We start from the raw sequence: 57,671 nt of genomic DNA, 5'->3' as shown, positions 1-57,671 counted from the left end.
TTTGCAGTAGGAGATGGAGTCCTTGTGTCTGTTTATGTTTTGGACCGCAGTGGCAGGGCGCTGATGCCATGCAGCGAGAAGCGCGCCAGCAAACTGCTGGCCGCCGGTCGCGCGCGTGTGCATCGGGTGCAGCCGTTCGTGATCCGACTCGTCGACCGCACGCACGACGAATGCACCCTGCAGCCCCTGCGTTTGAAGCTCGATCCGGGCAGCAAGACGACAGGCATCGCAGTGGTGCGCGACATCGAAGCGATCGACGCCGGCACCGGCGAGGTTGACCGCGGCGCAGCCGTGGTGAACCTGACGGAGATCATCCACCGCGGCCGCCAGATCTCCGAGGCCCTGACGGCACGCAGTCAGATGCGTCGCCGGCGACGTGGCAACCTGCGCTACCGGACGCCGCGTTTCCTGAATCGCGGTGGCGACAAGGCAGGTTGGCTCGCACCTTCCCTTCGGCACCGTATCGACACCACAATGGCCTGGGTCGCCCGCCTGCAACGCTTGGCGCCGATCACGGCGATCAGTTCCGAGCTCGTGCGTTTCGACATTCAGGCGCTTCAAAATCCTGAGGTCTCCGGCACCGAATACCAGCAAGGCACGCTGTTCGGCTACGAGCTGCGCGAGTACCTGCTGGAGAAGTGGGGGCGCCAGTGCGCCTACTGCGACATCAAGGATGTGCCGCTTCAGATCGAGCACATCGTCGCCAGGATGCGCGGCGGCAGCAACCGCGCCTCAAACCTGACGCTTGCGTGCGCGTTCTGCAACCAGAAGAAGGGTGCGCGGAGCATTGAAGAATTCCTGGCCAAAGACTCGAAGCGCCTTGCTCGCATTCTGGTCCAAGCGAAGCGTCCGCTCAAAGATGCGGCCGCCGTCAATGCGACGCGCTGGGCATTGTCGACCGCCCTGAAGACCTTCTGCCTGCCGGTGGAGTTGTCTTCAGGCGGCCGCACAAAGTTCAACCGCAGCATGCTTGGCATTCCCAAAACCCATGCACTGGATGCCGCTTGCGTGGGCCAGGTGGATGCCATTTCAGACTGGGTTAGGCCGACTCTCGTCGTCAAATGCACTGGGCGAGGGAGCTATCAACGCACGCGTCTGGACCAGTTCGGCTTCCCGCGCGGTTACCTGATGCGAAGCAAGCGCGTGCATGGTTTTGGCACCGGTGACATGGTGGTCGCCGATGTGCCAAAGGGTCTCAAAGCAGGCAAGCATGCGGGCCGCGTGGCGGTTCGCGCGACGGGCAGCTTCAACATAAAGACCCTTCGAGATGGCGTATCCAGCGTCGTTCAGGGCATCAATCACAAGCACTGCCGCGTCGTTCAGCGAAACGACGGGTATGGCTATTTCTTCAACCGTGCCGAATTCACAGGACGTGAGCATGCAAGGCACAAGGCATCGGATGCTTCGCACCCGGCGCTCGACCTCCCTGCCCTGAAGGGCGAGGTTTCACGCGCATTTTGATGACCAACGAAAACCAAACCAACGACGGCGAACTCGAATTCGCGGATGTGGAAAACGCGGAGACCGCGGCGATCGCTGAGACCGCTGCCGAGAACGGGAAAGGCAGACGCCTTGACCCTGGCGCCAGGCGCGTGATGAAGTGGGTGGCGGGGGCGTTCGGCGTCGCCTTTGTCGCCGTGGTCGGTCTGGTCTTCATGGCCAGCGGCAAGAAGGAAATGAAGGCCCAGGTCGATCTGTCGGCCCGGACGAACACGGGCGCACAGACGGATGTCGTGCAGACCGACTATGAGCGTGGCCGACTGGCGGAGCTGCAGGAGCAAAAGGCTGCGAAGAGCCGCCAGGAAGGTGGCGTGTATGTACCGCCTCCCTCGGGCGCGCCAGTCGCTCACAATGGTGGAGCACCGGAACAGTTGGTTGGTCCGGGCGCGAGCTCGTACCAGACATACGTCACGACGCCGCAGGTCGCCATCCAGCCGGGTTCCTACCAGGATCCCGTGCGACAGCAGGCCATTCAAGAGGGTCTGAACCGTCAGCTTGCTCAGCTTCTCGCCGACGCCCCCACCGGCCCCGCTATTGCTCACGTGGCCCCTTACCAGGACCCCAAGGCGACTGGCAACGGGCAGCAGGGCGTCACGGGCCAAGGGCGAGGGGTTGCGGCCACGAACATCGCGACCGAGGATCCCGACCTTCCCGGCCCGCTGACCATCCACGCCGCGCGCACTACCTCCCCGATCGACACCGAGAAGTCCCCCTACGTCTCGGCAGAGGTCATCGGCGGCAAGTTCGCGGGCGCGTTCCTCAAGGGCACGGCCGTCCTGAATCAGGGCGAAGGCCTCCAGGTGACCTTCACCGACATCCGCTTCAACGGCAAAGTCGCCAAGATCAACGCGGTCGCGCTGGACGAGCAGACCTCGGCCGATGCGCTCAACGGCAACATCGACCGGCACATCCTGTCGCGCTATGTGCTCCCGATCACCTTCGCCACGGTGAGTGGTGCGGCAAGTGCGATCGCGCAGCGCAGCTCGTCGATCGTTACGAATGGGCTGTCGACTTCGGTGGTCTTGCCCGAGGCGACGGACAAGCAGGCCGCCGCGGCCGGCCTGTCGTCGGCCACCCAAGTTGGCCAGCAGCTGGTGCAGTCGTTGTCGCAGCAGAAGAACACGGTGAAGCTGCCGGCGAACACCACGATCGGCGTCCTGTTCAACTCTGTGCAGGCAGCTTCCTCCACCGCTCCAGCGCTCCAGCAGCAGGCCCAGGTTCAGCCTGAACAGCCGCAACGCTACCCACAAGCTGGTTTCCAGCCGCCCCAGCCGGCGGCCTCGTTCAACCTGGCGACGGGCATGAATTACGGCACGTTCGCTCCGACCGTGGGCCCGATCAATCAGGGGCAGGTTCGCTAAGAATGAGCAAGTTTGAAGAAAATGGCGCCGGGTCGCAGGGCAACGATGGTTCGCTCGATGATCTGTGGGGTGCAGAGGGCGGTTCCGAGGCTTCGGTCCTGCATGATCGCGATGAGCCGGGCTTCGACAACAGCGAAGCACGCGACACGCTGAGCGAGTCTCTCGAGGATCCCGTGGACGCGATTCCTCGCGACCCCGACGGTGATCCTGAGCCTGCGCCGAAAAAGAACTCCAGCATGCCGTTCTATGGAGCGGTTGGGGCGTTCGTGCTTGTTGCGGCCGGGCTGGTCGCGTACAAGACCGGCCTGGTCGGAGGTTCGTCGCGAAAGCCGATCGAGCCCACCATTGCGTCGGCAATGGAAAGGGATCCTGCCGGTGGGGCCAAGAGGCCCGATGGCATGGTCGACGCCGCCGGTGCCAGCAAGCTGACCACCTCGGATCTGCTCGGAGGGAGCGGCTCGAAGACGGTTCCTGCGTTCGACGCTGAAGCGGATCTCCTGGCGGATAAGGGAACTGGGCCTGCAGCTGCCCCGACAGCGCCGGCGGCTCCTTCGGCGGTCGAGGTTGCGCAGCCGGTCCAGAAGGCACCCGAGGTCGCTCCGGCAGTGGTGGCGCAGGATCCCGCCCCGGCCCCGGCCCCGGCTCCCGCAGCACCCCCGCCTGCGCGAGTAGACGAAGCACGGAAGGCTGCTCTTGTGGCGCCGCCGCCTGTGGAAGTGGCGAAGGAGCCCCCGAAGGCCGATGTGCCGATTGCCGCTGCCGTCGCCAAGGCAGAGCGCCCAAAGTCGCCCAAGCGAGTGAGCGTAGCCGCCGGGCCGAAGGTGGCGACGCCAGCAAAGGCTTCGGCGCCGCGCGTCGTGGCAGACAAGCCCGCGCGCATCGTACGACTTGCCGATGCCCGCAAGCCCCCCAAGGCGAGCGGCAAGGGGCGGGGCGCCGTCGGTCAGGACTCGACGCCCGAGTCGAGGGAAGTGCTGGCGGGCTGGAAGCTGCGCGGCACCTGGCCGAATCACGGTCCGAGCCAGCTCGCCTGGATTGCCGACGAGCAAGGCCGCCTGACGACGGTGTCCGTTGGCGCGACGGTAGCGGGCGCTCGCGTGCTGTCCATCGGTAAGCGCGGTGAGGTGGTGCAGACCACCGCAGGCCAGATCATTCCTTGAGGTCCTGACCCATGCCAGATTTCGCCAGCTTCCTGAATGAATTCGCTGCGCTCGGCAAGGCGTTCGTCCCGCTCGTCTACTGGGCGGCGCTGCTGATCGGCTTCTTCTTCACGGGCTCAGCCTTGCACAAGATTGCGAAGATGGGCCACGACCATGCCGGCGGCCAGCAGCCGACATGGGCGGGCGTGGGCGGCAACCTCCTCGTGACCATCGGGGCCACGATGCTCTCGGCCTGGGTTGATTCCCTGTCGAGGGACTTCGGGGGTCTCGGAGAGGGCGTCGCATCTCAGATGGCCTACATGCGCGACGGATCCTCCGGATCGCTGAAGCCTCTGTGGAACGCGATCTACGCCTGGCTCTTCCTGCTAGGTGTGTGCGCGATCTTCCGCGCATTCCTGCTTTTCAATCGTGCTGCGCAAGGGCACGCCCAAGAGGGCGATGGGTTCTGGCGCGGGTTCTGGCACATCCTCGGGGGAGCGATTCTCGTGAACATTGCAACCCATTGAACCGCACCCTTCCTTGTTTGTCATTCGGCGTTCGCGCCAATATCTTGACACGGTAGGTATACGCCTTTCGTCATAGCTTATCAACCAACAGTCCCGCAGGAGCTAACTTGAAAAACCTGATCTCCAACCTGAACGTCCGCATCGCCATGGGCCTTGTGAATCACGCCGCATTGGGCCGCAACGTCGCAGTAGCCATCGCAACCACCGCTCTTGCCAGCAGCGCCTTCGCGCTCGACGCCAACACCTCGGTGAACTCGTTGATCAACCTGTTCAAGCTTGGCATCACGCTGTTCCAGTGGGCGATGGTCCTGAGCGGCATGGCCTCGATCTGCTACGGCCTCCTGAAGTGGAAGAAGAAGGGCCAGGACAACGGCGGCGACCAGGTCGAAGGGCGCCAGATCTGGATGCCAATCGCCGCTGGCGCCGCGATGATCTGCATCTGGGCAATCGTCGAGTTCGCAGTGACCGCCGCCGGCGGCAGCACTGGTGACATCGGGAAGGTTCAATCGTTCTAACTCCAAAAACCGACAAAACGAATAATCCGCGAAAAACTACTACCGCAGCCTTTAAACTGTAGTAGCTAAGAGCGCGAATTTTCCGGCGCCCGCGAGGGCGCACCATGCTGGTCGACGTCGGGGAGGGTTCGTCCCTCCTGGCGGTCGGCCATTTTTGTGCCCTAGAAGAATGTTCAAACTCATCCCTGGTATCAAGCGCAGCGTCTTTCGAGACAACGACCCGCGGGCCAAGCAGGCCGACGCGGTCTTTGTCGCGCGCCGGCCCCAGGTGCTTGAGAAGGCGCGCTACACGTGCCAGGGGTGCCTGTACCGCTCGATGCAGACCGCGAAGAAGCCGACCAAGCTTCAGGTGCATCACAAGGACGACGACCACCACAGCAACGACGACAGCAATCTGGCGCCTATCTGCTTTCTGTGTCACGGCTACCCGCATCTGGGCTGCAAGACGGCTTCGACCGGGGGCGGCGGAGGTCTTGCATCGGACGCGCAGCTGGCGGCGATCCCAGAGCTTGCAGCGGCCGATCTGAACAACCTGCTGCGTGCCATCGGGGCGGCGATGTCCGATCCCAACGAGGCGGCTGCGGCAAAGCAGATCTACGACGTGCTGTGCGAGCGCGTGTTGCCCGTGCGCAAGGCGTTCGGCACGTCCAAGGCGCTGGATTTCGCCGGTGCCATGTCGAAGCTCAACTCGGTCGACTACGCGGCGCGCGGCGACGCCGTCTTCGACCTGCGCATCGTGTGGAAAGCGGACGTGCTGAAGAAGGCCGGCGCCGACATGCTCGATGACCACCCATCGTTGAAGCCGAGCTCGTGGCACGCCTCCTATGGCGAACTCGTGGAGGAGGCACTGGCCTCCCAGGCCTAAGCCCGAGGACCGGACCCGCAAGATGGCAATCACCCAAGCCCGCCAAGGTTCCTACCGCACCTCCGTCCCGACCGAGGAGGAGCTGCCCACGGCCGTCGGAAACGCCCCGGAGTTCGGCGTGGCCCACTTCGACCTGCAGGATGTCACCTCTGGCGGCATCTGCTACTCGACCCACGGTGGCTTTCGGCGCTTCCAGTCTGGCGGCGATCTGATGAATCTCATCTGGGTGACAAACCTGGACGTGGTGCCCAAACAGCTGCCCAGCCTGCGCTCGAACAAGTTCCTGCAGACCAAGCTCACGACGCTGGCGGAGGATCTGGGTGTCGAGCTCACCGGCTTCAAGCAGGTGAATGGGGTCGACAAGGGCGGGATGGTCGACGTCGCTCGTGTACTGAATCACACCCGCGACCTGGTCGTGGCGGCCTACCCGTGGAAGGCGCCTGATCGGGAGTGGAACAAGCCCCGGTTGAGTGAGTGCATCGCCGAACTGCTGCCCTCCGTGGAGCGCTCTGTCCCTCAGATCGAGGTTGCGCTGCGCGGAGCATACCAATCCTGGTCCAGCCCGCAGATGCAGCAGAAGATGATGTACGACCGCGGCTCGCGGATGATCTACTTCCGCCGCAACCGTGTCCAGCACGCTCTGGACGTCATGCGTACGCCGGTGCCGACAAGCGGCTGGTATCTGCAGCCGTTCTTGCACCTCGACAATCTGCTTGACCCGGGTCAGCCGACGTTGGTCGAGGTTGCAATCGAATGGAGGCATGCGGATGCAGACACGGTCTCGCTCATCGCCTTCGGTGCCGATGCCTCCAACACGACGATCCGTCGGTGGGTGTCGCAGATCGAATTGATCTGGTTGCTGAAGTACGCCCGTATCACGGTGCTGTCTGCCTATGCAGCGAACGCGGCCGCGCCGTTGCCTTCGCAGCTGCAACTTCCAAACGTGATTGCTGGCGATCCTGTCTACCAGCTGTCAATTCCGCACGGCTTGGTGGCCGAGGCCCACTGGGCGGGGCTGGCCAGGCCGATCTACAACCGCGCGAAACGCCAGTCCGACCCCACTACGACATCCGTCTGGTACCGAGCGATGGATCGCGCGATTTCTTTCCAGATGGCCCTCGCGGCGAAGGAGTTGGGCGGCAACGTGACCGGCTACGGCTCAGGCGGCGTGCAGGTGCGCATGGAGAACATGTCAGTACAGCAACTGCTTGAAGTAGCCGATGCCGTCGGCGCCAGTCATCCGTGCCTGGCGTCCGAGATCGTCGGCCGGGAGAGGGGGGATTCTTGAACGCAACAATTGCAGACAACGGGTCGCGACTCGCGCAAATGCTCGCGCAAGCGCCTGTTTCGGCCGGGCTTGACTATGCGAACTGGCTCACGATGTGGTGCCAGAGTGGCGCTCGCAACGAGACCGATAGGTCGATACGGCCGTTCCAATATGTGCCGCGCAAGGACCGTGCAGCCAACGATGTATTGGATGAGGACAACCTTGCGTCGATGCAGAGGCTGCTGTCGCATCATCCGGGCGCGCCGATGGCCTTCGCGGAGATCTGCCGACAGCCCTCGGGCTTCATGCGTCTGCGATCGCTGGTGGAGTACCTGAAGGTGCAATCCGACCAGCCCTCGGTGACCAATGCGAGCGATCAAGGTTCCGCCACGGCGTACGTGAGCCCGTTGCACGTCAACGAGGTGATGCGCGCCTTCCAGATCGATGACACCGACGAAGCCGAGCAGGAGATAACGCGACTCCGCGCAATCGCAAGGGAGCAGGTGATGCAGGAACTCCTCGGGATTGCAGCGACCGCGTCGGGACACGCCTTCAGCGCCGCAGCGAACACGTGGCTGCGCAAGGAATACACGCGCCGCCAGGCGGCCGAGAAGCCGCAGCGGATCGGGGGCGGTGCATCGGCCGCTTCCAGTGCCACCGGCGCGAGCCGCGAGCGGGGCCATGAACAGGCGATCGCCCTCCCGTCAGAGCGGCCCGCGCGACTGGCCTTCCGTGCTGGCACGCCGGGCGGACCGCAACCCGATGACGCACATGCCGAGCCGACCAGGACCAAGGCAGCTCCAACGACTGACAAGCCGCTCGGCTTCGGGTTCCGCCGGCCTGCTGGCTGATCGGTCCACGCATCCACTTTCCACGCGCATCGGGCGCACCAGACATCCAGGATCTCATGCTCATCAACGCAATCGAGTCTTTCATCTACTGGGCGGGTTCTCAGCTCTCCCTCGGCGATACCGATCTGGCGTGCGACTGGCGCGCCCCGATCCAGACGGAAGCTGACGCTCCGGCCGAGATCATGGCGCTCAAGAGCGGCAGCGTGGTGTCGTTCATTGAGATCAAGGGCATCCGGCGCTATGTCGGCGCAAAGGAATTCGAGCTACTGGCGCAGAACCTGGCCACGATCCTGTCGAACCGGATGAAGGCCGGCAACGGGCGCAACCACAGCATGTCGTTCTGCTTTCGCAGCGACCCGGCAGGCTCGGTCCGCTTGGCGCGCGAACTCATCGCGCCCATGTCGACGACGGCGAAGCGCCTCGGGATGACCGAGACCGCCTTCTTCGACGCTCGCGTCGAGGAGCTCGCGCGGGCCTGTACCGACGAGGCCGTGTACCTGGCCGTCTTCACGCACCGCGCCGGCATGAACTCCAACGAGCAGGCCAACCTGGTGGAACGCCAGAAGAAGGCGGCCGCCGAGCTGAGCAAGCGCAAGGTGAGCATCGCCTACAACGACACGTTCTCGCAGTCGATCGCACAGCCCTCCAACCTCTTGGTGACCCGCCACAAGTCCATGGTGGAGAACCTGGTCAAGGACCTGTCCGTCGAGATCAACACCGGCGGCACGTACCTGCTGGCCAACACGTTGACCGTGCGCGAGGCTGCGAACATGGTGCGTCGGGTGTTCGATCACACCGATTTCCCATCCACCTGGGCGCCGCGGTTCCTGGGGGACAAGGGCGCCATGGGGGCGAGCCCGGTGCGCCGAGCCGACGAGGCGGCGGTGATGCCCGTGGCACTGTCCCGCCAGATGATCCCCGCCAGCTTCAGGGAGGAGTTCAAGTCCTTCGAGTTCGCCCAGCAGGGCTCAACCCTCACGGCGAGCGTGGTCGTGGAGGTACTTCCGGAGGAGGGATCCCAGCCCTTCAACAAGCTGATGGAGAAGCTCGGCCGCACGATTCCGCTCGCCTACTCGCAGGACGTGATTCCCTCGGGCCTTGAGTTCCGCAAGGCCGACCAGTTCTTCGGCAGCTTCATGGCCGCCATGGGCGACTTCAACAAGGGGATAAAGCGCGGCTGGGACGAGCTCAAGCAGATCGAGAAGGAGGGCGGCTACATCGCGGCCACGCGCATGACGCTGACAACCTGGGCCAGGACCGAAGAGCAGCTGCAGTTCCAGGTGGAATATCTTCGCAGCTCGATTGAGGCCTGGGGCTCGACCGTCTGCTCCAACGAAACGGGCGAGCCGGCCCTTGCCGCCATCTCGACCGCGGCCGGCTTCTCGCGCGCCAGCTCAGCGCCCTACCTTCCGGCGCCGATCGGCGAAATCACCCGGATGTCGCCGGTGGTGCGCGCGGCGTCGATCTGGAAGACGGGGCAGCTCATTGCCTCGACCCTCGAAGGCCGGCCGTACCCGATCGCGCTTGGTTCGGGGATGCAGACATCCTGGGCAACGGTGGGCTTCGCGCCGACCGGCTCGGGTAAGTCGTTCTTCATGAACCTGCTCAACTCAGGGCTGCTCATGGCGCCAGGCGCGCAGGACGTGCCCTACGTGACGGTGGTCGACGTGGGTCCGAGCTCCAGGCTCATCATGGACCTCTATCGGGCCATGCTGCCGGCGAGCAAGCGCGACCAGGTAGTCTCCATCCGGGTCAAGAACTCCCCCGAATACACGGTCAACCCGTTCGACACCTTCCTCGGACTGGACCAGTGCACCGAGCAGGACCGGGACTTCATCGTCGCGGTGCTGGGCACCATCTCGCCGGGCCTGGGCCCTGAGGCGGACAAGTTCTTCCAGAAGCTGATCGCCGCGGCGTACGAGCGCTTCTCGCGCGCCTCCTCGGACGCGAAGCCCTGGCAGAACGCCATGGATCCCGAGGTCGGCACCCTGTACCTGCAGTTGGGCAACGAGATCGTCGATGGCCGCACCCGGGTGTGGGACGTGGTGGATGCCTTGTTCAAGGCCGGCCACGTCGTCATGGCCGAGCGGGCACAGCGCTACGCGATGCCGATCCTGAAGGACCTGTCGAAGGTCGTCTCCCAGCCCGACATCATGCTGATGTACGGCGAGGCCCTGGCCGCCAACGGCGTGGAGACGATGGTCAAGGTGTTCCAGCGCAACCTGAGCGCGGCCTCGACGGGCACCTACACACTCCTGAGCAGCTACACCCAGGCGAACCTGGGCGCGGCGCGCGCCATCTCGATCGACCTCGAGGAGGTGGTGGGCTCGACCACCTCGGAGGAGGGGCGCCGGCGCTCGGCCCTGATGTTCCTGTTCGCGCGCCGGCTGGGCGCCAAGAACTTCTTCGCGCGCTGGGAAGAGATCGCGCCGCTGGTGCCCGATCTGTATCGCCGGTACCAGAAGGATCGCGTCGAGAAGATGTGGGAGCAGATGAAGTTCCTCGAATACGACGAGGTGCACTACGCCTCGGGCGCCGAGTCCTTCCAGATGCTGCTGCAGCAGGACTTGCGGGTGGGCCGCAAGTTCAACATGGTCACGATGATGATGAGCCAGCTGATCTCCGACTTCCCGGAGGCGATCATGGCCAACTCGACCAACTTCTACGTCTTCGGCCTGGGCGACGGCAGCATGGCCGACCAGGTGAAGGCGGCCTTCAAGCTGAGCGACGCGGAGATGCAGGCGATCAGCACGCACTGCCGCCGGCCGGGCACGCTGTTCGCGCGCTTCGCCACCACCGAGGGTGTCCTCGCCCAGGTGCTCAAGACCACCGCCAGCCCGCTCGACAAGTGGGCCTTCACGACGAACGCCGCGGACGCACCGGTGCGCGCCGCACTTGCCCTCAAACTGGGCGGGACCGATGACAGCTACTGGCAGGCGCTGCAGCTCCTGGCCAGGATGCTGCCGGCCGGCACGGCCAAGCCGATGATCGCGGCGCTCATGGCCGAGAAGGGCGAGTTCGACGTGAGCGAGGAATCGGTCTCGATGGACGTCGCCGGCCGGCTGATCATCCGGGCCCAGGCTGAGGGGTTGCTCTCAAGCGACGGCCTCGATCCGGCGGAGGCAGAAGAGGAAGCGGTGGCCTGAGGCAAGGGAGGACGGACGGATCTGGCGCCGGTCTTTGCCCGCCTGCTCTCTATTGTTTAAAGACTCCACTGGCCCTGCTTGCGTCTGGGAGCTCGCGCGGTGTCCAGGCCGAGCGGGCCTGCAGCATGGCTCGCTGGCGCTGCTTGCCCGCCTACCACTCGATCATGAACGCACCGCCGCGCGTCGGCGTCCATGCGATTGCGAGCGCAGCTGCAGCGTGTCGAGATCCACTGGAGCGGCCAGGCAAGCAGGCCCGGCAAATCGCCGGCGCCCCCTGAAGCGCAAGGCCCGCCGCATTGAGGTCGCGGCCGTTCGGCGGCGAGGGGCAATTTCCTCAAAGAATCCGGAGGCTAGGGAATACAGCCTTTCGCGCATTCAAGCGTTCCACCCCGGCAGAACTGCCCGATGTACGCAGGGTTGTTTTTGTAGAACCCATGGCAAGCCTGCGCACAGGCAACGTAGCCACAGTAGTTGCCGTATTTGCCAGAGGTCGGGCGCGGGTCGGGCACCATGATGTTGGCCCTACTGCCGCCGGGCAGCGTCACCTTCAGTGCATGGGCCGCTTGATCGCGAGCTCGCAGCGTACCAGGAACTGCTGATGCGCCAGCGCATCAGCGACGCGGCCCGTGCCTGCATGCTCGCCTAGCCATGTGCCCAGAGACGGTGCCTAGTCCTGCATTTCCGCTAATCTAGCGGCCCAAAAAGGTAACGAACCACATGGCCCACCGCCTGCGCAAAGTCTTCGCCGTCAACATCCGCAACGCCAGTACCAACAGGGCGTCCGCCCACGTGGGGCAGCTCGACCTTCGGGCGCACACCATGGCCATCGGCGTGAACGGTGTAGGCAAGTCGAGCTACATGCGCCTGATTCCGCTCTTCTATGGCGCCACGCCCGAGCGGATCCTGCGCGGCACCCAGAAGCACAACCTCATCAGCTACACCCTGCCTGGACCGAGCAGCGCGGTCGCATTCGAATACGAGCGCGAAAGCGAGAAGGATCTGCGCCTGGCGGTCATGTTCGCCAAGCCCGGCGTGGAGCGGCCCGAGTTCATGATCATCGAAGGCGGCTACAAGGAGAGCTACTTCGTCGATGAGGACGGGGCGTTCGTGGAGCGCGACCGCTTCAAGGATCGCCTGGAGAGCATGGGCATCGAGGTCTCGCCCCGCTTCGAACTGCACGAGTACCGCAGCGTCATCCTCTACGAGCATCGCCACACGAAGGAGGGGCGCAGCCTTCGCTCCTGGGCAGCGCGGCACTCCCTCGGTCCCTCGAGCCTCTATGGGTTGGACCTGATCGCCGTGGCCATGACCTCGGAGAAGCTGTCCTTCCGCGACCTGCAGAGCCTGATCCTGGAGCGCCTGAACGACTCCGTCTACGAAGGCGCGCGGAACTCGAACAGCCGCCAGATGCGAAAGGACCGCAAGGACGTTGACAGCTGGCTGGCGAACGTCAAGCACGCGCAGGACGTGCTCAACGAGACCGTTCGGAAGAAGGTCATCGAAGAGCAGGTGGGCAAGGTGGGCGAGATGGCCATGGATCTCGGCTCGCTTCGGGCCGCCTGTGAAGTCAGCATCGACCGGCGCGCGGCCGAACTCGACATGCTGGACCTGGAGATCGGCCAGCTCACGGTGGCGATCCATGAACTGGAGCGAGTTGCCGCCGAGGGCAAGGAAGCGCATGACCGTACCGTCGCGAGCGCCAAGGTAGAGCTCGCCAAAGCCAAGGCGGACCTGGAGGAGGTCGTCGGCCGGGAGCGCCATTTCGAGTCCCTCGGCGTGCAGGCCATGGTGCAGAAGGACGCCCTTCAGAGCCAGTATGCCCATGACAAGCAGGTGGCCACCTCCGAACTGAAGCTCCTCACTGAACGGGTCAACGACGCTCAGCAAGCGCTTCAGGCGGCGCTCGCGAACATCGAAAGGGACTTGCAGGCCCGCAAGGAGCAGATCCAGGAGCAGCGGGAAGCCGCTGCCAAAGAGTACGACAGCCAAGTCGAGGTGGTGGAGCAAGAGCGCAAGGCGGTGCTGGAGGAACTCGACCTGGCCGAGGCGGCGCCCCGGCGAATCGAGATCCAGGAGCAGATCGCTGCGCACCATAAGGAAATCGGCGCCCATGACACTCTCTCCAAGGTCGCGGAAGCGCCCAAGGAGGCGCTTGACCATCGGGTGGCTGCCGATGCGGCCCTGGCGGCGGCCAACGAGGCCCTGTCGGAGCGGGGCCAGCATGTGGAGCGCACTGGCAACCAGGTGAAGTCAGGAGTCGCCCTGCAAGAGCAGGCGTTTCTGACCCTTGACCAGGCAGAAGGCGAGCTCTCCGCGGCGACAGCTCACCACGAGACCTTGCAGGCCCAGCTCAATCCTCCCGCCGGCAGCGTCCTGGCGACCCTGCGCGAGCACCCTCCCGAGGAATGGGCCAACGTCGCGAAGGTGCTGGACCCCGAGCGATTGCTGCGCACCGACCTGGCGCCTCGGTACGAAGGCATGGGCCTGGGAGGCGGCGCGGGCGGCGAAATCGGTGAGGTGAATGTTGGGCCCCTCGGCATCAACGTGGCCCCGGTGGAGCTGCCGCGTTGGGCAACCCACGACGGCGCGCGCGCACAAATCACCGAGTCGGCCGCACTGCTGCAGCGCATTCGTGACAAGCGGGACGACGCGCTCGCGGTCAGCAAAAAGGCTCAGGCGGAACTGAAAGCGGCCCGCGACGCTTTGCAGATCGGTCAGCACGAGCTCACCCGAGCAAAGGAGAGGCAAGTCGAAGCCGCCGAGGAGGCGGCCCGCGCTAAGCGTCACGTCGAACTCGAGATCGCGCGGGTGCGGAAGGAGCACGCCGACGATGCGGCCCGCCTGCGCAGCGCCGTCGTGGCTCTCGATGCGGAGCTCAGGGCGATCGTCCGGGATGAGCACCTGCGCCGGGCTTCCGTGGTGCAGCAGTTCAATGATCGCGTGGCCAAGTTGCGCAGCCAACGAGATGGCGCCTGGGGCAGCCTCACCGATCAGGCCCTGGCTGCAGAAGCGGCCGCGAAGGAGCAGCGCCAGCGCGCCCAGGACGCCCATGCCGCGGCCTTGAAGGGGCAGGGGGTCGATCCGACCCAGGTCACTGCGCTGCAGGAACGCATCGCAACGATCGAGGCCGAGCTTCTTTCCATCGCGCAGAACGCCCATCACGTTCAAGCCTGGCGCATGTTCGAACTCGAACTACTGCCGCTCAAGCTCGAGCGGGAGGCGCGGGCGGCTGAGCTTCGCCCGCGCCTGGATGCCGCCGTGCGCGACCAGGCCAAGTTCGAGCAGGATGCCGCCCAGCAGCGCGCCGAACTCACCAGCGCCGAGGCGAGGAAGCGATCGGCGCGCAACTCTACCGCGGAAGAGCTGGACGGCCTGCGCCGCCTTGCCAAGACCCATCTCGCTCCGTACCGACTCAAGGGTCCGCTTCGCGCGGGCGATGACAGCTACTACAGCCTCAGCAACGACACCAGGAACCGAATCGACATGCTCGAGGCGGCCACGCAGAAGCTGGAGGTCGCCACCCGCGACCTGTGTTCCAAGATGCGTGAGCGCTCCAGCGAAATCTCGCAGTGGCTCGATGGGCGGCAGGCCGATCACAGTGCGCTCGTGCACCAGCGCGAGCAGCAGGGTTTAGGCGAGGCCTACCTGCGTCACGAACGCGCCGTCGACTGGGGGCGGGCCGCGCTCGAATGGTTCGAGCCGCTTACGCACCGGCAGTACCACATGGCGCTGCGCCACGAGATGGAAGGTCTCTTCTCCGCGGCCGAGTCCTTCGTGAACCACATCGCCAACTTCGAGTCGCGGGTGTATGAGCTCAACCGGCAATTCCAGCGTTCGCTGGACCTGGCAACCGGCTTCAAGCGCTTCAACAACCTGCAGGTGCACATCTCGTCGACGGCAGCGTCGAGCCCGGCGCTGAAGGCGCTGCGCGAAATGCGCGACGCCAGTCTCGCGCGCACCAGTTCGTTCCGCACAGCCGCCGTCTCCAACCCGGAGCTGCCCAACGCCGAGGAGGTCGCGCTCATGCGCGCGTTCCGCGACCAGCTCCCCGACACCGGCACCCTGCAGGTGAACCTGGATGAGCACGTGCGCCTGGCCTTCGAACTGGAGGAGATGGGCAAGCCCATCCGCGTGGACAACGACCGCTCGATGACCGGCCTGTCCTCCAATGGCCTCACGCTCGTCGTCACGATGATGTTCCTGCTGGGTTTCCTTGGCATCGTGCGCGGGAAGAACTCGCCGGTGGGCATGACCTGGGTTATCGATGAGGTCGGGCGCGTGAGTCCCGACAACCTGCTGTCCTACCTTGACGTGCTCTCCCAACAGAACGTGACGGCCGTCTGCGCAGCGCCGAGCCTGGACCCCTCGCTGGGCGTTCTGTTCACGAGTTCGCACCAATTCGAGGAGGACGGATCCATCGGCAAGGCGCAGGCTCAAGATACTGCGGCGGAGTTTGATCTCGAGGAGGCCCTGCAATGAAGCTCGCGAGCACCCTGAAGGCCCTGCTGGCCGGCGAATTCATCTGCCCGGTCGCGCATCCGGACGGCTACGACCTCCTGATCGAGGAAGAGCATCGCACCGTGGTCGAGGCTTGGGTGGCGCAGCTGGGGTTGCGCCTGGTGCGCCTGAGCGACGAAGGCGCCTTCTTCCTGGCGCCCGAAGTGCCCGACGCCGACGCGCGTACCGCTGTTCGGGAGTCGCTGCGCAATGTGCGCGCGAACCTCTCGCCGATCGTGCCGGTGCTCGCCGCCATCCGCGAGGCGCAAGGGCAGGACTCCCACCTGCAGCCTGGGCTCACCCTGTGGGAATCCGAGCTTGCCGAGCGTGTGCGCCTCACGCCGGCACTGGAGCAGCAGGTGATGGATCTGGCGCTGCCCGGCCTTCGCCTGGATGCCAGCAGCAACGACCGGGTCTCGCGCATGCTGGAGTACCTGGTCAAGGAGCGCTACGCCGTGCATGTGCCCAACGACAGCCGCGGCTACAAGCTCACCGGCAAGATCGACTTCCTCTACGCGGTGCTCGAGGTGATCGCCGAGAACACTGACCTCATCAGCGACACGGGCGTGGTGGACCAGGAGCAAATGCGCCTGCCGGAAGCAGCCAAGGAATGACCCGATGAGCCCTTCGGATCGAAGCTCGCCGCTCAAGCCGGTATTCGCGGCGCTCAGCCGGCACGTCGAGGTGGTCGAGGAGGCCCTGCGCGATGTCGTCGGGGTCGACGGCGATGCGGCGCTCACGGACCCGGCCATTCGCACCCTTCGGGAACTCAACGTGCTGCGCCCGGCCGGGGAGCGGGGCTTCCGGCTGCATAGCCGCCTGCGCGAGTTCGCCAACGACATCCTCCAGATCCACCCTCTGTACCAAAGCCTCACCGGCATCGGCCAACTGGTCGAACAGATCTCGGTGGTCTGGCGGGAGCTGGATGACCTGCGCGCCGCGGGCGACTTCAAAGAGGCAGATGAGGCTGCCTCGCAGATCGAGCAGGACGCGTTCGACATCTCGGACATGGTCGAGCACAACCTGCGCTTGCTGGGGCTGCTGCTCAGCACCCGCTTCGGGAACGTGGACTCGCTGGCCGCCAAGACGAGCCAGAACCGCTACTACCAGCGCCAGAGCGGCGTCATGAGCAACGACCTCACGCGTCTGAGCCGCGCGGTGGAAAAGATCGAGGCTGAGGCACGGGAGCGGGGCCTGCAGCAGCTGGCGGCCATGCTGCGGAACACGATCCAGGCCCAACTGCCGCGCTGGACGCAGACGCTCTCCCAGTACCAGAGCCAGATCCGCCGCGAGCTTTTCAGCATGCGCGAGATCGAACGCAAGAACGTGTTGCTGGCGCGCACCGCCATGCTGCTGCGCCAGAACCCGGCCTGGCGCGGCATCGAGGAGCCGCTGCTGCCGGATGATCTCCCCGCGTTTCTTCTGTCCAAGCCCTTCCTGGGCCCGCCGCTGCCGCCCCTGCGCAACCATATGGACCCGCAGGACGACGACCGCACCATGAAGGACCTGATGCGCGATGAGGTGCAGTCGCTGCCCAAGCCGGTTGTCGCCCCCGAGCCCGTGCAGAAGGCTCCGCCGATCAAACTCGCGGCGCCCAAGGAATCCACGCCTCCGCCGGGCAAGCCCAACATGGAGGCCCTGGCCCGGCTGGCCCTGGCGGTGATCAAGAATGCGAGGACTGAGGGCGCCAAGACACTGTCCGTCATGGATTGGCGCGCCGGCGACGTGGTGGCGCGCCAGATGCCGCCGTCCCTGTGGCTTGCGTTTGCGTCGTCTGCCCTGCGCTACTTCAAGTTCCGGGTGGCGATCGTTCTGGACCCGCCGGTGCCAGGCGAGCGGTTCAGCCACACCTTCGGGGACGCCACAGCGTCGCCGACGCCCGACTCGATCGAGGTCTTCAAGCGCACGCTCGCGCGTCACCTGCCTGCGAAAGCGACGGCCCGGCGCGCGGCGGACCAAGACGCCGCCGGCGAGGGCGGGACGTTGGAGCTGGCGGCGGTTCAGGCGGAATGACCCCGGAGCAGTACACCTTCCTTCGCAACCTGGCGGCGAATCGCTCGGCCAGGCTGAGCTCGGCTATCGCCATGGAGATGGCACGAACCCAGGATCTTGGACGGATCCGCGGCCGAGCGGTTCTCTACGAGGAGAGCGACTTCCTCAAGGCCGAAACGAAGCTGCGCAATGCGGGTCTCGCCGGCGTCGCGCCGGCTCCCGGACGGCGGCGCTCCGAGGCAGACGATGCGGCGTCTGAGAAGGCGGCGGCAGCGCCGGTGACCGAGGGACTGGTCGCCGTGGTGGCGCTGGGAATCGAGGGCGTGAAGACGCCCCGAGGCAGCTTCCTTGCCATGTGCTGGCGGGAGGCATTGGCGATGTCCTTTGAGGTGCTGCTCGTATGCGAGAACCTCGAATCGATGCAGCGCATCCATCGCTACCGCTGGCTGGAGCCATACCTCAAGGGGCGCAGCGCCCTGGTGCTGTTCCGGGGGGCGCCCGATTGGTTTCGGATCGACGCAGCCAGACGCCTGGTCGAGGAGGACTCAAGGCCGGTGCTGGCACTGTTCGACTTCGATCCGCAGGGGCTGGTCATGGCGGCCAGCCTGCCGCGGCGCGAGGCCCTTTGTCTTCCGCCGTGGGAAGAGCTCGAGCCGATCGTGCGCGAGCGGAAGCGGCATGACCTCTACGGGGCTCAGGAGGCGGGGTGTCGCCCGACGCTAAATGCCTGTGGCGACCCGGAGATCGCCCTGGCCTGGGGTCGGATGCGCCTGCTCACAAGGGGCCTCAATCAGGAAGCCTTCCCAGAGAGGGAATGACCGCGCGCCGCCCGGGCTACGCCACCTTGGGCGTGGGTTTGGCAGTTTCGCCGTCAGGAGCGAAATCGCCTGGGGGCGCGCTCCATAGCTCGCAAGGATGACTTCTGCCGGCGGGGGGAGGTTCACTGCTTTTTTCAGCACCTCGCAGACCGAAATTGAGGCCGCGCGCTGCGGCATCCTTCACAGGAGGAGCAGCTCTCTTACGCCGCTTGCAATGGCCTGGCATGCTCAAGCATGGCGCGCAGCCCGAACCTGTAGCGATCCAGCACGCCGGCGCGCAGCATGGTGAAGCCCCAGTCGAAGGACTGCTTGACGGCGTGCGCCGCGTCGATCGTCCCGTCGTTGTGCATGATCGCAAGGGCGCGCACCAGGACAGTAGGGGTCAGCTCTTCATTGCGAGCGATCTGCAGGAGCCTCTGAAGCTCAGGGCCGATGCTGGTGTGAAACTCCTCGCTCAGGTACTCCTCGATCGTTCCGAGATCGCCGTAGCCTTCCATCGAGCGCACTGGCACCAGGATGGGGTCGTCCTGGTCGATGCCGTCGATCCAGGCCAGATCCAGGCCGTCGATGTTCATGACCGAAAAGATGCAGTCCAGCTGCAGGAGCTGCTGCTCGATCGGCAGGGTGAAGTCACTCGCGTAGGGCGAATAGAGCGCCGATGCGACTCGGATCGGTGATAGTTGAGTTCTCATGGTCCTGTTCTCCTTCTTAGCGGGGGGCTCCGGGCGGCCTGTCCCGGAGCATCTTGTTTAAGCCGATCCGCCGCCCCTGTACGGCGCCGGCCAACTGCACTGCCCGGGCGTTGGAGGCAGCGAACCGCTGGCGCGCGGCGGCTTCGAACTGCTCTGCGCCGTCTGCGCGCAGCTCGTCCAAGCTGTCCTGCTGCGGCGACGCTTCGGCCCGGTGCTCCGCCTGGCGCCCACGCAGTTCGTCGGTTCGAGCTTCGGCCTGGTTGAGCTCGGCCAGGTCGGAAAGGGCCAAGGCATGGGCGTCGGCGCACCGATCGAGCAGCACCTCGCGCTGGAACGCCGCGTACTCCCGGGCAACACTGGCCATCGGCCGATCCGGGTCTGAATCCAGTGGCGGGGCTTCCTCATCGGGCAGGGGCGCATCCTCGTGCCAAAGCTCGAGCCGAGGCTCATCCCTGCGGGGCGTGATGCTCTCGGCGTTCGTGCCGGCGAAACGTTGCTCGGAGACGTCCTTGGGCTTTCCCCTCGTCGACACCGCGGCTTGGCTGAAATGGGCGCGCTCGACCTCGCGCTGGATCTGCCGGAACAGTTCCAGCCCCACCGCGTCCAGCTGAACGCTTCGGCGGTCGCCCGATCGCCGGGCTGACTTCTGGGCGAGGACGTGATTGCGCTCCCGCAGCTGGAACATCTCGACCATGTTGAGGGTGTTGCCCGGCAGGTGCTTCATGTCCGTGTGGCTGCTGCCATCGCGCCCTGCGCTCGAGCCAGCTTCCGCCCCGGAATCCGTGCCGGCCAGGGGATCGACGAACTCGTCGACGCCGAGGCCCGCGGTTGCATCCTCATCAGCGGCCGCCGCGCCGCCGGCCCCCGAGCCTGCGGCCGAGCTTCCCCCACTTCCAGCAGCCGCCGCACCGGTCGCATCTGCGCGGGCGAGGCCAAGCGCCTCCATGAGGGAAGGGCGGCGGGGAGACGTTGCTTTGGCGTCCATCGGTTCAGTGCTCCTGTGAAGGGAGGGGCGGGGCTAGTAGGCGTAGCTCTTCGAGCTGTGCCAGGGCATGGGTTGCAATGGACATCTTTCCGCCTACTCAGACGTCGCGTCGTATCGAATGCGCCTCATTCGCGCTGCGATTGTGGCTGCCAGCATTGACCGTTAGAAGTTCGTGCCGATATCATATTACGGGTTAAACAACTTCAACGAGGGTTTGAGCATGAACAGCATCAGAAACGCATCGAATGCCACGAGCGAGCGGGCAGAGATCCCCGCATTCCTTGCGAAAGGCGCGTCCTCCCCGACCGTGATCGGGACCGAGTCCAACTTCATCGGAGACCTCAGCATCAGCGAAGGCCAGGACCTTCACATCGAAGGCTGCGTGGTGGGCAACGTCTTCCACGGCGGCAAGGTTGTCGTCGCCGAGTCCGGCATCGTGCTCGGCTCCATCTTTGCTTCGCACCTGGAAGTGCATGGCGTCGTCGACGCGCCCGAAGGCGAAATCCTGGCTGCGAACCTCGTCGTGCATGGCACCTCGCGTATCACCGCCAGCGAAGTGACCGTGGCCTCCGGCTGCATGAACTACGAGCGCGGCGGCTTCATGAGCGCACAGATGGGCATGCTTGCGTCTGGCGAGGTCACCGAGCGCATCGAGTCGCTGCTGAGCAAGGAACTCGAGCGCGCAAGGGAACGCCGCGCCCTTATCGAGCTTGCGCGCGGCGGCGCACGCTCCTTCAGGTCGCCTGTCCGCGTCAGCGCTCCCCAGGCCAGCGCTCCCCAGGCCAGCGCGGCCGCTGCTGCCGCATTCGTTCCGGCGATCAACGACGAGCAGGCCCCCGCGTCCGCGCAGCCCGCAGTTGCTGCTGTCGCGCCCGCTGCCGATGCTCCCGCCGCCGCTCCTCGTGTTCCCTTCGCCCTCGTTCCCCCGGTCACCGACTCCGCAAGCGAAGAAGCTGAGGAGACGGATGGTTCGACCGAGTCGATCCGGGCCTACGCAGGGTGATGCCCTGTATGGCTGGACCCTTGCAAGAGCTGTTGAGTGAGGGTTCAGCCGTCGTCGTGGCGGCGACCTGCTGTCAAGCGGCTGAGCGGCCTCGCGCCATGGCAACCCTAAAGAACTGAGACCCCCCAAGATCCGACGTCCTGCCGATGACCTCGTCCCTCTCAAGCATGCCCAAGGGCACTTTCGACAGCAAGTTGGCGAAGGTCGTCTTTGGCGACGACGTCACGCGCCAGCGCGGGCCGCTTTCCGCAGAGCAGCAGAAGGAATGCGCCGAGAAGCTCCTGCGATGGCTTGATTCGACTGCTTCGATCGTGATCGCTCGTCACGCGGTGGAGGTCGATCGGCAACTGGTGTCAATGCTCCACGGGGAGCACCTTCGGGTGGTGGTCAAGTGGTTCGCTGAGAACGCCGCAAGCGTCGGCGGCCTCATGCCCAAGGTGACGCGATACGCCACGGCGATGACGCGCGCCGTGGGCTACAACTCCCTGTACCAGCCAGGTCCTCTTGAACGGTTCCGCCTCGCGCTCGAGATGGACAACCAGGGTGGCTCGACGTCGTCGAACGGAAGCTGAGGTCAACAACCCCGTCCTAAACGACGGGGCTTGCAAGGAGAAATCCAAACAAGCCCAATGTTGACCAGACCAAGCGGTAACCATCCCGCTACGTTGCGTAGAAGTTAAAGACCCACCCTGGAATGCTTCCTCAGTTCCAGGCTCTGGAAGTTGCAGATGCAGACACGCTTCGGGTGAGCACGAAACGGTTTGCGACCGAAGGCCTTCGTTGACCTTCAGGCTGCTACTCAACATGGTCGAGGGGAGCGGTGTCAGAAGGTCGAGAGACCCGTTGGCACCCGTCACCAGGCCCGTAAGGGCGACAGCTGGAAAGCCAGCCTGCGCTGCACAGTCTGCAGTGGCGAGAGATAGGAGTTCTGGTGTCTGTGTATGTTCTGGACCGAAGCGGCCGACCGCTGATGCCCTGCAGCGAGAAGCGCGCCCGCAAACTGCTGAACTGCGGTCGCGCGCGCGTGCATCGGCTGCAGCCATTCGTGATCCGGCTCGTGGACCGAACGCAAGACGATTGCACCCTGCAGCACCTGCGTCTGAAGCTCGATCCGGGCAGCAAGGCCACCGGGGCGGCCTTGGTGCGTGAGAGTGAGTCGACTGACGCCACCGGCGAGGTCCGACGCGCCGCGACCGTGGTCAACCTGATGGAGATCATTCATCGCGGACGCCAGATCTCTGAGGCCCTGACGGCGCGCCGCCAGATGCGTCGACGCCGCCGCGGCAACCTGCGCTACCGCGCGCCGCGGTTTCTCAACCGATGCGGCGTCAAAACTGGATGGCTCGCACCTTCGCTGCAGCACCGCGTGGACACCACGATGGCCTGGGTCAAGCGCCTGCAGCGTTGGGCGCCGATCAAATCCATCAGCTCCGAGCTGGTGTGTTTTGACATGCAGGCGCTGCAGAACCCGGAGATCTCGGGCATGGAATATCAGCAGGGGACGTTGCATGGCTATGAGATTCGCGAGTACCTGCTCGAGAAATGGGGCCGCGCGTGCGCCTACTGCGGAACCAAGGACGTGCCGTTGCAGATTGAGCACATTCAAGCCAAAGCACGCAGTGGCAGCAACCGCCCCTCGAACCTGACGCTGGCGTGCCAGTGCTGCAACCAAAAGAAGGGATCGCGTCCCATCGAGGAGTATCTCGCCAAGGACCCCAAGCGCCTGGCACACATCCTCGCGTATGCCAAGCGACCGCTCAAGGATGCGGCAGCCGTCAATGCAACCCGCTGGGCACTTGCCGACGCATTGAAGGCGACGGGCGTTCCTTTGGAACTCTCTTCTGGCGGCCGCACGAAGTTCAACCGCAGCATGCTCAGTGTACCGAAGACCCATTCGCTCGACGCTGCCTGCGTCGGCCTGGTTGATGCCATTTCAGGCTGGGTCAAGCCGGTGCTCACTGTCAAATGCACGGGGCGCGGCAGCTACCAGAGAACTCGGTTGGACAAGTTCGGCTTTCCGCGTGGCTATTTGATGCGCAGCAAACGAGTTCATGGCTTTGGCACCGGTGACATGGTGATCGCCAAGGTTCCGAAGGGCGTCAAGGCCGGCGTGCACGCCGGGCGAGTAGCTGTGCGGGCCTCAGGCAGCTTCAACGTTCAGACGCACCGGGATGGTATCGCTGCCGTCTTTCAGGGCATCAATCACCGGCACTGCCGCGTCGTTCAACGCAACGACGGGTATGGCTATTTTCTCAACCGTGCCATTTCAAAGACGTGAGCAGGCAAGGCACAAGGCATCGGATGCTGCGCATCCGGCGCTCTACCTCCCAGGCAAGAAGGCCACGGGTTCACGCGACTTCGGATGACTGACCACCAGATTGGCGAGAAGTCGCCCACGAAGCTGCGCCGCACCGCAAAACTTGCTAACAGCGCGCTGGTCCCCAAGGGCGTAGGCCTTGCGGTCGGCCAGTTCGGCCGCTCCAGGCAGAACCTGAGCGAAGCATGGGAAGCTGCGCGCGAGACGCGCCAGCGCCTGCTCAACGAGTCGAAGCTTCCGATCAAGACCGTGATTCTGAAGGATGGCTCCGAGCACGACCTTCCGACGGACCCGGCTGAGCGGTTCGAATTCCTCTACCGTGTGATGGATTGGAGCCCCGCCCACCACGCCAGCCAGATCAGTGCCGCGCGCCGGGCCAAATACGGCTCGATCGTGATGACGATCGTCGCTTTCGCGTTGGTCTGCTTCATGATTTTCAACGTGCCGATGTGGATCGCATTCCTGCTGATCCCGACGAGCCTGACGGTCCTGGCGGTCGGCGTTGCGACCACCTTTCGCTGGGCGCTGGTCGAGTACCAGTACACCCGGCGCTCGCTCGTCAACTTCAAGACGTTCCTCGTCCAGCCGAAATTCTTCCGATGGATTTTCTGCTGATCACCGTGCTGGCCGGTTCGCTCGGCATGGGTCAGCCCGCCCAGACCCACCAGGTCAATGTAGCGCTTCCAGCCCAACTGCCTGCGAACTGCGTGCAGGCGGCTGCCAACCGCTATGACGTGCCCGCCATGCTGCTGCTGGCCATCGTGAAATGGGAGTCGCGCGGCAAGCAGGCGGTCAACTGCAAGAACGCCGCCGGCGGCTGCGATCTGGGCATCGCGCAGATCAACACCAAGTGGTGGGCGCCGCATCTGATGAAGAACTACGGCATTGCGCCGGAGCGGCTGCTCAATGACAACTGCCAGGCCCTGATGGCCCAGTCGTACATCCTGCGGAAAGAGTCGCAGGCCGCGCAGTGCAAGGGCAACCTGTGGTGCGCCGCGGCGCGCTACCACTCGCCCAACTCGACCGAGCTGCAGCAGAAGTACATCGCACGGGTGTGGGACGAGCACCTTGGAATCTTGCAGCGAGGAGCCTTCTGATGGCCAAGGCGAACAGTGCGACGTCAAATGCGGCGAGCGCCGAGAGCCAGGGCATCCAGATGGTGCTGGGCATGGGGTTGGTCGTCCTGATCCTGGGCGCTGCGATCTGGTTCACCGGCTCCAATCGGATCGTCTACTACTTCACGCCCTTCTTCAAGGCGGTCGCGTGGCTTTACAACCTGGTGCCCGGTGGCGGCGTCACGTGGGGTCGCATCAGCTACCTGCATGACGCCTTCCGCGCCCGGCCGAAGGACGTTTCGATCTTCGACTTCCTGCGCTTCATCGACATGGCGCTCCTGCCGCTCGTCGCTCTGACCGCAACGGCCATGGTTGGCCTTGTCGCCTGGACCTTCACGCGCAAAGCGAACAAGCTGGCGCGCAAGCCGACGCCCGAATCGCTCACGCAGATCCTGTCGCGGCGATTCTCTGGCGTCGTGCCCGTGATGCACCTGGGCTCGCAGCTTATCCTGGACCAGCTTCCGAAATGGCGTCGCCAGGTCTGGCCGGAGGAGGTGCTCATGAAGCACAAGATCAATGGCAAGCCGATGCTCACGGACAGCAAGGTCAACCTCGACCAGATCCGTCTCTACTTCCAGGGTGAGCCGAAGCTCATCAAGGGCACGAACCGGCTCAAGAGCCACATGCTGGGCATCCAGCTTGTCTCCGTCATGCACGACCGCGGCAAGAAGGTGGTCTACCCCGATCGAATGAGCCCGACGGGCAAAGTCATGTACGCGCTGCTGGTCGCGCACGCCTTTGGCGGCAAGGAAGGCAAGAAGGAATACGAGCGCGCGATGAACGAGCTCAACTACTCGTGCACGGCTCACCCGGACGGCCTGCCTAACTTGACCGTGGCGCAGTGGATCTTCGACAAGTACCGCACACACGAGAAGGCGGCGAATCTTTTCGCAGTGCATCACTGGGAGTACACCTACCTGTACGCGCTGTTCTTCATGGCCAAGCGCCAGGGCAAGGTGACGCACCGGCAATGGATCTGGCTCAAGCCGCAGGACCGCATCCTGTTCTACGTGCTGAACACGGTGCTGCGCAAGGTGCCTCACACGGAATCGGCGGCCGTCTGGTGCCAGTACGACTTCGAGCGCAAGGCGGCCAAGGCTGGTCTGGTGCCGGTCAGCCCTCAGGGCCACCCCCAGATCGTTGTGCAGCCGGCCGAAGAGGCGATGGTCGAAGCCTGGAATCACTACGTCAACGGTACCGACGACGACGAGGACAAGTGGTGGGCCGAGGGACAGGTGTGGCGCCGCGCGAACAACGTGAAGCTGCAAGCTCCCCCGCTGCCCCCGGCCGAGGCCCTGGAGGTTGCGAACGCGGATACCCGGTTCGACGACGAGGCGCGCGGCGAGCGCGAGGAGTCCGCGCGGCGCTTCAATGCGAAGTCGCGCGACGGCGCTCAGTCCCTGATGGGCAATGGCGAGTCCATGGCTGACTTCGCAGCGCTGGCCGCGGCGGCCGGCCGGACGGGAGCAGCTGGCCGTGCCGGTGCTGCTTCTGGCGGCATTGATTTCTGATTTCCAACCTGAGCGACCCATGAACGATCTCAACACGCAGCCGGGCGCGGCGAACCCAGTCCCGACGCTTTCGCTGGCGGGCTCGCCATTCAACTTCATTGAGACCGGCATCCCGGACCTTGAGCGGGCTCATCCCGTAGCGCTATGGACCGCGGTGCGCCCCGGTGAGGTGTGGAAGATCTGGTGGAACGGACAGAAGTCCGAGCTGGAGCTTCACTTCAACGATTCGATTCTCTGGTCGTCGCTGGTGCAGCCGCTGCCGGGCCGCCTGCGGGAGCTGCCGGCCTATCGCCAGATCGTCGAGCAGTTCACGCATCCGGCGGAAGCAGGCACCGCCGTTCCGAGCATCCTCGGGCGGGCCTGCAAGGGACTGGTCGATCGGGTCAACTCGCCTCGCGCTCTCGGGCGGACGGCGCTGACGCTGGTGCGCTGGTTCCTCATGTTCATGGGCATCGTGCTCCTCGTGACGATGTGTTCGCAGTGGCGCGCCCGCAGTTCCGGCAATCTGCCCCCGGGCACGCACTACGGGGTGACCGTGCCAAAGAGCGATACCGCTCAGACCAATGAGGTCCCGCCGGAGCTGCGCGATCGCACGCTCGGCGATACCCTTTCGGCCACGGAGATGCAGGTGGTCGCCAACGTGTCGCGCGAGATGGGCATCCAGATGCGTCCGTCCGGGCAGCCCTTCGTGATCTTCAGCGACCCGAACTGCCCGTCGTGCAAGGACCTGGAGCCGAAGCTGTCGCAGATCGACCCGCGCTTCGTTCCGGTGATCGTGCCGGTTTCCTTCAAGGTCGGCTCGGAGGAGCTGGTCAGGAACGTGCTGTGCGCGAAGGACACCGTCTCGGCCTGGTCGGCGGCGATCGGCGGCTATGCGCCTACCGGCGACGCGGTGAGCGACGGCAAATGTGCTGGCGCCGAGGACAAGGCCATCAAGGCCAACGGCGCCTTCGTCGCGCTGAACTTCACCGGCACCCCGACGCTGGTGTCGGCGACCGGCAAGGTGATCGCCGGCTCGGGGTCGCTTGACGACATCAACAAATGGCTTGCCGAAAACGGTGGCCTGAAGGATGGGGCTGCGCGCTGATCGGCGCGCAGCCTGTTTTCCCCCCTGTTTTCCGCTCTCCCGCCCGTTTCCCGGCCATCGGACCTACGCATGCATGTTCCCGCCCTCAATGGCATGTTCGCTCGCTTGCGCGGCCTGGCGAACCGCCAGCCTCCGGGGACGGCGCCCGCCCCGGAGGAAGAGGCTCCACCCATCTCGCCAGAGGTCGCGGATTGCGTCGCAGCCTTTGACGACGGCCTGCGCGCGGCGGCCAGAGCTTGGTCGAGCGGCGCGCTGCTGCCCAAGGTCAATCCCCGCCGCGTGGAGCGGGTGCTGGAGGCGCTGACGTCGCGCGAGACGCTGGCGATCTCGGCACTCGTCGTGGAGATCGCGGCACCAGACAACGCCGTGTCCCCGGTCTCCACCCTGACTGCCACCAACAACGTGATGCGCGAGCAGTTCGTGCGTGGCGTCATGGGCGCCGTGATGGCGGCCCTCGTGGATGTCGAGAAGGCGCACCGGCCCGGCATGCTCTATGCCAGTGCGCTCCTGGACCGCACGCGCAACTGGATCGCCCGGCCGCTGTACAGGCAAAGCCCGGGCCCCGGCTCGGACACGAAGGAGCTGGAGGCGGCAAACGACGTGCTCTGCAGGATCGCCTGCGACATCCTGGAGGGCAGCGATGAGCAGGCGGCTGCGATGGTGCGCGTCGGCATGGTCGGGCCGCTGGGTGTCGCGCTGCAGATAACCAAAATGCTGCAGGAGACGCCGCGCTCCGTACTCGGCCTCCAGGTGGCCGGCTTCGAGTTCGCGGCGCGCGGGGCGGCCGAGGCAGCCGCGGACGCGGTCGACGTGGCAGATCCTGCGGGCACTGGCGCCACTGGCGCCAAGTCCTGATCGCCGATCCTGAACCCAGACTCTTTCCTTTCAAACGTCCAGCGCCAGCGCTGAACTGCACCACTCATGCCTCTCATCGAACAGCACCAGGAAGTAAAGCTCTCACGCAACATCGCCGACACGCGCGGGTGGGGTGCCAAGTACGCTGAGAAGCTCTCAAAGCCTGAGTTCCTCGCCGTCAATGTTCTGGCGGTGGTGCTGGCGACGGTCGCGATCAAGCCGCTCTTTCCCGTATGGGTGGTGGCCTTTCTCTTTCTGTTCTTCACGCACCTGAGCTATCGCGTAATCCTGCCGCTGCGCTACCCGCCGGACGGCGTAGACGAGAAGGGCAAGGAAGGCGACGGCATCATGTACGTCGGGCACGTGCGCTCGACCAATCCCTACGAGAACTTCCGCGAGGTGTGGATGGCCGATTCGGACCTGCGCACCCACTTCCTGATCCTGGGATCGACCGGCTCGGGCAAGTCCGAAACCCTCAAGGGCATGTTCTACAACGCGCTGTGCTGGGGCTCGGGATTCTTCCTGGCGGACGGCAAGGCGGACAACAAGATGCCGCTGGACCTCATGGCCATGTGCCGGATGCTGGGCGCGGACGATGACTTCCTGGCGCTCAACTTCCTGATCGGCGGCAGCTCGCCCGAGAAGATCCGCGCGTCGCGCCGCCGGCGCACGAACATGATCAACACGTTCTCCGATTCGGATGCGGACACCCAGATCCAGATGGGCGCCAACCTGCTCCCGAAGGCCGAGGGCGACGGCAAGAGCTGGCAGGAGAAGGCGCTCAACTTCTGGCGCTCCCTCGTCGCCGCGCTTTGCTACAAGCGGGACACGCAGGGCTTCGAGATCTCCGTGGGCACCTACATCGACTACATGGGCTTGCCCAAGGTAGAGGAGCTCTACGCCGAGGGCTATCGTGAGTACATCGAGAAGGGCGAGTGGTCCTACGGTTTCGTGGGTATCAAGAGCTATTGCGAGTCGGGCGGCTGCCCCGGCTTCATGGTCGATCGCGTGATCGCCAAGTACAACCTGCCCCCCGATCCGAACTCGGCAAGCCGCACGGGCCTGCCGACCGATCGCGGCCTGGGCGGCCGCGGCGCGCCGGCGGCGGCCTCGGGCAAGCCTGCCCAGAAGACCGAGCAGGACCAGGCAACCTACGACCAGCACGGCTACCGCATCGGCCAGCTGATGCCGGCGCTCAACCTGCTGGACAAGACCTACGGCCACATCTTCCGGGCGAAGTATTCCGAGATCGACATGGTCGACGTGGCGCTGAACAACCGCGTGCTGGTCATGATGATCCCGTCGCTGGAGAAGTCGGCCTCCGAAGCGGAAAACCTGGGCAAGCTGGCGATCGCATGCCTGCGCGTGATGATGGGCCGCAACCTGGGCGCCGACATCGAAGGTGACCGCTCGATGGTGCTCGAATCCAAGGCGACCGAGGCGAACTATCCATTCCTCGTGGCGCTGGACGAGCTGGGCTACTACTTCTCGGACGGTATCGCCGTGATGTTCGCGCAGGCCCGAAGCCTGGGCATGAGCATGATCGCAGCAGCGCAGGACATCGAGAAGCTCACCGAAGGTAGCCGCGCCTCCGAAGCGGGCGCGATGCTGGCCAACGCGGTGGCGAAGTATTTCATGCGGATCGACGATGCGCAGAAGACCCAGAAGCTGATCTCGGACTACGTGGGCAAGGCTCGGGTCGCGGTCTACAACCAGTACGCGCTCAACGCCGGCGGCTTCCGTCGCGACATGGCGGTATCGGTGGAGACCGTCGAGCGAGTGACGATCGACGACATGCAGAGCATGAAGACCGGCCAGGGCCTGATCAACACCCGCGGCAAGACCTTCGGCATTGCCGGCTTCTACGTCGGCGACTACCTCGACAAATACAAGATGAGGTCGTTCCGGCTAAACCGGTTCCTTCAGGTGCGGCCAGTCTCGATGGCCGAGGTCGAGGCGAACGCGATCAAGGCGGACGCACTCGAGGACAAGGTCTCCAAAGGCCTCAAGCTCATCGACATGCTCACATACAAGACGAGCCCCAACCTGCAAGTCGAGGATGACATGCTGATCGGGCGGATCTCGATGGTCGCGCAGGGCCTGCCGGCGAGCATCACCGGTGCCGAGCGTGGCGCAGCCCTCTACGTGGCGGCTCGCCGCGCTGCCGAGGATCTCGGACTGATCAAGGGTGCCGCGACCGGGCCTGATGCAGGTTCGCTCGGGGGTGGGGACCGCCCGCTCACGGACGCCGCCGTTGGAAACACGGCCCAGCCTGGCGCTGGAGCGGCGGCGGCACCTGCCGGTGACCCGGAGGAGAGCGTGGGTCTGCCGTCGTCAGGCGAGTTTGCGTCGTTCACCAGGCCGGGTGGCGCGCCTGCCGCGGCCGCGCCTGACGCGGAAGCCAATGCACCGACCCTCGCGCCGGAGGTAAGCGACGATCCGTTTGCCTACCTGGACGATGCGATCTTCGAGCGCATGCCTGTGGAGGAGGTCACTTCGCCCACCCGCCGCGCGCCCCCGGCGTTCCCGGCCTCGCCCGCAAACGCTACGGCTCCCGCTCCCGCACCGGTCGCGCCGCCGGTAGTCGCACCACCAGGCGCGATCGACGTGGACGCCTTCATCGACGGTGCGCTGGGAGGCAGCGCTGCCGAGCCGGCCCGGCCCCTTGGGGCGCCGACCACGGCTCCCAGCGATCCGGCGCTTTTTGCCGACCTGGACGGGGAGGGCGGTGCATCAGCTGCGAAGGATGCCGTGCAGGACCTCGCCGGCGAGCCGCTCGTGGCCGCCTCTGACATCTTCGCCCCCGACATCCTGTCGACGGCTGTCAAGGCCACTATCGCAGCGCTCATCTCCACAGGAGAAGTGGTTTACGAACAAAATAATCGCGGCGCGTCTGGAAAATCGACAGTTCCAACGCATAATGCGGCGGCAACGGCAGTAGTACCAAAGGCGACAGCTTCGGCCACGCTCGGACAGAACCCAGGATGGGTGACGAACGCGCTGGCCGGCGCCGAGACGACGCTGAAGAAGGTCGGGCCAGACGCGATCGGCTTCAATGACAAGACCCGCGAACTGGTGGTTTCGGTAGAGGCGGCTCTGGGCGGACCTGACCCGGTGGCTGCGGCGCAGATCACCGAGCGGATTGTCGCAGCCCAGGTCACTCCGGTCGAGGATGACGAGGTGCCGGACGGAAAGGAACAGAGCGTGGACGATTTCCTGGCGAGTCTCGGTGGGATGTAAGGCCCGACCATTTCGCTTTGAGGTGTGGTTTCCTCGGGAAAAGAGGCGAAGTCCTACTGGTTACAATCTGGTGGACTTGATATAAATGTTTGTAGTGCAGTTATTCCGTGGAAAATTGAATCGATGGATCGGGGTTGACCGATCGATGCTTTTGACCGACGAAACTGCGCCACGCCATGACCATCCTGAGCAACGATTCACCTTTTGCAACCACTCCGATCGCCGCGGCGGCCGGCAGTGAAGCGCGCCTCGAAGTGGCTGGCTTGGTTCATGGCGCGGCGCCAAAAGCTGATTCGCTCAAGCTCGAAGACGCCGCGCGTCTCATCCGCGAAACCGCCGCGAAGTTGTGGGCCGGATCGGCGGGTGCCGTCTCCGGTCTGGTACAGATGCTGCTCAACTTTTTCCGCTGGATCACCCGGCCGTTCCGTGCCGGCCCGGCGAATGGAACTGGTGCTCCTGCCGACGGGGGAGTCGGCGCAGGGAGCCCGGAAGACGTCAATCGCTTGCCCGATGGTCCGGCAGGAGACGAAGTCGACCTCGCCGCGCAGGCTGAAGCCGGGGAGACTCAAGAGTCGAAAGCGAGCATTGCGGCTGCCCGGGTGAACAGTGGCGAACTCGTCCCCGACGACTATCTTGGCCAAGACGAAGAGGTCAATGCGCAGGTGCCGGGTCTGACGAAGAAGGTGGGGAAGCTGGCTTTCCCCGCGGGACTGGCCGGCAGCAAGCTCGCGGGCGATCTTCCCCTCGGCGCGGACACGGTTGTCGGCACAATGAGGCGTCTGAATGAGAAGGTCCCAGATCTGAACGCCGTGGACGAGAGCAAGCTGCCCGCCATCATGGCAATAGGCCTGCTCGAAGAGTGCGTGTCCGAGGTGACGCAGGCAAAGGCCCAGGTGCGGGAGCTGGACGCGCAGATCAAGACGCAGCTGGGAGCGCTGGCCGCCTTGGGCGACACGCCGGCTGACCAACTGCTGGCTTTGGTGCTGGCGAGCGATGAGTTCGGAGGCCTGCCGGGTGCCGAAATCCGGCGCATGCACGCTGAACGGGTGGCCTGCGAGCAGAGGGCAGCAGCGCGGCAGCACGCCATCGAATCTTCCCTGTTGACCGCGAAGCAGCAGGGCCTGGATGTCATGGAGATCGCCACTCGCGCGAAGGTCGATGAGGCTTTGCCGGACTGGAGGGCGAGGATCGCTCACCCGGTCGACCAGGAGCCTGCAGTCCTGACTCCTGCCGAAAGGCGTGAGCTGGCCCTTGATGTCGATCCCGATCTGGAGATCGAACCCTCCGAGCCGAGCCCGCAGCGGGTGGCCAGCCTGAAGGCAGCACTGATTTCAAACGTTTCGAACAGCAATGAGCACGAACACGAAAACGATCGCCCCCGCGGCTAAGAAGGCCGCGGGCAAGGCAGCGGCCAAAGCGCCCCGGGCGAAGAAGCCCGCCGCGGAAGGCGCGGCCAAGAAGCGCGTAAACAAGCCTCGCGTTCTCTCCCAGAAGCAACTGCTGGCGCGGCAGGAGCGCCGCGAGATGCGTGAAGCCGAGCGGGCCGAACGCAACGCCAAGCGTCTCCTCCAGAAGGAGCTGGAGAAGAAGGAGCGCCTGGCCGCGCGCGAGGTGCGGAAGAAGCAGCGCGAAGCCGATAAGCTGGCCGAGCGTCTGGCGCGCAAGGAAGCAAAGTCAGCGAAGAAGCTCGCTCGCAAGCTCGGACGGCCTGGCGTGCCCGCGATCAAGAAGGACATGGAGATCGACCACGCCGAGCTTCTCAAGCCTTGGTCGGAGCGCCCCCTCACCGGTCGCGACGTGGACACGCTTTGCAAGCGTTTCGACCTCAACTCGACTGAGTTCGCCGCGGCGCTCGGTCTGCAGAATCGTTTCGCGTTCGCCAAGCTGCTGCGCTCGAGCAAGGTCATTCCCTTCGACGTCGAGATGCTCTGCCGGCTCTACGACGAGAGCCCCTCGCCTGCCCCGTGGCGCCGGTACGAAGCAGACGAGGTGTTCAGGGCGATGTACGGCCCGCTGATCGACCTGGTGAGCAAACCGGGCGACGACGAGGATCGCAGCTACGTCGAGATGCAGTACTCGAAGCGCTTCACGTCCGCGCTCGATCGCTCCTCGTCGACCGCATACCGCTGGATGGAGAAAACCGAAGGAAGCGGCGCTCGGCTGGTGATCGAGCTGCTCCTGCGCAAGCTCATGTCGATGCCGAACCCTCGGGAAGCGCTCGAGCGTATGTCGACCATCGTGCACCGTGTTCGTGGTGGCGATTTCGAGACGCGCGGTCCCGCTCCCTTGCCAGGCGTCCCCCGCAGCCGGCGCGGCCGCGCATCGGGTCGTAGCGCCGCCCGCCGCGGCGCGGCGATGCCACTGCCCATCCGCCCACTTACTCTCTGATCGGTGTCGTCGAAATGAAGCAACCGGTTGTTCTTCCGCCGCGCGACGAGAAGCGCATCGGTCGTGCCAATGGCGCGACGTTCTTCCGCTCCTTTCTGCTGACGGACCGCCGCCCGTCTGTCATCGACTTCCGCGAAACGCTCGTCGGCCTGGAGGGGACGAACCCGCGGGACCTGCCCGACGATCTCGTCTGGGCTGTCCACGGCACCCGCTCGATCTCTGACGCGAGCATCTACTTTTCCAAAGCCTCGATCGATGAGGGCAAACTCCTGTATGAAGTCGACGTCTGGTTGGGATTCGACCACCTGAAGGAGTCGACGACCTCGGTGACGGAGCAGATGGTTCGCAACTCGGGCCTTCTGACCTCGACGCGGCTTCGTTCCGACTACGAGCAGGAGCTGAAGGACATCGTGCTGTCGTATCTGGAGGGGCGGATCACGAAGAAGGACTTCAACGTGGTGTCGACGCTGAGCCTGCAGCATTTGCTGATCCAGTTTCCCTCGGCGGTCTGGCGTTTCATGCGCGAGCAACCCTATGTGAAGGCATTCATCCACCACGCGGTCGTGCGCGTTGCGGAGAAGAACGACAAGCGCGATGCGGTGGCCGCGCGCCTCAATGTCATCACCTTCCGCCCAGATCCGAAGCGGGTCGTCGAGGCGGCCGTGCGCCAGGACGCAACGATCAAGGTCACGATGTAGAGCCGACGATGATGGATTTTGCAATGATGAGCGCCGAAGAGGCGCTGGAACAGACGTTGGTCCTGGCGGCTAGGGCCAAGGAAGAGCGTCGCCTTGGTGCGCCTCCGGTTCGGCATGTCTCGCTCTCGGAAAGCGATCTGGAGCGGCTGCGCGACTGCCTTTTGGCCCACGTCGAGAACCTGGGGCATATCGAGCTGTCGTCGCCCACGATGATCGACGTCTACCTGAACACGGCGGCACGTTCGCTGATCGAGGAGGCGCAGGCTGCTGGGGTGTGCACCAAACCGGGCCTTCACTGGTTCGCCCGCCTGGGCAGCGTGTGCATGGTCCTGTTCGCCGATGAGCAGCGCCTGCGCTCCGTCGAGTCGGATCATTTGGTGGCGCTCGCCCACGAGAGCGCGATCCGCACCGCGCAGAAGGCCGGCCGGCCGTACAACAGCCAGGCGCTCGCGACCTACGAAGCCCGGGCTACCGCCGCCAATCACGGCGAGCGTATCGGCTAGCTGGCGCCTCCGGCGGGCCGAGCGGCCGGCGCCGCACCCAACACCTCAACGCCCTGTCCGACTTGCTCGGACGGGGCGTTGTTGCGCAAGCCCTGCACGGTTTTCCAAAAATCCCAGGCGCCTGAAACTCCCGCTGATACCATCGGCATAGGGGTCGTTCGTCCGTAGCAATACTAGATCGCGGATTGAAACGGCCAGAATCGCAGCAGGCCCGCGGCATCACGTTGCTCAGGGGTTGCCGCAAGCAAAAGGTTCAGGTCAGGATTTCCCATGCGTTTCGCACACCCTGCAACACACTCTGCCGGCTGCGCCTCGGGCGCGCCGCGGCCAACCTCGCGCTCGCGGAGGCATTCCGCGGCGCACATCGCCGGGGGCCTGTTCGCGGCGCTGGCGTCGATGCTCATGGCGGGCGTCGCCGCGGCGCAGGGCACCGGCACGACACAACTCACACAGCCCTACCTCGATGCGACCGGGGCGAACGACATGTCCACCCAGGCGTTCACCGCCTTGCTGGGCACGTTCTTCACGAACCCGTTCTCGGCGATCGGTACCGCGTCGACGCTGCTCGGCAGTATGTTCCTGGTCTTCAACACCTTCATCCTGGTAGCCGGCACCATCTGGGCGACCTACGGGATCGGCGTGGCCATCGTCCAGACTGCCCACGAAGGGCAGCTCATGGGCAAAAAGCTCTCCCAGGTCTGGCTGCCGATCCGGATGGTCACCGGCGTGGCGAGCCTGATCCCCGCGTTCGGCGGGTTCTCGCTCTCGCAGGCCGTGCTTGTGTTCGCGACGACGCTCGGCATCGGGGCCGCGAACCTCGGCTTCAACGCGATGATCGATGGCACGAACAACCTCACCACGGTGGTGGCTCCGTCCTTCGTCACCCCGAAGGCCCAGGGTGCGGCATCGCTGGAACAGGCGACCTTCGATCTATTCCGCTCGCAGGTTTGCATGCTGGCGCAGAACGCCTACGTCGAAGCGCACGAGCGCGAGGGGTTGAACATGACGGCCGAGCGGGTTTCCCGTATCGACGGCGCAAGCGGGAGCATGGCCGCAGTGACCTATGGGAAGCCTGGCTCACCTACCTACTGCGGTGGCGTGGGCGTAGACGCGACCCATGTCACCTCGGATGGCCGCAGCGCGGACTCTATGGGTGGCTACCGTGTGGCCTCGGTCAACTACGACAACATCGCTCGGGCGATGCAGCAGCGTGCAGCATCCAACTTCCCCAGCTACACGAGCAAGGTCGAGAACCTGGCGCGCAACTGGTACACAAGCTTCATCGCCAGCCAGAACGGTGGCCCCGCAGCTGTTTTGCCGAGGTTGGAGCTCGAGGGCATTGCGGCCAACTACTACGCTGGCATCAAGGATGCTGCCGGTAACCCTCAGCAGCAGACTCAGGCGCTGAACTCCTCGGCAATCGAGTCGATGAGGAAGTACGGCTGGTTCGGCGCCGGCGCCTGGTACGCGACGCTGGCAGAGGTCAACGCTGCGATGGCGCAGGCGGCCCAGAGCGTCAACTTTCGCGCGTTCCCGATGCTCGTCAACTCGGGCGGAAACAACACGAAGCTCAACGAAGCTTTGAATGGCCTGGTCGCGTCCACCGAGAGGGCAGAGAGCGCCCCGGAGAACGCGCAGGCAAAGGGCAACTCGTCCGGCCCACAAGCGCTTTGCGCGCTCCTTTCGAGTTCGCTTGCAGATGCAACGACGGCGCCCACGGGCAACTGCAGCTTCGGCCAGTCGTTTGCGATGAAGCTGATCGACCTGTCGACCTCTGGCGCCGGTGGAGCGACCGCATCGAGTGCCTCTGGCCTTCGCTTGGTCGATCCGATCATCGCCATGAAAAACATGGGGGACTACCTCATGGTCGCGGCCGAGTCCGGCTTCGTCATCTATTCATATGTGAAGCAATACAAGCCGGGAGGCGATGATGAGGACGGCAAAGGGGGGGGAGTGGTGTCGTCGTTGACGTCGGTCGCTGGATCGGTGATCTCGAAGGTGGCGAAGTTCACGCCCATGAGCGGCCTAATCACCGCGTTCGAATCCCTCATGGCCATTCTTCCGACGTTGCTCGGGGCCATGTTCATTCTCGGCGCAGTCATGAGCCTGTGGCTCCCGATGGTCCCCTTTGTGAACTGGTGGGGCGGGCTGGTGCAGTACCTGACGATATTCTTCGAGGGCATCGCAGCGGGCCCGATCTGGGCATTCGTCCACTTGGACTCGAACGGCGAAGGAATGGGTCAACGGACTGAAACTGGGTACCTTTTCATTATTAATATGCTGTTCCGGCCGTTCCTGATGCTCCTGGGATTTGTGGCGGCAGCGGCCCTTATGATCGTGATGGGCAGCTTCCTGTTCTGGATCTATCCATCGGTGATGGGTAACGTACAGGGCAACTCGATCACTGGCATCGCCTCGATCATCGGCTTCCTGGTCATCTTCTGGGTGCTCATGCACACGCTGGTGACGACTCTGAGCAACATGTCGGTGCTGTTGCCCGACCAGGCGCTCGCTTGGGCTGGCAAGGCCATTGGCGCGACGCTCGGCCGTGACGCGGACCAACAGACCCGCGGGACGTTCATGGCGTTTGGGAGATTTGGCCAGCAAGGTATGAGTGATGTTGGGCGGACTGCAGACGGAATTCGGGCCCAGCGAAAGGCAGACACTTTGCGTCAAGGTAGAGACCGGGCTAGTGGCTCTGTAGGAGCTGGAACAGGAGGTTGATCGATGAGTCAGTTTGAGCAGTTTTTGGCGGATTCTGGGCGAATTACAGATCGCCGAATTGCCGATATGCAGCGCCATTCGGAAGCGATTGGTGCTGAGCAAAGCCTCAACTCCGCCTACGAAGCGCTTCGAACCGTTAAGAGTTACAACGCTGGCAACCTTGCGATGAAGACCTTGGCCCTGAGGGAGCTTGCGAGGCTCGACCCCACGCATCCGCTCGTGCGGGATGCGGCCTTGCGTGAGTCCGTTACTATGGCCGCGAGGAAGGTGATGACGATGTCCGATAACTGGGACGATGTTCGCGATTTCGGTCAGAACTACAAGCTGCCTGGACGCTGAACTTCTTAGTTTTGGCTTGGCGCAATATGAGCTGCGCGCTGGCAGCTTCAGCGAGGATAGCCGCGGTCGCTGGTATCTGAACGTGGCGCAAAGCAATCTGCGCGACGCTCGGCCGGGACTCGGACCAGATGGCGTTCGGCCGGTTCGTTGACATCCACCACGCCCTGAAGGACGAGGATTCCTGCTGTGGCAGGCTGCGCGCTACGCACGGCCTGCCTCTTCGGTGGGTTCCTGCTTCGCCGGGGCTGCGCGCTTCGTCCTTGCGGACGCCGCGCGTCTGACCACCCCTCCACAGGCAGCGGGCTTTGAGGAAGAGGCCCGGACCGCGTGTCCCGCGGCCAGAATGTTTTTTGCGGCGTTGATGTCCGCGTGCTCTGTGTGGCCGCAGGCCACGCAGGCGAAGAGCGCCTGGCTCCTTCTGTTCTCGACGGCCTCGTGTCCGCAGACGCGGCACGTGCGGCTCGTATAGGCTGGGTTCACCGCCAGCACCTGGCCGCCGACGGCGGCCAACTTGTACTCCAGTTGGCGCCTGAATTCGCCCCAGGCGGCATCGAGGATGCCGCGATTGAGGCCACCCTTCTGGCGCACCTTCTTGCCCGGCTTCAGCGCGCTGCCGCGCGCCGAGGCGCTCATCGCCGCAATGCGCAGGTCCTCAATCGCGATCACGGGATGCTCGGCCGCCAAGCCGCTGGTGAGCTTGTGCAGCCAGTCGTTGCGCTGCTGCGCGATGCGCTTGTGCAGCGCGCGCAGCTTCACGACCGCCTTCTTGCGGTTGCACGAGCCCTTGACCTTTCGGCTGACGCTGCGCTGGTAACGCCGCAGGCGTTGCTGCTGCGCCTTCAACGCGGCGAGCGGAACGATGAGCCGGCCATCCGAAAGACCCGCGAAGTTCGCAACGCCCAAGTCGATGCCGAGCGTTGGCGCGACGTCAGCCGTGGGTAGCACTCCCGGCCGCAGCGTCTGGATTGCGACATACCAGCGCTCCCCCTCACGGGTGACGCTGGCATTGCGCAGCTCTCCGGTGACCTCCCGGCTCATGCGCATGCGCGCCCAACCGAGCTTCGGAAGCTGGAGGCGCCCATTGGCCGCGTCCAGCTTGAATTGCTTGGGATCCGGGAAACGAATGCCGGGCTCGGCGCCGCGCTTCTTGAAGCGCGGGTAGCTGGGCTTCCTGCCTGCCCGCACGTTCGCGAAGAAGGTCTGGAACGCGGCATCCAGGCGCTTCAAGACCTGCTGCTGCGGATGCACGGGGCCATCTGCCAGCCACCGGGTATCCGGCGCTGCGCGCCAAGCCGTGAGCCACTTGCACATGCTGGCAAAGCCTGCGTACTTCTCACCGCGCTCCCTCGCTGCTTGCTGCTCGGCTAGCGCGCGGTTCCAGACCCAACGCATCATGCCCGCGTAGCGCGCCAATTGCTTCTCCTGCGCAGGTCGAGGACGAAGCTGGAAGCGGAAGGCACGGAGAGAAGGATCGGCAGACATAAAAAAACAGTATGGGCAATCAGAAACGCTTCGCGCAAGGACACGAAGAAAAATAAGGCTTCCTTCCCCGCCTGGAAGGACGGGGCCCTTGACGCACGTTTGAGTAAGCCCGATCGCGGCCGACGCAGCGGCGTGCGCTTCGTTTGGCCCGGAGCCCAGGACGCGGTGGCCATAGCGCTCATAGATGTGATCCGGCGCGAGAACCAGCAGCTGCTCCTGAGGGTCCCGGAACACGTGGATCGCGCGCTTGCGCCAGGCGAGCGCCTCGATCTCGGGCGGAAGACCGATCGAGGAGGGGATGTACGCCTCGCCGAGCTCGGCGTCCCGGATCGATCTGAGTGTCATGGGTTTCCTTCGGACATCGGAATGTGCATGTTCCCGGCGCGCGGCTCATGTTCGCAACGACACCACAACACGGATTTGCAAAATTGCATCGTCAAAGTTGATCGTATCCTTGCATCGAAAAGTAGCAGCATGTTTTAATCAGTACATTGTGTTTGTAGAGACGTGCTAGCGAGGAACCAAAAAATGGCGAGACAGCGCAAAAAACTGTCACGCATCGGTGACCGGTAGTCCGACGGGGCGACCAGAACCCATTTCTCACACGTCACCCACCCATCCAACCGCCACCACCCTCGGCCTTTACCTCTCAAGCATGTTCAAGAAAGCACCTCGACGCGCCTCGGCGCTGGCAATCAGCAGCGCACCCCGCGCGGCCCTCTTCGCTCTCGTCCTGGGTGCCTCTACAGGCGGTGCGCTGGCTGGCTTCGTGGACAACCGACCCGCTCCAGCCCCAGTGGCGCCGGTGGCGGCGGAAGCTGGCGCGGCGGTGAAGGGCGGCGCGGTGGCGACACCCGTGGGCGGCGAAGTCGCGGCTCCTGCCGCACCGGCGGCACCCGTGGCGCAGTCCTTCACGATCTCGCGCCGCGACAAGACCATTCGGGAAGCACTCGTGGCTTGGTCGAGTCGCGCCGGCTGGACCCACGATCCCGAGCACTGGACTGTTCCATTCGATCTGCCTGTGCTCTCGTCGGCCGACCTCGGCACCGACTTCAAGGGCGCCGTGCGCGCGCTGCTCTCCAGCACGGACCTCACGAACATGCCACTGCAGCCCTGTTTCTATTCGAACAAGGTGCTGCGCGTCGTTCCCAAGGCGGAGCTCTGCGACCGGATGGCCGCCCACTGATTCGGGCGCCTCGCAGCCGAACCGACCAACGCTCGCTTAGGACCTACAGAGATCATGAAATCCATTCGCCTCGCACTGCTTCCCGTGGTTGCCGCCGTCCTTGCGGGATGCGCCTATCAAGAGCGAGTCCGCGTCGACGCCCAGGTGGCCGACAAGGACATCGCCGCCACGCGGAATGTCCTGATCGACCAGATCAAGGACTCGGAGAAGGTGCGTATCGCCGCGCAGGACGTGGCGCGCCCCTTCATCGCTGGCAATCAGGAGCCTTTGGCGCGTGAGATGCAGATGCCCTCGGCCCTGCGCCGCTCGGTGCCGATCACCGCCAACTTCCAGCGCGGCGCGGTTGACCTGCAGACCGCGGTCAATCAGGTCTCGGAAGCTTCGGGCCTGATCATCACCGCCACCCCGGATGCGCAACTTCCGCCGAGCCAGTTTGCTGCGAAGATGGCCGCGAAGGACGCGCCGATCCTCGGGCCGGCCCGCGTGCAGCTTCAGGCGTCGAAAGTGCCCCTGTGGCAGCTGCTCGACGACATCGCCCGCCAGGCGGACGTCTCGTGGCGCCCGGTCCCGAGTGGCGCTGAGTTCTATCGCGTCGAAACCCGGATCTTCCATCTCCAGGCGATACCGCAGATCGCGACGACCTCGGCCACCTTGGGACGCAATGGAGGCTCGAACACGGTCTTCGAGTCGCAAAGCAAGACGGGCTTCTCGAGCAAAGATCAGAACCTGATCTCGGGCATGAAGGACACCATCGACGCGCTGCTCACGATGAGCGGCAAAGCGGTGATCAGCCAGGAGAGCCAGACCCTCGTGGTCACCGACACGGCCAAGGCGCTGGCCCGGGTGGCCAAGTACGTGGAAGACCAGAACAAGCTGATGTCTCGCCGCGTGCGTGTCCTGATCGAGTCGATCGAGGTCACGACCAAGGACGACAACGACTACGGCATGGACTGGAACCTGATCTACAAAGCCGCGAACAGCGCCGTGTCGGTCGCATCGCCTGCCTCGCTGGTGGCTTCGCAAGTCGGCACGACTGGCTGGGGCCGCACGACCGGCAAGCTGTCGGGCAGCGACGCGGTGGTCCAGGCCTTGAGCGAGGTCGGCACGGTGGTGAATCGCCGCTCCTTCCCGTTTACGACGACCTCGGGCCGTCCGGTCACCCAGGCGATCCGCACGACCTTCAACTACGTCGACCAGGTGCAGGCCACTGCCATCAGCTCTTCGATCATCAGCACGAACGCGCAGGCGCCGACCGTGACGCAGAAGGAAGAGACCGTGGGCACGTTCGTGACCCTCGTGCCGACGGCGAAGGCCGACGGCACGATCTTCCTGTCGGTGAGCTTCGATGTGACCAGCGCACAGCCCCTGAAGGCGTTCACCGTGGGTTCCGGCGATTCGGCAGTGACGGTTCAGCAAAAGACGATCGACGGCCAAGGCGTGATCCAGGAAGTGCCGGTTCGTTCGGGCCAGACCGTTGTGATCGGGGGCATCGAGTCGAACTCGAACTCGCTCACCAACCGTCGTCTGGGGGCGAACCTCCCGCTGGCGCTTGGTGGCTCCGATCAGGGCCGCAACAGCAAGAGTCGGATGGTGCTGCTCGTGACCGCGATCGCGGAGGAGGGCGTCTGAGGCAAGCGAGCACGGTGCTTCGCGCCGTCTTGCCTGTCTGAACAGATCTCTCAGCGAACCAGGAACTCTCCCAGTGGCCCTTCTCAAAAAGAAAACGAAATCGAACCAGGACAGTGGTCGTCTGCCACTGGTGGTTGCGGTTGACGAACACGAGCCGAAGGCGATCGCTTTCGGCGTGAGCTGGCGCGCCGTGGCTTCACGTTCGTCCACTCGCTCCGATGCCATCAGGATCGCTCGCTCGGGCGGCGCGACCCATCTGGTGTCCTCGCTGCAGCAGTTCGGCTACGGCAACATCCCCGCGGACTCAGCGCCGGCGGGGACGCGTGTCTTCGCGGCTGCACGTGTCGCAGCGCGCCAGCATGGCGGCGACGCGATCTACGCGCTCAAGATCTTCCCGGACGGCAACGAATACTGGTTTGCCGTCGTCCGTGGTGGCCAACCCTCGTCGATCGACCGGGTGATCCTGTCCGACAACGACATGGATCTTATCGACGCTGCTCGCAAGGAAATCGAGAGCGGCCTTGAAGACGACATCACCTACGTGGTCTTCACCAACCTCGATGACCATGATCTGAGCGACAAGGCTCGAGGCCTCACCGTGCCCGACCTGCTGTTGGCGGCGTCCGGCGAAGAGGATCTGCTGCAGCCGCTGCCCAAGAAGAGCGGCGAGATCCCCAAGCCGGTGATCGGCGTCGTGGCGGTCGCCGTCCTCGTTGCCCTGGGCAACAAGGGCTGGAGCATGTATCAGGAGAAGGAGCGCAAGCGCCTCGCCATGCTGAACGCCACGGTCGATGAGCCGCCCGAGCAAGCCTGGGCGCGCGCCACGCAAGCTTGGGCAGATGGCCATCGCGCTGCCGACCCGCAAGGCCTTGCGGCGGTGCGTGTCTCGCTCGGCTCTGTGCCGCTCGTCTGGAGCGGTTGGGAACTGCAGAGCGCCACCTGCAACGCGGTGCCGCCCGCTCAGCCTGGCGACGCTGCTCAAAGCGATCAGCGTTGGTCCTGCACCGCGGTCTACAACCGCACCCAGCTTGGGCGCCTGAACCGCGAGATGAAGGACAGCATCCCAGATGGCTGGACCGTGCAGTACCGCGGCCTGAACACCTTCATGGGGAGCTGGTTCGTCACGCAGGCGGCCCAGCCCTTCAGGTACGAGGCGCTGCGCTCGGTCGAGAGCCACATGATCGATACCGTCAGCCGTCTCCAGAAGCTGAGCCCCGCGTTCGCGCAGGCCGGCGATCTGGCGTTCGTGCCGGTGGAGATCATGCCGCCCCGCAAGAAAGACGGGACCGCCGTGCCTCCGGTGGCGTCCGTGCCCCAGCTGCGTGCCGCCTCGTTCACCCTGAAGGCGCCCCTGCGCAGCATCGACGCCCTCATCGACGCGGGTATCGAAGGCGAATGGCAACAGATCGGAATGCAGTTCAAGCAGGCCGATGGCGAGAAGGTCGACATCAAGACCTCCGCGGTGAACGCAGACATCAAGGTCGTGATCTACGCCAGGGCTCAGTGAGTCCCCTCGGCCCCCAATTTCTCAAAGGCACTTCGCCCATGCAAAACCTTCGTCTCCGCCAAGCTGCAGCGCTGGCTGTCACCGTCTGCGCCAGCATGGCGTTCTCCTCGGCCGCACTGGCTGGCGACGCCCCTGCGGCGCTCGACCAGGCGCCCCGTACGGCCGCGATGCGCAGCAGCGTCCTCACCGTTGACACGCTCATCACCAACGAGAACCAGCAGGCACTCGCGCGCTCGATGAACACTTCGGTGGCCTCGGGCCTGGCGGAGGCGCCCAAGCCTGCAACGCCGTCGGGTCCGCCGGCCGGACAGATCTTCGTTCAGTCCATTTTCGGGATCGGCGATGACCTGCGGGCCAACATCGGCTTCAACGGGGAATCCTACGAACGAGTGCGCGTGGGTGCTCATGTCGGCAGCTGTGTGATCACCAGGATCGTGGGGCGTGCGGTCGTGCTCAAGCCTGCCCGAAGGGGCGTGCCCGCGGCGGCCTGTCCCACCGGCAAGTGGACGGGTGTGAGCCCCTTCCCGGCCGTCAATCTCGACCTGGTGCGCGACCTCGCGAAAGCCGGGGGCTCTGCGGCGCTGGCTTCTCCGGCCATCCCGACCCCATACGGTTCCCTTGGCGCTCCCTCCCTGCCTCTGCAAGCGGCTCCGCGCGCTACTTCGGGACAGCCGTCTTGGCCGTTCCCCCGTCCGGCCGGGGCGGGGGAGGCTCAGCAATCCGCTGCCACCAACTGATCAGGATCGGACTCGCTTGTAATGTTCGGACTCGGCAAATCCAAAGCCAAAGCAGCAGCCCCCGCAGCGCGCGTTGCTTCCGGCCCCCGGACGGTCGCCAAACCAGGTGCCGCCGCCGCCGGCGCGGCGCCGGCTGCCCGGCGGACCGTCTCCACCGGGCAGGCAGGTGCCGCCGCGACGGAGCCCTCTGACGTCTCCAACTGGGGTGGAGTTCGGTTCAGCCGCGCGCCCATCGCCATGGCCGACGACCTGGCCAAGATCCTCTTCGACAAGGTGATCAACGAAGAGGTGAAGCTCGCGCCTCACCTGTATGCCTCGATCGCCGTCGCCAAGGTGCGCGCGACCGACAAGGTCGTCTTGCTCTTCGTGGACAAGGAAAAGGCCAAGCGCGAGGAGGTCGAAGCTGTCGTCAACCAGCTGGCCAAGCGCAACTACCACCTCGTCGACGCTCACGTTCAAGGCTACTTCGCGAGCTCCGGCCTGGTGCTGGCGCTGTCCCAGGGCGACATCACCCAGTCGAGCTTGCAGTTCGAGCGGGATGTCTCGCGCGATCCGACGAAGAACGCGCTCATGTCGGCCTTCACCGACGTCGTGTCCTGGGCCTATGCCAACAAGGCCGACGACATCGACTTCGCGGTCGACCGTGAGGCGGCAAAGAGCCAGATCTGCTTCAAGATCGGCGGCCGCTACATCCGTCCCGAGCGCTTCCTGCTTCCGACCGACACGGTGATCGCCATGCTCGGCATCGCCTGGCAGAAGTCAGGCGGCGGGGCGTCGCCCCAGTTCGACATGAAGGTCGAGCAGCAGGCGCTGGTCAAGATCAACCTGCCGCGCAGCCCCGCGATCCCCGATGGCGCTCGCGTGCGCCTGCGCTGGAGCGGCATGGCCATCGACAAGGGTGTCGTGGTCACCACCCGGATTCAGCGCCTGGGCGAGTCGGCGGCGATCCGCTCGCTGGCCGAGGCGGGCTATCTGAAGAGCCAGATGGACATCATCCGCCGGGTGATCAACTCCGAAGGCGGCATGGTGGTGCTCGCCGGCGTGGTGGGCTCGGGCAAGTCGACCTCCCTGGTGCAGATGATCAACATGCTGCCCACCGACATCAAGATCCAGTCCTTCGAGGATCCTGTCGAGCTGGAGCTCAAGAACGCCTACCAGAAGACCATCACTCGCGACCTGGCACAGGCCGGCGACGACAAGTCCTTCCTGTCGGCGACTCGGGCGTTGTACCGGTCGGCGCTCGATGCGCTCTACCTGGGCGAGATCCGCGACCGCGAGACGGGCCTGGTTGCCCGCCAGGTGGTCGAGTCGGGCCACAGCGTCTATACGACGACCCACGCGCGCTCCAGCCTCGGTATCGCCGAGCGCTTCGCATCGCCTGCGATCGCAATCAACCGCGAAGTGTTGGCCACGCCGGGCATCCTGAAGCTCCTGGTGTACCAGGCGCTGCTGCCGACGAACTGCCCGCACTGCGCCTTGTCGCCCAACGACTACGCCCACGCCTTCACGCTGGACCCCGAACAGCTGGCTGAGCACAACCGCTACTTCGACCGCCTGGAGCGTCTATACGGCATCAGCCGCGACGTGTACCGCATGCGCAACTCGCGCGGCTGCAAGTTCTGCATCAAGGACGAGCTGCCCGAGCTCAACGGCTTCTCGGGCCGAACGGTCGTCAGCGAGATGGTGGAGCCCGACGAGCAGATGCTCGAGTACATCGGCGCTCCGGACGGTGCGCTGAAGCTCTTCAAGTACTGGCGCTCGATGGCGTCGGATCGCTTCGACGACGAGAACCTGACGGGCAAGAACACGATGGAATGCGCCATTTACAAGGCCGTTCGTGGCACGACGGAAGACGGCAAGTACGTCGGTCTGATCGACCCGCGCGAGATCGAGCCACGCTTCATGAGCTTCGAGACGGTGGAAAATCGCCGCGATCACGAGCGCTCCGTCGCTGCGCGCCGCAACACGAGTCGGGTGCCCGTGTCGGAGAACTACGCCGTTGCGCGTGCTCCATCCGCAGCCGTGGTGCCGTTCCATCCGCCGGCGGTTGCTTCGCGGGAGGGCGCATAAATGAGCGTCAAGGTTCCTTTCGCGATCAGCCAGGCGGCAGCCAAGTTCCGCCGTCAGCGCGCCGACTACTACACCTACATCGCCGACAAACTCGACGGCGGCAAGGGCGACATCAAGCTGCTGGGCATCTTCGAGAAGGATGCCGACCGCTACGGATCGACCGCTCGTGCGAAGCTCTCCGCCTACTGGGCGGAGGAGTATTCGACCAACGGCGCGAACCTGTCGGCGGCCTGGCGCGGCACCCTGCCGGACGACGAAGTGGCCATCATCGACGTGGCGCAGGACGCGGGCGCCGGCGCGCTGCTTGCGGCGCTGCGAGATGTCTCGCGTATCGCCCGCCTCTCCGATCAGGTCCGCAACGAGTCGGTGGGAACGCTGGCCGCGGCGGCGGTCGGTCTGGTGATCGCCATCGTGATGCTCACGATCTTCCCGTGGTTCTCGGCCACGAAGCTCCAGGAGATCTATTCGTTCATCCCGCTGGATCAATGGGGTCCCAAGGGCACGTTCTTCAACGCGTGGGCCGAGAACGTGAAAGGCTACGGCCTATACCTCGTGCTGCTGCTGGGCTGCCTGATCGTGACGCTCCATTGGACGGTGAACAACCTGACCGGCGGGCTGCGTGACTGGCTCGACGGGAACGTCGCGCTCTACCGTGTGGTGCGCGACGTCAAGGGGGCATTGTTCCTGGCCACCATGGCGACGCTCACGCGCAAGCGGGGCAACACGATGTTCACCTTGAGCGAATCGCTCAGCACCTTCGCGCGCTCGGTGCGTTCGCCCTGGCTGCGATGGCGTGTCGAGCAGATCGCGGAGGGCGTGGATGCCACCGGAGCGGTCGGTACCGAAGCGTTCCGCACGAACCTGCTCTCGATGGAGATGTACTACTTCCTACAGGACATGCAGGAGGCACGGGGCTTCTCCGAAGGCTTCGAGGAGACCGGCCGCTACGTCGAGAAGACCATGCTGGCGAAGATCCTGAAGCGCATGGCTGTCTACCGCTGGGTCATGCTGATCTCTGCCGTCTGCTGTGTGATCGGCGTGATGGCTACCCAGTTCGGCGTCATCTACGAGATGAAGGGCGTCATGTCCGCCTACTACAGCACCAAGTGATTCCCTCCCTCAACCGAATCGATTTCCAACCTGATCTTCACCCCAAGGACCAAACCATGAAGAACTTCCGCAACACCCGCTTCGCCTCGAAGAAGAACGTCAGGGGCTTCACGCTCGTGGAGCTGATCGTCGTGATCGCCATCGGTGCTCTGCTCGCGCTGTTCGCGGTGCCGTACGCCCGCGGCGTGATCATCAACGGCAAGGTCGAACCGACCGCCAACGATGTCAACAAGACGGTGACCTCGATCCGCGGCAACTTCGCCGGCCAGGGCGTGACCCCGTACAACAACCTGGGTGTCGGCGCGGCCGCCACCGCGATCTTCGCGAACACCGCTCGCGGGCTGTCGTCCTCGCTGACCGTCAGCGGCAGCGGCGCTACGGCGACCGTGCAGCACGACCTGGGGGAGACCGGTGCTCAGATCACCGTGGCCTCGTCGACGATCACCAGTGCCGGCGACTCGTTCACCGTGAGCCTGCCGACCGTGAACAACGCCGCATGCCCGGGCCTCGCTGCCCAGCTCTCGCGCGTGGCCGAAGTGATCACGATCAACGGCGCCGCCGCAAAGGCTGTCGGTTCCACCTACAACGGTGGTATCGCGCAGAACGCCTGCACCGACGGCGACACGAACACCTTCATCTTCACGTTCCGCTGATTCTGGCGCGGCTGGGCCCTCCGGGGGGCCTCACTACGCGGCACGGGCCCGCTCCGATCCTGCTCACTCCCTTCCTCGAAACATGACCCCACGCTTCCCGCAGCAACCCGGGCGTGCGCGCCGCGCGCAGCAAGGCTTCAGCCTTGTTGAACTCATCGTCACGATCAGCATCATCGCGATCCTGTCGATCTACGGCCAGGCGCAACTCGCGAAGCTGTCGGAAGAGCAGATCGGCGTATCGGCGGGCAGTTACCTCAAGCAGGTCGCTGGCGCCGCCGAGCAGTACGCGCTGAGTCACTTTGACGATCTGGGCAACGGCGTCGACATCCCGGGCGTTGTGAACGACATCGCACCGACGATCGCCGAGCTCGTGACGGACAAGAAGCTTCCCGGCGGCTTCCCCTCGGGGCCGGACGCGATGCCGACTCGCCAGAGCCTGCGCATCGATGTCGTGAAGACCGACTGCCCAGGGGCCGGCTGCTCGATCGTGACGAACGTGTGCACCACGACGGGCGTGACCCTCGGTCGCGCCGAGATCCGCTACGACCTGGCGCAGGTCATGGTCGACCAGCAGGACGGCACCGGCGGCCAGTCCTCGTACACCGCGCCCGCAATGATCAAGGGTCCGTCACTCAACATCGCGAACCCGAATGGCGCAGTGGCCGGGACGGTGTGCTCGAGCGCGACCCTGAACACGGCCATGTTCCAGCAGTTCGTTCGGGTTCGGGATACACGGAACCCTGATTTGAGGGGAGATCTGAGCGCCCAAGGCAACCTGGCCATCAGTGGGACGTCTACCCTGACGGGCAACGTCGCCGCGGCGGGCAACGTGAGTGTCTCCGGCAGCGGCGGGTTCGGTGGTGCGGACCCCGTTGCCGTGCCTGCGGGACTGAAGGGGGTCAACACCCAGGACATGGTTGCCAGTGGCAACATCGTGGCCACGGACCAGGGCGCCGGGTTCACTGGAGCGAACGGCAACTACGTTGCAATGACCACGAACAGTGGCGGCGAAGCCGCGGTGGTGACATCGGGGCGCATGGCCGGCCGGCGACTGATTCCGACCGGCAGCTACACGAAGGGTACGGCGTGCGTCGAGGCCGGCGCCCTCGGCCTGTCGGCGACGGAGGCTTCCGGCTCGCTCGTAGTGTGCTCCTCCGGGCGTTGGACGCCGCTCACAACATCTGCTGTTGACGGCGGCGCATGCACATTGGAGGGGCAGGGCGCGTCCGACTCCGACGGGCTCACCCTGTACTGCACCGGCGGGCGCTGGACCTCGATGAAGCAGTTCCTCGCGCCGGCGTTCGACAACACGGCATGCGCAACCCCGGGCCAGGTGGGTTACTCGGCCGCTGTGGCAGGCGTCAAGAAAGCGATGCTTTGCCGCGTGAACCCGCAGGGCGGAGGTGCGGCTTGGAAGCGAATGGAGGACGTCACGACGAACCTGGTGTTCGTGAAGTCCGAGGAGGTGTCCGACCTTCAGAACGTGGCCAAGCCGACGTGTGCGAATCCCGGTAACCCGGGTGCGATTCCGATCATCCAGCTGATTCCGAAGGCGGAATCAACGAGTGACGGCGGCTTGGTGCGCTATGCCGTTGACTTGGGCGCTGCCTGGCAGGTACGGCTCTTGACGGGGGCCTCCGGCCCGATGTCCGGAGCCAGCGCGATCAGTTACACCTGGTGCTATTTCCCCTGATCCCCTACCCGGCTTTTCTCCTCCGTAGGTTTCCTAAAGTTGTGGTCAATTTCCCCCTGTGAGACACCCCAGATTTACTAAAAAAATGAGTTGTGGTCATTTTTGACTAAGCAAACTGGGTTTGCTCGCTCCGCCAACGGACGGGGCGTCGACCGCTCAGGCAAGTCACAATTGCTGACTCCCGGCTATACGGGCGTCGATCTGCCGCACGAGACTGCACTCAGACGTTCAAACTGAACCATTGCACGACAGCTTATGCACGCCAAGCAGATCGTAGGTTTACTAAAGTTGTGGTCATTTTCTCCCTGTGAAGACCCCCGGATTTACTAAGAAAAATGAGTTGCGGTCATTTTTGACTAAGAAAACAGGGTGTCCCGTTCTTGTGAGGGGAAGGGACCATCGCCCGGGAGCGACAGTGGGTGACAGGCGGAACTGAGCGTCAGCTTGCTGGAGGGCGGGAAGGACTGTTCAGGGCCCAAGGACTAAACCGCTGCCGCGGTAGCCCGCCGCGAAGACCGCGGCGTCAGTCGGTCATCGCGTCCCTGTCTATGTTTGGTTTGAGGCAATTGGCCTCGTCCTTCGACAGGAGCACGACCATGACCGAATCCACCCAAGCCATCTCGCCCTTGCGCCAACGCATGCTCGACGACATGCGCATGCGCAAGCTCCGACCCAGGACCCAGACCGGCTACATCCGTGCCGTGCGGTACCTCGCCGCCTTCCTCCAGCGCTCCCCGGACACCGCCACTGCAGAGGACCTCCGGCGCTTCCAGTTGCACCTGGTCGATCGCGGCGTATCCGCCATCACGATCAACGCGACCATCACGGCCTTGCGGTTCTTCTTTGAGGTCACGCTCGGCTGCGATGACGTGATGGCCGGGATGCGCTACGTGCGCGTTCCGCAGAAGCTGCCGGTGGTGCTCAGCCGGGACGAGGCCGTGCGCCTGATCGCGGCAGCGTCCAACCTCAAGTACCAGACCGCGCTGTCCATCGCCTATGGCACCGGGCTGCGCGTGGGCGAGATCGTCGCGCTGAAGGTCGACGACATCGACAGCCAGCGCATGACGCTGCGCGTCGAACAGGGCAAGGGCCAGAAGGATCGCTATGCGATGCTCTCGCCCGTCCTGCTGGAGCGGCTGCGCGCCTGGTGGCGGCTGGCTCACTCGCAGGGCAAGATGCTGCCCCATGGCTGGCTGTTCCCGGGCATGGATCCGCTGAACCCGTTGACGGCGCGCCAGCTCAATCGCGCCGTTGTCGCTGCCGCCGCGGCTGCCGGAATCGGCAAGCGTGTGTCGATGCACACGTTGCGTCACAGCTTCGCCACCCACCTGCTGGAGCAGAAGGTGGACATCCGTGTGATCCAGGTGATGCTGGGACACAAGAAGCTTGAGACCACGTCCATTTACACCCACGTGGGCACCAGAGTCCTGCGCGAAGTCGTCAGCCCACTGGAGAGGCAGCCCGCATAGGCACGGCTTCATGGCGCACTGCGCCCTGGAGGTCGCCGACATCTTCCGAACCCATGGTCCCGACTGGCGCAACGCGCAGCGCGGTCACCTGAGCCTGGGCCAGCTCAAGGTCATGTCGGCCATCGAACAGTGCCGTAGCGCGGCGCTGGGAGGCCATGTGCTGCGTTGCAATGGTTGTGGATACGACCAGATCGCCTACAACTCGTGCCGCAACCGGCATTGCCCGAAGTGCCAGGCCAGCGCGGCAAGACGCTGGCTGGATGCCCGGCAGGCCGATCTGCTGCCGGTGGAGTACTACCACGTCGTCTTCACCTTGCCGGCACCGATCAGCGCCATCGCCTACTGCAACAAGGCCACGATCTATTCCTTGCTGTTCGACATGGCCGCCGAGACCCTGACGACCATCGCGGCCGATCCGAAGCATCTCGGCGCAAGTATTGGAGCAACCTTGGTGCTGCACACGTGGGGTTCGGCGCTGACCCATCACCCGCACGTGCATGGGATCTTGCCGGGCGGTGGAGTGGCGCCCGGCGGCGAACACTGGATCGCATGTCGGCCGGGATTCTTCTTACCGGTGCGTGTGCTGTCGCGCCTCTTCCGGCGACGCTTCCTCGAAGAGCTCCAGAACGCACACCGAACCGGCCGGCTGCAATTCTTCGGCGAGTACGCCCGCGCTGGCCGACGCGAAGGCGTTCACTGAGTGGCTGGCACCTCTGCGCAAATGCGAATGGGTGGTCTACGCCAAGCGCCCGTTCGCCGGCCCTGAGGCGGTGCTCGCCTATCTCTCGCGCTACACGCACCGCGTTGCGATCTCCAACAGCCGGCTGATCTCTCTTGACGAACGCGGCGTCACCTTCCGTTGGAAGGACTACCGCTCCAAGGGCCGCACACGCTTGAAGACGATGACGCTCGAAGCCCATGAATTCATGCGGCGCTTCCTGCTGCATGTGCTGCCCAGCGGCTTCCATCGCATTCGCCACTATGGGCTGCTGGCCAACGGAGCGCGTGCTGCCAGCCTAGCACTCGCTCGAAAGCTGCTGCACCAGGAGGTCGAGAAAGTCTCGGATGCCGAAGTCGACTCCGGCACCGTCTCGGCAACCTTCACCTGCCCGCGCTGCGGCCATCCCATGATTGTTCTGGCAATCTTCACGCGCGACCAGGCCATCCCTCAACAGGCTCGACCACCATGACGGCAACACCGAGTCCGTCCGTGCCTCACGCCCATGCGCTACATCTGCCATTGCCGATGAGAAGACGCCTTGCGCTCGACCTCAGAATCGCCCCGGCGCAGCCAACTGCGCACCGCGCAATCGGGGGCGCCACGAGCGATCCGCGGCCTCTTGCCACCGCTCTCAGCCCATTGATCAGCTCGCTCGTCACCAGCAGCGCGCCCACCGAAGTTCGAATCGCCATAGGCTCGCGCCGCACCGAGCTCCTGCGTTGAATTCCGCGGTTTCCTCCCTGGGGGCTTATCCAACACCTGCCCTCAAGCCGTTGTCGTGTCGCCGCCTGTACGCCCGAAGGGCAGGTGTCGGACAACCCTTCACCATACCCGCCGGTCAGGACAATGCCGTCAACGGCCGGAAAGCGAGCGGAAGCGGTCGTTGCCGCTCGCGATCGGGCCCCAAGGGATTCCTATGACATAGGCGAAAGATCGGACACGGAGGTTCTATCCAATGTCCGCAACAGTACCTTGGGCGAGCCGGCGAGCGATCTTCTGACCAAGCGAGAAAGCCGCCTCGACGCTCACGACCTCAACCTCTGGGTGCCGCAGCGCCCATCGATCGCCGTCAGCGCGAGAGGCGAAGAAATGCACCTGGCAGCAGAAAGATTGCCGGATGCCGGTTTGCGGAACCGCCAAGGAAACAGCGGCGTCGGGTGGTTCGACCGCGCATAGCTCGTGCGGAGCCACCGTCAGCGACACCGGCATGCCCGTCTCCGGGCAGAGGGAATGCACGTGTGCGGCCTTGCCGATTACGGCTGGGAACATCAAGGTGTCGAGGGCGCACCAGGTGTACAGCCCGCGCCCCTCCACTTCGAAGGCATGGGGCGTTTGCCGCTGCGTGATGCCGTAGCCGACGATGTTGCCCGCCGGGTCGTACTCGATGTCAGGTGCCTGCCGCAGTACTGCGTCGACTTGGTCCAATGACTGCCCTGAGGCTCTAGCCAACACCCGCACTGACACCGGGGAGCCTTTCGCCAGCTCACGCAGGAGCGCGACAAAGACAGGAGCAAAAGCTTCCAGCCTGCTCCCGCGTGACAACCCGTCGATGACGAGCGCCGCGAAATCGCTCTTGTCGGTCATTGCGGCCGCACCGCTCTGCATGGCCGTTGCTCAGCCTGCGCAGCACGAAAGCTGCGTCACGTCCTTGGTGAAGGTCTGTGCTGCGAGCTTCAAACCTTCGACCATCGTCAGATAAGGGAACAGCTGGTCGGCCAGGTCCTGGACTGTCATGCGACCCCGGATCGCCAGCGCCGCCGCCTGGATGAGCTCGCCCGCTTCTGCTGCGACCGCCTGCACGCCCAGGATTCGGCCAGTGCCGACCTCGGCAACGAGCTTGATGAAGCCGCGCGTGTCGAAATTGACCAGGGCGCGCGGCACGTTGTCCAGCGTCAACGTGCGGCTGTCAGCCTCGATCCCCGTCTGATGCGCTTCGGCTTCGGTGTAGCCGACGGTCGCTACCTGCGGATCGGTGAACACGACAGCCGGCATCGCCGTCAGATCGAGCTCAGCCTCGCCGCCCGTCATGTTGACGGCCGCGCGCGTTCCGGCCGCCGCGGCGACATAGACGAAATGCGGTTGGTCCGTGCAGTCGCCGGCCGCATAGATGCCCGCGACGTTGGTTCGCATGCCGCGGTCGATGACGATGGCGCCACGCTCACCGAGCTTCACACCCGCGGCTTCGAGGTCCAGCCCGCCAGTGTTCGGCAAACGTCCGGTAGCCACCAGCAGCCGCTCCGCGCGCAGCTCGCCGTGATTGGTCGTCAGCACGAACTCGCCGCCGGTGTACGCCACCTGGCTCGCCTCGGTCTGCTCCAGCACCGCGATGCCTTCATCGCGAAACGCGGCAGCGACCGCCTCGCCGATGGCCGGATCGTCCTGGGAAAGAAGCTTGCTGCGCGCCAAGATGGTGACCTGGCTGCCCAGCCGTGCGAACGCCTGCGCAAGTTCCACCGCCACCACGGACGCACCGATCACCGCCAGGCGTTGGGGGATCACATCGGAGGCCAAGGCTTCGGTCGATGTCCAATACGGCGTCTCCTTCAGTCCCGGGATTGGTGGCACCGCGGCGCTTGCACCGGTGGCCACCAGGCAGCGATCGAAAGACACCTCCTGCTCGCCGCCCTCGCGCAGCGTCACCATGAGCGTATGGCTGTCCTTGAAGCGCGCCGTGCCGTGCACGACCGAGATGGCCGGCGTGCCGCTCAGGATGATCTCGTACTTGCCGTGACGCAGTTCGTCCACGCGAGCTTGCTGCTGCGCGAGCAGGCGGTCGCGCAGCACGGTCGGCGCCGCGGCGGACAGGCCGGAGTCGAACGGACTTTCGCGGCGCATATGTGCGACGTGCGCGGCGCGGATCATGATCTTGGACGGCACGCAGCCCACATTGACGCAGGTGCCGCCGATCATCCCGCGTTCGATCAGCGTGACGCGGGCGCCGTTTTCCACCGCCTTGAGCGCCGCTGCCATCGCGGCGCCGCCACTGCCGATGACAGCGACGTGCAGCGGCTGGTCGGCGGCGCCCGGCCGAGCGCCGCCGCCAAGCCATTCACGCGCCTTGCCAAGCAGCCCGGTGGGCGCCGATGCCGAAGTGCCGGCGCGCAGGGCTCGGTAGCCGGCCGCTGCCACCGCCGTCGTCAGCGCAGCCGGCGATGTTCCTTCGTCGAGCGTGAGCGTGGCCAGTCGATCCGGATAGGACACCGATACCGAGCGCACCCCCGGCACCTCCTGCAGCGCGCTGCGCACATGCTCGGCGCACGACGCGCAGGTCATGCCTTCAATTCGCAAGCTGGTCATTCAATTGCCTGTTCGTTTTGGGTTGAAGAAATGATGATTCACTGTCCCTGCGACAGCGCACTCGACGAGTCCGGAGCGCACGTGCGGTGCGCCGGCGCGAGCAGATCCCAGACCGCCACGCCGACCATGATCGCCAGGCCCGTGTAGAGCAGCCACTCGGTCCAGCCATAGCCGAAGAACGGATAGAGCGCCGCCAGCACGATCGCGGGGCCCACCATGCCCAGCACGCTGCGATGCCATTGCCGGTGGCTGAACCAGCCCAACCCGTTGGCGAGCAGCGCGACCACCGCGAACAGTGGCAGCAGCCGGGTGATGACGAGTTCCTCGTACTGGCTCAGGAAGCCCAGTCCGAGCGCCACCCCCAGGCTCCCAAGCGCCGGAAAGCACCCCGCGCAGCCCATCGCGGAGACGACACTGCCCAGTGCACCGGCCTTGTCCCCAATACGCGCAATCAGTCCCATGGCGAGAGGCCTATTGCTTGGCGGTCGACGGGTAGCCCGCGTCCGCCGTGGCCTTGGTCAGCGCCTGGACGCTGGTCTTGGCGTCGTCGAACGACACGACAGCCTGCTTCTTCTCGTAGCTCACGTCGGCTTTGCTCACCCCATTGACTTTGTTCAGCGCCTGCTTGACTGTGAACGGGCACGTCGCGCAGGTCATGCCCGACACCGACAGGGTGACGGTTTGCGGGGTGGCCCACACGGGGGCGGCGAACGCGGCGAGCAGGGCGAGAACAAGAAACAGCTTTTTCATGACGAGGTCCTTTCAATAGAACAAGGGCAACACATAGGGAAACGCGAGCGCCACGACGATCAGCGCCGCGACGATCCAAAACACGAGCTGGTAGGCGCGCCGCACCTGCGGCACGGCGCAAACCTCTCCGGGCTTGCAGTCCTGCACGGGCCGAAAGATGCGGCGGTAGGCGAAAAACAGGGCCACGAGCGCCGCCCCCAGAAAAAGCGGCCGGTATGGCTCCAGCGCGGACAGGTTCCCGATCCACGCGCCGCTAGCACCGAGCGTCACGAGGACCAGAGGGCCGAGACAGCAGGTCGACGCGAGCAGCGCGGCGAGGCCTCCTGCAACCAGGGCACCGCGCCCACTTTTGGCTTCCGACATTGCACTCATCCTTTCCACGTGTTTTCGAACGGGGGTAAGCTTACTTCCGTAGTCGAGTACGGAGTCAAGCGGTATGGGCATGGATAAGCAAGCGGACAACCTGAGCATCGGCGCATTCGCCGAGTCGGCTGGGGTGAACGTGGAGACCATCAGGTTCTACCAGCGCAAGGGCCTGCTGCCGCAGCCGGACAGGCCCTACGGAAGTATCCGGCGCTACGGCGAGACCGATGTGGCGAGGGTCCGGTTCGTTAAGTCCGCCCAGAGCCTGGGTTTCAGCCTCGACGAGGTCGCCAGCCTGCTCGCATTGGATGACGGCACCCATTGCGACGAAGCGCGCCAGGTCGCGGAGGAAAAACTCGCCGATGTGCGCTCCAAGCTGGCCGATCTCCACCGCATCGAGTCAGTTCTGGCCACGTTGGTTGACGACTGCTGTGCGAGTCACGGGACAGTCTCTTGTCCGTTGATTTCAGCGCTGCAGGAGCAGCCGTAGTCGCGCCCGGCACAAATTACTGTAAGTGCCCGGCGATCGGAAAGTTATTGACATTGGGTTGGCTGCCTAGGAGGTCACGATTTCTACTGCTATGTCCGCTGCCAGGGGCAGAGCGGAAGTCGTCGGCGGCGGGATGAATGTCCGCAGTTGGCCGAGGGCGACCGGCCAAGGCTCTCCACGGGCGCACCCCGATCGCAGGGCCGCGGCGGAGGACTTCGCTGCACGCTGAAGCGCCGACATCCGTCAGGTCAAACCGCGCAGCGCGACCGGCTTGATCTTCAGCCGTTGGGCGTTGCGGCCAAGGACGTCGTCGAGCGTGGCCATGCGTTTCGCGCCTGCGGCTTCGGCACACGCTAGGTGGAGCGCGTCGCCGGCACGCAGCGCACTCGCGGCATCCAGTACCAGCTCGGCCGCTCGATGAAAGTGCGCCGGCTCAACCGGCAACAGCCGCAGGTCGGCAGCCACCATGCGTTCGAAGCGCGACCAGGCGCCTTGAGCGTGTTGCGCGTCGATCGCGCCGGTGCGCTGCTTGATGCCAAGCGCGCTGGCGAACTCCGGAATGCACCAGGCCGCGGCGAC

At 64.8% G+C, this 57,671-nt stretch carries 48 protein-coding genes and 1 pseudogene; 39 read left to right on the top strand and 10 right to left on the bottom strand.

The features are described from left to right. Window positions 1–24 precede the first annotated feature (24 nt). From iscB (A8M77_RS20020) to A8M77_RS19960, 13 genes are all read left to right on the top strand, one after another. Window positions 25–1,461, top strand: a complete 1,437-nt coding sequence (iscB, locus tag A8M77_RS20020; protein ID WP_086923267.1) for an RNA-guided endonuclease IscB — start codon at window positions 25–27, stop codon at window positions 1,459–1,461. Continuing rightward, the gene (locus tag A8M77_RS20015) at window positions 1,461–2,861 is read left to right on the top strand and encodes a DotG/IcmE/VirB10 family protein (RefSeq protein ID WP_086923266.1); all 1,401 of its coding nucleotides are present in this window, start codon (window positions 1,461–1,463) and stop codon (window positions 2,859–2,861) included. The genes iscB (A8M77_RS20020) and A8M77_RS20015 overlap by 1 nt, the downstream gene beginning before the upstream one ends. A gap of 2 nt (window positions 2,862–2,863) precedes the next feature. Then, window positions 2,864–4,021, top strand: coding sequence for a hypothetical protein (locus A8M77_RS36465; protein ID WP_086923265.1), 1,158 nt, complete (start codon window positions 2,864–2,866; stop codon window positions 4,019–4,021). Window positions 4,022–4,032: 11 nt separating this feature from the next. After that, window positions 4,033–4,527, top strand: coding sequence for a hypothetical protein (locus A8M77_RS20005; protein ID WP_086923264.1), 495 nt, complete (start codon window positions 4,033–4,035; stop codon window positions 4,525–4,527). Window positions 4,528–4,634: 107 nt separating this feature from the next. Next, window positions 4,635–5,042, top strand: a complete 408-nt coding sequence (locus A8M77_RS20000) for a DUF6750 family protein (protein ID WP_086923263.1) — start codon at window positions 4,635–4,637, stop codon at window positions 5,040–5,042. Window positions 5,043–5,211: 169 nt separating this feature from the next. Continuing rightward, complete coding sequence (locus tag A8M77_RS19995; protein ID WP_086923262.1) at window positions 5,212–5,907, top strand: hypothetical protein; 696 nt, start codon at window positions 5,212–5,214, stop codon at window positions 5,905–5,907. 22 nt (window positions 5,908–5,929) lie between these two features. After that, window positions 5,930–7,195, top strand: a complete 1,266-nt coding sequence (locus tag A8M77_RS19990; protein WP_086923261.1) for a hypothetical protein — start codon at window positions 5,930–5,932, stop codon at window positions 7,193–7,195. Further along, entirely contained in the window at window positions 7,192–8,025 is an 834-nt protein-coding gene (locus A8M77_RS19985) for a hypothetical protein (protein ID WP_143694672.1), read from the top strand. The genes A8M77_RS19990 and A8M77_RS19985 overlap by 4 nt, the downstream gene beginning before the upstream one ends. 56 nt (window positions 8,026–8,081) lie before the next feature. Beyond that, window positions 8,082–11,171, top strand: a complete 3,090-nt coding sequence (locus tag A8M77_RS19980; protein ID WP_086923259.1) for a hypothetical protein — start codon at window positions 8,082–8,084, stop codon at window positions 11,169–11,171. Window positions 11,172–11,888: 717 nt separating this feature from the next. Continuing rightward, window positions 11,889–15,650, top strand: coding sequence for an ATP-binding protein (locus A8M77_RS19975; RefSeq protein ID WP_086923258.1), 3,762 nt, complete (start codon window positions 11,889–11,891; stop codon window positions 15,648–15,650). Then, window positions 15,647–16,282 carry a condensin complex protein MksE gene (locus tag A8M77_RS19970; RefSeq protein ID WP_086923257.1) on the top strand — a complete coding sequence of 212 codons (636 nt, stop codon included), beginning with the start codon at window positions 15,647–15,649 and terminating at the stop codon, window positions 16,280–16,282. Before A8M77_RS19975 ends, A8M77_RS19970 begins: the two co-directional genes overlap by 4 nt. Before the next feature lie 4 nt (window positions 16,283–16,286). Continuing rightward, window positions 16,287–17,681 (top strand): hypothetical protein, encoded by a 1,395-nt coding sequence (locus A8M77_RS19965; protein WP_086923256.1) that lies wholly within the window; start codon window positions 16,287–16,289, stop codon window positions 17,679–17,681. Then, complete coding sequence (locus A8M77_RS19960) at window positions 17,678–18,478, top strand: DUF7281 domain-containing protein (RefSeq protein ID WP_086923255.1); 801 nt, start codon at window positions 17,678–17,680, stop codon at window positions 18,476–18,478. Before A8M77_RS19965 ends, A8M77_RS19960 begins: the two co-directional genes overlap by 4 nt. A gap of 200 nt (window positions 18,479–18,678) precedes the next feature. Here the strand turns inward: A8M77_RS19960 and A8M77_RS19955 are convergent, their stop codons facing one another. Beyond that, on the bottom strand, window positions 18,679–19,170 hold the full coding sequence (locus A8M77_RS19955; RefSeq protein ID WP_086923254.1) for a hypothetical protein: 492 nt from the start codon (window positions 19,168–19,170) through the stop codon (window positions 18,679–18,681). Between the two features lie 16 nt (window positions 19,171–19,186). Continuing rightward, window positions 19,187–20,155 (bottom strand): hypothetical protein, encoded by a 969-nt coding sequence (locus tag A8M77_RS19950; RefSeq protein ID WP_086923253.1) that lies wholly within the window; start codon window positions 20,153–20,155, stop codon window positions 19,187–19,189. 172 nt (window positions 20,156–20,327) lie between these two features. Here A8M77_RS19950 and A8M77_RS19945 point away from each other — a divergent pair, with 172 nt between their 5' ends. The 13 genes from A8M77_RS19945 to A8M77_RS19885 all read left to right on the top strand — a co-directional run bounded on the left by A8M77_RS19945 (window position 20,328) and on the right by A8M77_RS19885 (window position 34,872). Further along, window positions 20,328–21,158 (top strand): bactofilin family protein, encoded by an 831-nt coding sequence (locus A8M77_RS19945; RefSeq protein ID WP_143694671.1) that lies wholly within the window; start codon window positions 20,328–20,330, stop codon window positions 21,156–21,158. 146 nt (window positions 21,159–21,304) lie between these two features. Further along, on the top strand, window positions 21,305–21,730 hold the full coding sequence (locus A8M77_RS19940) for a hypothetical protein (protein WP_086923251.1): 426 nt from the start codon (window positions 21,305–21,307) through the stop codon (window positions 21,728–21,730). A 359-nt stretch (window positions 21,731–22,089) separates the two neighbouring features. Then, window positions 22,090–23,436, top strand: coding sequence for an RNA-guided endonuclease IscB (gene iscB / locus A8M77_RS19935; RefSeq protein ID WP_086923250.1), 1,347 nt, complete (start codon window positions 22,090–22,092; stop codon window positions 23,434–23,436). A gap of 84 nt (window positions 23,437–23,520) precedes the next feature. Next, window positions 23,521–24,090: a hypothetical protein gene (locus A8M77_RS19930; protein WP_086923249.1), complete on the top strand. Its 570-nt coding sequence runs from the start codon at window positions 23,521–23,523 to the stop codon at window positions 24,088–24,090. After that, window positions 24,075–24,572: a lytic transglycosylase domain-containing protein gene (locus tag A8M77_RS19925; RefSeq protein ID WP_086923248.1), complete on the top strand. Its 498-nt coding sequence runs from the start codon at window positions 24,075–24,077 to the stop codon at window positions 24,570–24,572. Before A8M77_RS19930 ends, A8M77_RS19925 begins: the two co-directional genes overlap by 16 nt. Further along, window positions 24,572–26,101, top strand: coding sequence for a secretion/conjugation apparatus DotM-related subunit (locus tag A8M77_RS19920; protein WP_086923247.1), 1,530 nt, complete (start codon window positions 24,572–24,574; stop codon window positions 26,099–26,101). Before A8M77_RS19925 ends, A8M77_RS19920 begins: the two co-directional genes overlap by 1 nt. A gap of 19 nt (window positions 26,102–26,120) precedes the next feature. Further along, window positions 26,121–27,188 carry a thioredoxin fold domain-containing protein gene (locus A8M77_RS19915; protein ID WP_158100958.1) on the top strand — a complete coding sequence of 356 codons (1,068 nt, stop codon included), beginning with the start codon at window positions 26,121–26,123 and terminating at the stop codon, window positions 27,186–27,188. A gap of 69 nt (window positions 27,189–27,257) precedes the next feature. Then, window positions 27,258–28,043 (top strand): hypothetical protein, encoded by a 786-nt coding sequence (locus A8M77_RS19910; RefSeq protein WP_086923245.1) that lies wholly within the window; start codon window positions 27,258–27,260, stop codon window positions 28,041–28,043. A gap of 66 nt (window positions 28,044–28,109) precedes the next feature. Continuing rightward, a complete protein-coding gene (locus tag A8M77_RS19905; protein WP_086923244.1) occupies window positions 28,110–31,283 on the top strand; it encodes a type IV secretion system DNA-binding domain-containing protein in 3,174 nt (1,057 codons plus the stop codon). Window positions 31,284–31,459: 176 nt separating this feature from the next. Beyond that, window positions 31,460–32,671 (top strand): hypothetical protein, encoded by a 1,212-nt coding sequence (locus A8M77_RS19900; protein ID WP_086923243.1) that lies wholly within the window; start codon window positions 31,460–31,462, stop codon window positions 32,669–32,671. Then, entirely contained in the window at window positions 32,634–33,671 is a 1,038-nt protein-coding gene (locus tag A8M77_RS19895) for a hypothetical protein (protein WP_086923242.1), read from the top strand. Before A8M77_RS19900 ends, A8M77_RS19895 begins: the two co-directional genes overlap by 38 nt. A gap of 14 nt (window positions 33,672–33,685) precedes the next feature. Next, entirely contained in the window at window positions 33,686–34,369 is a 684-nt protein-coding gene (locus A8M77_RS19890; protein WP_086923241.1) for a hypothetical protein, read from the top strand. A gap of 23 nt (window positions 34,370–34,392) precedes the next feature. Further along, the gene (locus A8M77_RS19885) at window positions 34,393–34,872 is read left to right on the top strand and encodes a hypothetical protein (protein ID WP_143694670.1); all 480 of its coding nucleotides are present in this window, start codon (window positions 34,393–34,395) and stop codon (window positions 34,870–34,872) included. Window positions 34,873–35,045: 173 nt separating this feature from the next. On the opposite strand, the gene A8M77_RS36130 is transcribed toward A8M77_RS19885, so the two are convergent. Beyond that, window positions 35,046–35,276, bottom strand: coding sequence for a hypothetical protein (locus A8M77_RS36130; RefSeq protein WP_158100957.1), 231 nt, complete (start codon window positions 35,274–35,276; stop codon window positions 35,046–35,048). Between A8M77_RS36130 and A8M77_RS19880 the strand changes: the two genes are divergently transcribed. Then, a complete protein-coding gene (locus A8M77_RS19880; RefSeq protein ID WP_158100956.1) occupies window positions 35,275–37,596 on the top strand; it encodes a DotA/TraY family protein in 2,322 nt (773 codons plus the stop codon). The genes A8M77_RS36130 and A8M77_RS19880 overlap by 2 nt on opposite strands. Window positions 37,597–37,599: 3 nt before the next feature. Continuing rightward, window positions 37,600–37,935 carry a hypothetical protein gene (locus A8M77_RS19875; RefSeq protein ID WP_086923238.1) on the top strand — a complete coding sequence of 112 codons (336 nt, stop codon included), beginning with the start codon at window positions 37,600–37,602 and terminating at the stop codon, window positions 37,933–37,935. A 201-nt stretch (window positions 37,936–38,136) separates the two neighbouring features. On the opposite strand, the gene A8M77_RS19870 is transcribed toward A8M77_RS19875, so the two are convergent. Continuing rightward, on the bottom strand, window positions 38,137–39,762 hold the full coding sequence (locus A8M77_RS19870; protein ID WP_238136895.1) for an RNA-guided endonuclease InsQ/TnpB family protein: 1,626 nt from the start codon (window positions 39,760–39,762) through the stop codon (window positions 38,137–38,139). A gap of 424 nt (window positions 39,763–40,186) precedes the next feature. Here A8M77_RS19870 and A8M77_RS19865 point away from each other — a divergent pair, with 424 nt between their 5' ends. From A8M77_RS19865 to A8M77_RS19820, 10 genes and pseudogenes are all read left to right on the top strand, one after another. Continuing rightward, window positions 40,187–40,603 (top strand): toxin co-regulated pilus biosynthesis Q family protein, encoded by a 417-nt coding sequence (locus tag A8M77_RS19865; protein ID WP_143694668.1) that lies wholly within the window; start codon window positions 40,187–40,189, stop codon window positions 40,601–40,603. A gap of 54 nt (window positions 40,604–40,657) precedes the next feature. Continuing rightward, window positions 40,658–42,232: a hypothetical protein gene (locus tag A8M77_RS19860; protein WP_086923235.1), complete on the top strand. Its 1,575-nt coding sequence runs from the start codon at window positions 40,658–40,660 to the stop codon at window positions 42,230–42,232. A gap of 73 nt (window positions 42,233–42,305) precedes the next feature. Continuing rightward, window positions 42,306–43,739 (top strand): type 4b pilus protein PilO2, encoded by a 1,434-nt coding sequence (locus A8M77_RS19855; RefSeq protein WP_158100955.1) that lies wholly within the window; start codon window positions 42,306–42,308, stop codon window positions 43,737–43,739. Between the two features lie 38 nt (window positions 43,740–43,777). Then, entirely contained in the window at window positions 43,778–44,476 is a 699-nt protein-coding gene (locus A8M77_RS19850) for a hypothetical protein (RefSeq protein ID WP_086923233.1), read from the top strand. A gap of 237 nt (window positions 44,477–44,713) precedes the next feature. Then, window positions 44,714–46,546, top strand: a complete 1,833-nt coding sequence (locus tag A8M77_RS19845; protein ID WP_158100954.1) for an ATPase, T2SS/T4P/T4SS family — start codon at window positions 44,714–44,716, stop codon at window positions 46,544–46,546. Continuing rightward, window positions 46,547–47,656, top strand: a complete 1,110-nt coding sequence (locus A8M77_RS36125; RefSeq protein WP_086923231.1) for a hypothetical protein — start codon at window positions 46,547–46,549, stop codon at window positions 47,654–47,656. Between the two features lie 56 nt (window positions 47,657–47,712). After that, a complete protein-coding gene (locus A8M77_RS36120) occupies window positions 47,713–48,309 on the top strand; it encodes a type 4 pilus major pilin (RefSeq protein ID WP_086923313.1) in 597 nt (198 codons plus the stop codon). A gap of 82 nt (window positions 48,310–48,391) precedes the next feature. Then, window positions 48,392–50,002, top strand: a complete 1,611-nt coding sequence (locus A8M77_RS19830; protein WP_086923230.1) for a type II secretion system protein — start codon at window positions 48,392–48,394, stop codon at window positions 50,000–50,002. A 596-nt stretch (window positions 50,003–50,598) separates the two neighbouring features. After that, the gene (locus A8M77_RS19825) at window positions 50,599–51,471 is read left to right on the top strand and encodes a tyrosine-type recombinase/integrase (RefSeq protein WP_086923229.1); all 873 of its coding nucleotides are present in this window, start codon (window positions 50,599–50,601) and stop codon (window positions 51,469–51,471) included. A 10-nt stretch (window positions 51,472–51,481) separates the two neighbouring features. Continuing rightward, window positions 51,482–52,661 (top strand): annotated as a pseudogene (locus A8M77_RS19820) (IS91 family transposase). Window positions 52,662–53,140: 479 nt separating this feature from the next. On the opposite strand, the gene merB reads toward A8M77_RS19820, so the two are convergent. From merB to merT, 5 genes are read right to left on the bottom strand one after another with little or no spacing between them, the layout of a single operon-like run. Next, entirely contained in the window at window positions 53,141–53,776 is a 636-nt protein-coding gene (gene merB, locus A8M77_RS19815) for an organomercurial lyase MerB (RefSeq protein WP_086923312.1), read from the bottom strand. A gap of 30 nt (window positions 53,777–53,806) precedes the next feature. Further along, a complete protein-coding gene (merA, locus tag A8M77_RS19810) occupies window positions 53,807–55,489 on the bottom strand; it encodes a mercury(II) reductase (RefSeq protein ID WP_086923228.1) in 1,683 nt (560 codons plus the stop codon). A 38-nt stretch (window positions 55,490–55,527) separates the two neighbouring features. Then, on the bottom strand, window positions 55,528–55,950 hold the full coding sequence (gene merC / locus A8M77_RS19805) for an organomercurial transporter MerC (RefSeq protein ID WP_086923227.1): 423 nt from the start codon (window positions 55,948–55,950) through the stop codon (window positions 55,528–55,530). A gap of 10 nt (window positions 55,951–55,960) precedes the next feature. Next, the gene (merP, locus tag A8M77_RS19800) at window positions 55,961–56,239 is read right to left on the bottom strand and encodes a mercury resistance system periplasmic binding protein MerP (protein WP_086923226.1); all 279 of its coding nucleotides are present in this window, start codon (window positions 56,237–56,239) and stop codon (window positions 55,961–55,963) included. A gap of 12 nt (window positions 56,240–56,251) precedes the next feature. Next, window positions 56,252–56,602: a mercuric ion transporter MerT gene (gene merT / locus A8M77_RS19795; RefSeq protein WP_086923225.1), complete on the bottom strand. Its 351-nt coding sequence runs from the start codon at window positions 56,600–56,602 to the stop codon at window positions 56,252–56,254. A 79-nt stretch (window positions 56,603–56,681) separates the two neighbouring features. Between merT and merR the strand changes: the two genes are divergently transcribed. Then, window positions 56,682–57,092, top strand: coding sequence for an Hg(II)-responsive transcriptional regulator (gene merR, locus A8M77_RS19790; protein ID WP_086923311.1), 411 nt, complete (start codon window positions 56,682–56,684; stop codon window positions 57,090–57,092). A 243-nt stretch (window positions 57,093–57,335) separates the two neighbouring features. Here merR and A8M77_RS19785 read toward each other — a convergent pair. After that, window positions 57,336–57,671: type II toxin-antitoxin system VapC family toxin (locus A8M77_RS19785; protein WP_143694665.1), on the bottom strand; the 336-nt coding region annotated here is incomplete at its 5' end.

The sequence above is a fragment of the Variovorax sp. JS1663 genome, from assembly GCF_002157355.1.
Classification (GTDB): Bacteria; Pseudomonadota; Gammaproteobacteria; order Burkholderiales; family Burkholderiaceae_C; genus Variovorax.
Note: the sequence above shows the minus strand (reverse complement) of the source record. Positions and strands in the feature narration are given on the sequence as shown.

Coding starts and splice junctions, on each gene's coding strand:
- A8M77_RS20015 (WP_086923266.1), top strand. CDS start 1,461: ATGACCAACGAAAACCAAACCAACGACGGCGAACTCGAATTCGCGGAT.
- A8M77_RS36465 (WP_086923265.1), top strand. CDS start 2,864: ATGAGCAAGTTTGAAGAAAATGGCGCCGGGTCGCAGGGCAACGATGGT.
- A8M77_RS20005 (WP_086923264.1), top strand. CDS start 4,033: ATGCCAGATTTCGCCAGCTTCCTGAATGAATTCGCTGCGCTCGGCAAG.
- A8M77_RS19995 (WP_086923262.1), top strand. CDS start 5,212: ATGTTCAAACTCATCCCTGGTATCAAGCGCAGCGTCTTTCGAGACAAC.
- A8M77_RS19990 (WP_086923261.1), top strand. CDS start 5,930: ATGGCAATCACCCAAGCCCGCCAAGGTTCCTACCGCACCTCCGTCCCG.
- A8M77_RS19980 (WP_086923259.1), top strand. CDS start 8,082: ATGCTCATCAACGCAATCGAGTCTTTCATCTACTGGGCGGGTTCTCAG.
- A8M77_RS19975 (WP_086923258.1), top strand. CDS start 11,889: ATGGCCCACCGCCTGCGCAAAGTCTTCGCCGTCAACATCCGCAACGCC.
- A8M77_RS19970 (WP_086923257.1), top strand. CDS start 15,647: ATGAAGCTCGCGAGCACCCTGAAGGCCCTGCTGGCCGGCGAATTCATC.
- A8M77_RS19965 (WP_086923256.1), top strand. CDS start 16,287: ATGAGCCCTTCGGATCGAAGCTCGCCGCTCAAGCCGGTATTCGCGGCG.
- A8M77_RS19960 (WP_086923255.1), top strand. CDS start 17,678: ATGACCCCGGAGCAGTACACCTTCCTTCGCAACCTGGCGGCGAATCGC.
- A8M77_RS19955 (WP_086923254.1), bottom strand. CDS start 19,170: ATGAGAACTCAACTATCACCGATCCGAGTCGCATCGGCGCTCTATTCG.
- A8M77_RS19950 (WP_086923253.1), bottom strand. CDS start 20,155: ATGGACGCCAAAGCAACGTCTCCCCGCCGCCCTTCCCTCATGGAGGCG.
- A8M77_RS19940 (WP_086923251.1), top strand. CDS start 21,305: ATGACCTCGTCCCTCTCAAGCATGCCCAAGGGCACTTTCGACAGCAAG.
- A8M77_RS19930 (WP_086923249.1), top strand. CDS start 23,521: ATGACTGACCACCAGATTGGCGAGAAGTCGCCCACGAAGCTGCGCCGC.
- A8M77_RS19925 (WP_086923248.1), top strand. CDS start 24,075: ATGGATTTTCTGCTGATCACCGTGCTGGCCGGTTCGCTCGGCATGGGT.
- A8M77_RS19920 (WP_086923247.1), top strand. CDS start 24,572: ATGGCCAAGGCGAACAGTGCGACGTCAAATGCGGCGAGCGCCGAGAGC.
- A8M77_RS19915 (WP_158100958.1), top strand. CDS start 26,121: ATGAACGATCTCAACACGCAGCCGGGCGCGGCGAACCCAGTCCCGACG.
- A8M77_RS19910 (WP_086923245.1), top strand. CDS start 27,258: ATGCATGTTCCCGCCCTCAATGGCATGTTCGCTCGCTTGCGCGGCCTG.
- A8M77_RS19905 (WP_086923244.1), top strand. CDS start 28,110: ATGCCTCTCATCGAACAGCACCAGGAAGTAAAGCTCTCACGCAACATC.
- A8M77_RS19900 (WP_086923243.1), top strand. CDS start 31,460: ATGACCATCCTGAGCAACGATTCACCTTTTGCAACCACTCCGATCGCC.
- A8M77_RS19895 (WP_086923242.1), top strand. CDS start 32,634: ATGAGCACGAACACGAAAACGATCGCCCCCGCGGCTAAGAAGGCCGCG.
- A8M77_RS19890 (WP_086923241.1), top strand. CDS start 33,686: ATGAAGCAACCGGTTGTTCTTCCGCCGCGCGACGAGAAGCGCATCGGT.
- A8M77_RS19885 (WP_143694670.1), top strand. CDS start 34,393: ATGATGAGCGCCGAAGAGGCGCTGGAACAGACGTTGGTCCTGGCGGCT.
- A8M77_RS19880 (WP_158100956.1), top strand. CDS start 35,275: ATGGCGGGCGTCGCCGCGGCGCAGGGCACCGGCACGACACAACTCACA.
- A8M77_RS36130 (WP_158100957.1), bottom strand. CDS start 35,276: ATGAGCATCGACGCCAGCGCCGCGAACAGGCCCCCGGCGATGTGCGCC.
- A8M77_RS19875 (WP_086923238.1), top strand. CDS start 37,600: ATGAGTCAGTTTGAGCAGTTTTTGGCGGATTCTGGGCGAATTACAGAT.
- A8M77_RS19870 (WP_238136895.1), bottom strand. CDS start 39,762: ATGACACTCAGATCGATCCGGGACGCCGAGCTCGGCGAGGCGTACATC.
- A8M77_RS19860 (WP_086923235.1), top strand. CDS start 40,658: ATGAAATCCATTCGCCTCGCACTGCTTCCCGTGGTTGCCGCCGTCCTT.
- A8M77_RS19850 (WP_086923233.1), top strand. CDS start 43,778: ATGCAAAACCTTCGTCTCCGCCAAGCTGCAGCGCTGGCTGTCACCGTC.
- A8M77_RS19845 (WP_158100954.1), top strand. CDS start 44,714: ATGGCCGACGACCTGGCCAAGATCCTCTTCGACAAGGTGATCAACGAA.
- A8M77_RS36125 (WP_086923231.1), top strand. CDS start 46,547: ATGAGCGTCAAGGTTCCTTTCGCGATCAGCCAGGCGGCAGCCAAGTTC.
- A8M77_RS36120 (WP_086923313.1), top strand. CDS start 47,713: ATGAAGAACTTCCGCAACACCCGCTTCGCCTCGAAGAAGAACGTCAGG.
- A8M77_RS19830 (WP_086923230.1), top strand. CDS start 48,392: ATGACCCCACGCTTCCCGCAGCAACCCGGGCGTGCGCGCCGCGCGCAG.
- A8M77_RS19825 (WP_086923229.1), top strand. CDS start 50,599: ATGACCGAATCCACCCAAGCCATCTCGCCCTTGCGCCAACGCATGCTC.
- merB (WP_086923312.1), bottom strand. CDS start 53,776: ATGACCGACAAGAGCGATTTCGCGGCGCTCGTCATCGACGGGTTGTCA.
- merA (WP_086923228.1), bottom strand. CDS start 55,489: ATGACCAGCTTGCGAATTGAAGGCATGACCTGCGCGTCGTGCGCCGAG.
- merC (WP_086923227.1), bottom strand. CDS start 55,950: ATGGGACTGATTGCGCGTATTGGGGACAAGGCCGGTGCACTGGGCAGT.
- merP (WP_086923226.1), bottom strand. CDS start 56,239: ATGAAAAAGCTGTTTCTTGTTCTCGCCCTGCTCGCCGCGTTCGCCGCC.
- merT (WP_086923225.1), bottom strand. CDS start 56,602: ATGTCGGAAGCCAAAAGTGGGCGCGGTGCCCTGGTTGCAGGAGGCCTC.
- merR (WP_086923311.1), top strand. CDS start 56,682: ATGGATAAGCAAGCGGACAACCTGAGCATCGGCGCATTCGCCGAGTCG.